54 protein-coding genes and 4 tRNA genes (2 of these 58 cut by a window edge) are annotated in these 57,671 nt (G+C 49.9%); 41 read left to right on the top strand and 17 right to left on the bottom strand.

Annotation, left to right across the window (positions count from 1 at the left end; genetic code table 11):
- From TOLA_RS16920 to cutA, 6 genes are all read right to left on the bottom strand, one after another.
- A protein-coding gene (locus TOLA_RS16920) for a serine hydrolase (RefSeq protein ID WP_015879863.1) crosses the window boundary here: on the bottom strand, positions 1–237 show its 5' portion. 1,005 nt of this gene lie to the left of the window's left edge; the window shows 237 of its 1,242 coding nt (coding positions 1–237); its start codon is at positions 235–237; its stop codon lies beyond the left edge, outside the window.
- Positions 238–351: 114 nt separating this feature from the next.
- Positions 352–735 (bottom strand): hypothetical protein, encoded by a 384-nt coding sequence (locus TOLA_RS14455; protein WP_015879862.1) that lies wholly within the window; start codon positions 733–735, stop codon positions 352–354.
- Positions 736–901: 166 nt separating this feature from the next.
- Positions 902–2,251 (bottom strand): sodium-dependent transporter, encoded by a 1,350-nt coding sequence (locus tag TOLA_RS14450; RefSeq protein WP_015879861.1) that lies wholly within the window; start codon positions 2,249–2,251, stop codon positions 902–904.
- 102 nt (positions 2,252–2,353) lie between these two features.
- Positions 2,354–2,650 carry a GIY-YIG nuclease family protein gene (locus TOLA_RS14445; protein WP_015879860.1) on the bottom strand — a complete coding sequence of 99 codons (297 nt, stop codon included), beginning with the start codon at positions 2,648–2,650 and terminating at the stop codon, positions 2,354–2,356.
- Positions 2,626–4,356 carry a protein-disulfide reductase DsbD gene (gene dsbD, locus TOLA_RS14440; protein WP_015879859.1) on the bottom strand — a complete coding sequence of 577 codons (1,731 nt, stop codon included), beginning with the start codon at positions 4,354–4,356 and terminating at the stop codon, positions 2,626–2,628. Before dsbD ends, TOLA_RS14445 begins: the two co-directional genes overlap by 25 nt.
- On the bottom strand, positions 4,353–4,673 hold the full coding sequence (gene cutA, locus TOLA_RS14435; protein ID WP_015879858.1) for a divalent-cation tolerance protein CutA: 321 nt from the start codon (positions 4,671–4,673) through the stop codon (positions 4,353–4,355). The genes dsbD and cutA overlap by 4 nt, the downstream gene beginning before the upstream one ends.
- A gap of 175 nt (positions 4,674–4,848) precedes the next feature.
- On the opposite strand from cutA, the gene TOLA_RS14430 reads away from it, so the two are divergent.
- The 7 genes from TOLA_RS14430 (at position 4,849) to TOLA_RS14400 (ending at position 13,138) form a co-directional block, all read left to right on the top strand.
- The gene (locus TOLA_RS14430) at positions 4,849–5,361 is read left to right on the top strand and encodes an FxsA family protein (protein ID WP_015879857.1); all 513 of its coding nucleotides are present in this window, start codon (positions 4,849–4,851) and stop codon (positions 5,359–5,361) included.
- 139 nt (positions 5,362–5,500) lie between these two features.
- Entirely contained in the window at positions 5,501–5,794 is a 294-nt protein-coding gene (locus TOLA_RS14425; RefSeq protein ID WP_015879856.1) for a co-chaperone GroES, read from the top strand.
- A gap of 40 nt (positions 5,795–5,834) precedes the next feature.
- Entirely contained in the window at positions 5,835–7,472 is a 1,638-nt protein-coding gene (gene groL / locus TOLA_RS14420; RefSeq protein WP_015879855.1) for a chaperonin GroEL, read from the top strand.
- A gap of 71 nt (positions 7,473–7,543) precedes the next feature.
- A complete protein-coding gene (locus TOLA_RS14415) occupies positions 7,544–8,047 on the top strand; it encodes a DNA-deoxyinosine glycosylase (RefSeq protein ID WP_015879854.1) in 504 nt (167 codons plus the stop codon).
- A 145-nt stretch (positions 8,048–8,192) separates the two neighbouring features.
- Positions 8,193–10,742 (top strand): PAS domain S-box protein, encoded by a 2,550-nt coding sequence (locus tag TOLA_RS14410; protein ID WP_015879853.1) that lies wholly within the window; start codon positions 8,193–8,195, stop codon positions 10,740–10,742.
- A 76-nt stretch (positions 10,743–10,818) separates the two neighbouring features.
- Positions 10,819–12,675, top strand: a complete 1,857-nt coding sequence (locus TOLA_RS14405) for a peptidase U32 family protein (RefSeq protein WP_015879852.1) — start codon at positions 10,819–10,821, stop codon at positions 12,673–12,675.
- A gap of 13 nt (positions 12,676–12,688) precedes the next feature.
- Positions 12,689–13,138 (top strand): YaiI/YqxD family protein, encoded by a 450-nt coding sequence (locus TOLA_RS14400; protein WP_015879851.1) that lies wholly within the window; start codon positions 12,689–12,691, stop codon positions 13,136–13,138.
- A 48-nt stretch (positions 13,139–13,186) separates the two neighbouring features.
- Here the strand turns inward: TOLA_RS14400 and TOLA_RS14395 are convergent, their stop codons facing one another.
- The 6 genes from TOLA_RS14395 to pyrB form a co-directional block, all read right to left on the bottom strand.
- Positions 13,187–13,735: a DUF5384 family protein gene (locus TOLA_RS14395; protein ID WP_015879850.1), complete on the bottom strand. Its 549-nt coding sequence runs from the start codon at positions 13,733–13,735 to the stop codon at positions 13,187–13,189.
- 14 nt (positions 13,736–13,749) lie between these two features.
- Positions 13,750–14,262, bottom strand: a complete 513-nt coding sequence (locus tag TOLA_RS14390; RefSeq protein ID WP_015879849.1) for a glycine zipper 2TM domain-containing protein — start codon at positions 14,260–14,262, stop codon at positions 13,750–13,752.
- A gap of 138 nt (positions 14,263–14,400) precedes the next feature.
- Positions 14,401–15,594 (bottom strand): monovalent cation:proton antiporter-2 (CPA2) family protein, encoded by a 1,194-nt coding sequence (locus tag TOLA_RS14385; protein WP_015879848.1) that lies wholly within the window; start codon positions 15,592–15,594, stop codon positions 14,401–14,403.
- A gap of 17 nt (positions 15,595–15,611) precedes the next feature.
- On the bottom strand, positions 15,612–16,754 hold the full coding sequence (locus TOLA_RS14380) for a multidrug effflux MFS transporter (RefSeq protein ID WP_015879847.1): 1,143 nt from the start codon (positions 16,752–16,754) through the stop codon (positions 15,612–15,614).
- 152 nt (positions 16,755–16,906) lie between these two features.
- Complete coding sequence (pyrI, locus tag TOLA_RS14375) at positions 16,907–17,371, bottom strand: aspartate carbamoyltransferase regulatory subunit (protein WP_015879846.1); 465 nt, start codon at positions 17,369–17,371, stop codon at positions 16,907–16,909.
- A 10-nt stretch (positions 17,372–17,381) separates the two neighbouring features.
- Positions 17,382–18,305, bottom strand: a complete 924-nt coding sequence (gene pyrB / locus TOLA_RS14370; RefSeq protein ID WP_015879845.1) for an aspartate carbamoyltransferase — start codon at positions 18,303–18,305, stop codon at positions 17,382–17,384.
- Between the two features lie 36 nt (positions 18,306–18,341).
- Between pyrB and TOLA_RS16800 the strand changes: the two genes are divergently transcribed.
- Positions 18,342–18,485, top strand: coding sequence for a hypothetical protein (locus TOLA_RS16800; protein WP_171804917.1), 144 nt, complete (start codon positions 18,342–18,344; stop codon positions 18,483–18,485).
- A 215-nt stretch (positions 18,486–18,700) separates the two neighbouring features.
- Positions 18,701–18,777: transfer RNA gene (locus tag TOLA_RS14365), tRNA-Trp, on the top strand.
- A 55-nt stretch (positions 18,778–18,832) separates the two neighbouring features.
- On the opposite strand, the gene viaA is transcribed toward TOLA_RS14365, so the two are convergent.
- Positions 18,833–20,272, bottom strand: a complete 1,440-nt coding sequence (viaA, locus tag TOLA_RS14360) for an ATPase RavA stimulator ViaA (RefSeq protein WP_015879844.1) — start codon at positions 20,270–20,272, stop codon at positions 18,833–18,835.
- Positions 20,273–20,275: 3 nt separating this feature from the next.
- Positions 20,276–21,916 (bottom strand): ATPase RavA domain-containing protein, encoded by a 1,641-nt coding sequence (locus TOLA_RS14355; protein ID WP_015879843.1) that lies wholly within the window; start codon positions 21,914–21,916, stop codon positions 20,276–20,278.
- A gap of 185 nt (positions 21,917–22,101) precedes the next feature.
- On the opposite strand from TOLA_RS14355, the gene TOLA_RS14350 reads away from it, so the two are divergent.
- From TOLA_RS14350 to pntB, 5 genes are all read left to right on the top strand, one after another.
- Positions 22,102–22,455 (top strand): hypothetical protein, encoded by a 354-nt coding sequence (locus tag TOLA_RS14350; RefSeq protein WP_015879842.1) that lies wholly within the window; start codon positions 22,102–22,104, stop codon positions 22,453–22,455.
- On the top strand, positions 22,445–22,891 hold the full coding sequence (rimI, locus tag TOLA_RS14345) for a ribosomal protein S18-alanine N-acetyltransferase (RefSeq protein ID WP_015879841.1): 447 nt from the start codon (positions 22,445–22,447) through the stop codon (positions 22,889–22,891). Before TOLA_RS14350 ends, rimI begins: the two co-directional genes overlap by 11 nt.
- A gap of 44 nt (positions 22,892–22,935) precedes the next feature.
- Positions 22,936–23,817, top strand: a complete 882-nt coding sequence (locus TOLA_RS14340) for a peptidoglycan DD-metalloendopeptidase family protein (RefSeq protein WP_171804936.1) — start codon at positions 22,936–22,938, stop codon at positions 23,815–23,817.
- A gap of 338 nt (positions 23,818–24,155) precedes the next feature.
- On the top strand, positions 24,156–25,688 hold the full coding sequence (locus tag TOLA_RS14335) for a Re/Si-specific NAD(P)(+) transhydrogenase subunit alpha (protein WP_015879839.1): 1,533 nt from the start codon (positions 24,156–24,158) through the stop codon (positions 25,686–25,688).
- Between the two features lie 11 nt (positions 25,689–25,699).
- Entirely contained in the window at positions 25,700–27,196 is a 1,497-nt protein-coding gene (gene pntB / locus TOLA_RS14330; RefSeq protein ID WP_015879838.1) for a Re/Si-specific NAD(P)(+) transhydrogenase subunit beta, read from the top strand.
- A gap of 83 nt (positions 27,197–27,279) precedes the next feature.
- Here the strand turns inward: pntB and TOLA_RS14325 are convergent, their stop codons facing one another.
- Positions 27,280–28,065, bottom strand: coding sequence for a cytochrome C assembly family protein (locus tag TOLA_RS14325; RefSeq protein WP_015879837.1), 786 nt, complete (start codon positions 28,063–28,065; stop codon positions 27,280–27,282).
- Between the two features lie 205 nt (positions 28,066–28,270).
- Here TOLA_RS14325 and ffh point away from each other — a divergent pair, with 205 nt between their 5' ends.
- From ffh to birA, 3 genes are all read left to right on the top strand, one after another.
- Positions 28,271–29,644, top strand: a complete 1,374-nt coding sequence (gene ffh, locus TOLA_RS14320) for a signal recognition particle protein (RefSeq protein ID WP_015879836.1) — start codon at positions 28,271–28,273, stop codon at positions 29,642–29,644.
- Positions 29,645–29,706: 62 nt separating this feature from the next.
- Entirely contained in the window at positions 29,707–30,747 is a 1,041-nt protein-coding gene (murB, locus tag TOLA_RS14315; RefSeq protein ID WP_015879835.1) for a UDP-N-acetylmuramate dehydrogenase, read from the top strand.
- Positions 30,744–31,709: a bifunctional biotin--[acetyl-CoA-carboxylase] ligase/biotin operon repressor BirA gene (gene birA / locus TOLA_RS14310; RefSeq protein WP_015879834.1), complete on the top strand. Its 966-nt coding sequence runs from the start codon at positions 30,744–30,746 to the stop codon at positions 31,707–31,709. Before murB ends, birA begins: the two co-directional genes overlap by 4 nt.
- Before the next feature lie 2 nt (positions 31,710–31,711).
- On the opposite strand, the gene coaA is transcribed toward birA, so the two are convergent.
- Complete coding sequence (gene coaA, locus TOLA_RS14305; RefSeq protein ID WP_015879833.1) at positions 31,712–32,659, bottom strand: type I pantothenate kinase; 948 nt, start codon at positions 32,657–32,659, stop codon at positions 31,712–31,714.
- 222 nt (positions 32,660–32,881) lie between these two features.
- Here coaA and TOLA_RS14300 point away from each other — a divergent pair.
- The 21 genes from TOLA_RS14300 to TOLA_RS14200 all read left to right on the top strand — a co-directional run bounded on the left by TOLA_RS14300 (position 32,882) and on the right by TOLA_RS14200 (position 53,183).
- Positions 32,882–32,966: transfer RNA gene (locus TOLA_RS14300), tRNA-Tyr, on the top strand.
- A gap of 25 nt (positions 32,967–32,991) precedes the next feature.
- Positions 32,992–33,066: transfer RNA gene (locus tag TOLA_RS14295), tRNA-Gly, on the top strand.
- 94 nt (positions 33,067–33,160) lie between these two features.
- Positions 33,161–34,345 (top strand): elongation factor Tu, encoded by a 1,185-nt coding sequence (gene tuf, locus TOLA_RS14290; RefSeq protein WP_015879832.1) that lies wholly within the window; start codon positions 33,161–33,163, stop codon positions 34,343–34,345.
- Between the two features lie 54 nt (positions 34,346–34,399).
- A tRNA-Trp gene (locus TOLA_RS14285) sits at positions 34,400–34,476 on the top strand.
- Positions 34,477–34,535: 59 nt separating this feature from the next.
- Positions 34,536–34,913, top strand: a complete 378-nt coding sequence (gene secE, locus TOLA_RS14280) for a preprotein translocase subunit SecE (protein ID WP_411354428.1) — start codon at positions 34,536–34,538, stop codon at positions 34,911–34,913.
- Between the two features lie 3 nt (positions 34,914–34,916).
- A complete protein-coding gene (gene nusG, locus TOLA_RS14275; RefSeq protein ID WP_015879830.1) occupies positions 34,917–35,459 on the top strand; it encodes a transcription termination/antitermination protein NusG in 543 nt (180 codons plus the stop codon).
- Positions 35,460–35,579: 120 nt separating this feature from the next.
- Entirely contained in the window at positions 35,580–36,008 is a 429-nt protein-coding gene (gene rplK / locus TOLA_RS14270; protein WP_015879829.1) for a 50S ribosomal protein L11, read from the top strand.
- Between the two features lie 4 nt (positions 36,009–36,012).
- Positions 36,013–36,717 carry a 50S ribosomal protein L1 gene (gene rplA, locus TOLA_RS14265; RefSeq protein ID WP_015879828.1) on the top strand — a complete coding sequence of 235 codons (705 nt, stop codon included), beginning with the start codon at positions 36,013–36,015 and terminating at the stop codon, positions 36,715–36,717.
- Positions 36,718–36,949: 232 nt separating this feature from the next.
- Complete coding sequence (gene rplJ, locus TOLA_RS14260; RefSeq protein WP_015879827.1) at positions 36,950–37,453, top strand: 50S ribosomal protein L10; 504 nt, start codon at positions 36,950–36,952, stop codon at positions 37,451–37,453.
- A 60-nt stretch (positions 37,454–37,513) separates the two neighbouring features.
- Positions 37,514–37,879 carry a 50S ribosomal protein L7/L12 gene (gene rplL, locus TOLA_RS14255; RefSeq protein WP_015879826.1) on the top strand — a complete coding sequence of 122 codons (366 nt, stop codon included), beginning with the start codon at positions 37,514–37,516 and terminating at the stop codon, positions 37,877–37,879.
- A 207-nt stretch (positions 37,880–38,086) separates the two neighbouring features.
- Positions 38,087–42,115 carry a DNA-directed RNA polymerase subunit beta gene (gene rpoB / locus TOLA_RS14250; RefSeq protein WP_015879825.1) on the top strand — a complete coding sequence of 1,343 codons (4,029 nt, stop codon included), beginning with the start codon at positions 38,087–38,089 and terminating at the stop codon, positions 42,113–42,115.
- A gap of 87 nt (positions 42,116–42,202) precedes the next feature.
- Positions 42,203–46,507, top strand: coding sequence for a DNA-directed RNA polymerase subunit beta' (gene rpoC / locus TOLA_RS14245; RefSeq protein WP_015879824.1), 4,305 nt, complete (start codon positions 42,203–42,205; stop codon positions 46,505–46,507).
- A 125-nt stretch (positions 46,508–46,632) separates the two neighbouring features.
- Positions 46,633–47,019 carry a RidA family protein gene (locus TOLA_RS14240; protein ID WP_015879823.1) on the top strand — a complete coding sequence of 129 codons (387 nt, stop codon included), beginning with the start codon at positions 46,633–46,635 and terminating at the stop codon, positions 47,017–47,019.
- A gap of 1 nt (position 47,020) precedes the next feature.
- A complete protein-coding gene (tusD, locus tag TOLA_RS14235; protein ID WP_015879822.1) occupies positions 47,021–47,413 on the top strand; it encodes a sulfurtransferase complex subunit TusD in 393 nt (130 codons plus the stop codon).
- Between the two features lie 7 nt (positions 47,414–47,420).
- Positions 47,421–47,777: a sulfurtransferase complex subunit TusC gene (tusC, locus tag TOLA_RS14230; RefSeq protein ID WP_015879821.1), complete on the top strand. Its 357-nt coding sequence runs from the start codon at positions 47,421–47,423 to the stop codon at positions 47,775–47,777.
- A 7-nt stretch (positions 47,778–47,784) separates the two neighbouring features.
- Positions 47,785–48,057 carry a sulfurtransferase complex subunit TusB gene (gene tusB, locus TOLA_RS14225; protein WP_015879820.1) on the top strand — a complete coding sequence of 91 codons (273 nt, stop codon included), beginning with the start codon at positions 47,785–47,787 and terminating at the stop codon, positions 48,055–48,057.
- 183 nt (positions 48,058–48,240) lie between these two features.
- Positions 48,241–48,615, top strand: coding sequence for a 30S ribosomal protein S12 (rpsL, locus tag TOLA_RS14220; RefSeq protein WP_015879819.1), 375 nt, complete (start codon positions 48,241–48,243; stop codon positions 48,613–48,615).
- An 83-nt stretch (positions 48,616–48,698) separates the two neighbouring features.
- Positions 48,699–49,169 (top strand): 30S ribosomal protein S7, encoded by a 471-nt coding sequence (rpsG, locus tag TOLA_RS14215; RefSeq protein WP_015879818.1) that lies wholly within the window; start codon positions 48,699–48,701, stop codon positions 49,167–49,169.
- Positions 49,170–49,250: 81 nt separating this feature from the next.
- On the top strand, positions 49,251–51,353 hold the full coding sequence (gene fusA, locus TOLA_RS14210; protein ID WP_015879817.1) for an elongation factor G: 2,103 nt from the start codon (positions 49,251–49,253) through the stop codon (positions 51,351–51,353).
- A gap of 65 nt (positions 51,354–51,418) precedes the next feature.
- Complete coding sequence (tuf, locus tag TOLA_RS14205) at positions 51,419–52,603, top strand: elongation factor Tu (RefSeq protein ID WP_015879816.1); 1,185 nt, start codon at positions 51,419–51,421, stop codon at positions 52,601–52,603.
- Between the two features lie 118 nt (positions 52,604–52,721).
- Positions 52,722–53,183 (top strand): methylglyoxal synthase, encoded by a 462-nt coding sequence (locus TOLA_RS14200; RefSeq protein WP_015879815.1) that lies wholly within the window; start codon positions 52,722–52,724, stop codon positions 53,181–53,183.
- An 87-nt stretch (positions 53,184–53,270) separates the two neighbouring features.
- On the opposite strand, the gene TOLA_RS14195 is transcribed toward TOLA_RS14200, so the two are convergent.
- The gene (locus TOLA_RS14195; protein ID WP_015879814.1) at positions 53,271–54,032 is read right to left on the bottom strand and encodes an outer membrane protein assembly factor BamD; all 762 of its coding nucleotides are present in this window, start codon (positions 54,030–54,032) and stop codon (positions 53,271–53,273) included.
- A 115-nt stretch (positions 54,033–54,147) separates the two neighbouring features.
- On the opposite strand from TOLA_RS14195, the gene rluD reads away from it, so the two are divergent.
- From rluD to clpB, 3 genes are all read left to right on the top strand, one after another.
- Positions 54,148–55,128, top strand: a complete 981-nt coding sequence (rluD, locus tag TOLA_RS14190) for a 23S rRNA pseudouridine(1911/1915/1917) synthase RluD (protein WP_015879813.1) — start codon at positions 54,148–54,150, stop codon at positions 55,126–55,128.
- On the top strand, positions 55,119–55,856 hold the full coding sequence (gene pgeF / locus TOLA_RS14185; RefSeq protein WP_015879812.1) for a peptidoglycan editing factor PgeF: 738 nt from the start codon (positions 55,119–55,121) through the stop codon (positions 55,854–55,856). The genes rluD and pgeF overlap by 10 nt, the downstream gene beginning before the upstream one ends.
- A 97-nt stretch (positions 55,857–55,953) precedes the next feature.
- Positions 55,954–57,671, top strand: the 5' portion of a protein-coding gene (gene clpB / locus TOLA_RS14180; RefSeq protein ID WP_015879811.1) for an ATP-dependent chaperone ClpB. The gene runs 859 nt beyond the window's last position; the window shows 1,718 of its 2,577 coding nt (coding positions 1–1,718); it begins with the start codon at positions 55,954–55,956; the stop codon falls past the right edge of the window.

Below are 57,671 nucleotides of genomic sequence, written 5' to 3'. Positions count from 1 at the left end.
GGCGACTGAAACTGGTTTTTTGGTCGTCTTTTTAACCGTTTTCTTCACGGTCTTTTTAACCGCGGCCACTTTTTTAACCACCGGCTTAGCCACAGGCTTCACCGCCGGTTTGACTACCGGTTTACTTTTTACTACCACGACCGGTTCGTCCGGGACATACGGCTTGGGTACTGTCGCGGCGAAACTTTGCGAAGAAAAACAGACTAATCCAAATAAGAAAGCTACTACCTTGTTCATCGCTATGTCCTGAAACAGTCAAACTATGTCAGCCGGAAATGTCAGCCAGAAATCGGGAGCGGGATTATAGCGCTAAACCTGCTGATTCCGGCCACCTGAAATAAAAGAAAATTGTTACCGATTCTCGTCATCTTTCACCACGCGGGAAAGCTGCAGTGTTTTATTTAATACGCCATCTGTGACATCCAGTTGAAAGTCACCCGATAGCTGGAAAATCTGCCATTTCCCCGGTTCGTAACCTTTCAGGCCCATAAAATCTTTTGCCTGAGTAGCACTCTGAAACGCGATCGCTCCCGGATAGAGACCAAACAGACATGGCCCGAGTTTTACTACTGTTTTGCCCCGTGTCAGTGCGACAGCATCATCCGGCGAACTGATGGTATAAACCGGATGCATGGGGGATTGCCGTATCATGGGTACACTATTTCGCTGAATATCTACCCAGGCTGCGACGACGGCAAAAATGATCAATGACAGCGGGAGCAGAAAACGTTTCATTGAGCGGATCCATCCTGGCGATTAACAGAGCGGATGATCATACGCTCTTCCTGAAGGTTAGATTAGGTGAAAAAAAATGGAGGAGCCAGTACAGCCCCTCCATATTCATCATTCTCTTGCGCAAAGTGTGCAAAACACAGCACTTTACGCGGAAAAACCGCGCCGGTTAAAACACATTCAGCGCATGCAGCATGACCGTGAGGATCAGCAGCGGCGTAATAAAACGCAGCAGCACAAACAGGATCCGGCTCAGATGCTGATTCTGCAGTTGCTGATGATTGCTTAATGCCTGCTGTAAGGCCGGATAGCCCCAGACCCAACCGACAAACACGGCAATCGTGATCCCGCCAAGTGGCAGCAGAATATTGGAGCTCAGGTAATCGAACAGATCAAACATGTTCATACCAAACAGTTTGAATTCCGCCATCGTGCTGTTGGTCAGTGCACAGGTTGAACCGAGTAAGGCAACCAGCACCAAGGTGATCAGGGTGGCGGTTTTACGCCGCACACCAAAACGTTCATTGATCACCGCGACCGGCACTTCCAGCAAAGAGAGCATGGCGCCGATAGCGGCCACCGAGGTCAGCACAAAGAACAGCACCATCAGCAGGTGGCCGAACGGCATCTGCGCGAATACCGCCGGAATGGTGATAAACACCAGGGGCGGACCGGCTTCCGGCTGAAAGCCAAACGTGAATACGGCCGGGAAAATAGCAATACCGGCCAGCATGGACACAAACAGATCGGCGCACATGACGCGGAAGGCGGTCACCGGAACATTCTGATCGTCGCGGAAGTAACTGCCGTAGGTCATCATGGTGCCCATACCCACGGAAAGTTTGAAGAACGCCAGCCCCATGGCGGCCAGCAATACCGACCCGTTCAGCTTGCTGAAATCAGGCTGGAACAGAAACTTCAGCGCTTCGCCGGCTTTATCCAGTGTCAGGCTGAAGCCGCACAAAATCAGCAACAGGATGAACAGCAGCGGCATCAGGCGTTTAGTAACGGCTTCAATACCTTTCGCCACCCCCAGCAGCAGGATCCCGCTGATAAACAGCAATACACCCCATTGCCACACCAGTGATTGCACGGGATCGCTGATCAGCGCCCCGAAAGCGGCGCCGGTGACTTTCGGATCACTGGAGAGGATCTCGCCAGTGATGGCTTTCGGCACATAGGCAAACACCCAGGCGACAACCTCAGAGTAGAAGGCCATGATCAGGAAGGCGGCTACGACACCAAACGCGCCAATCAGCCACCATGGCTGACCTCGGGGAGCCAGACGCTGCAGTGTAGTGATCGGATTTGATTTGGCACTGCGTCCCATGGTGATTTCGGCAATCATCACCGGTAAACCGACCAGCAGTGTTGCCAGCAGATAAATCAGCAGAAAACCGGCACCGCCATTGGCGCCAGTCATATACGGAAATTTCCATATATTGCCAAGGCCAACGGCCGATCCCAGCGTCGCGGCCAGCACGCCGAAACCGGAGGTAAATCCATCGCGTTTGGTCATTTATTACCTTAAATTGGTTTGCTTCTGTAAAAAGTTAATTTTCCCATATTTTATATGGGATACACAGCGGGATTTACGCGAGGGGAGGATTATCTTTGGTGATCAGCAGGTAGTGAGGGATTCAATCCACTCCGGATGCTGCGGCAACAGCTCCTTCCGGGATTTAGGCCACTGCTTGAGACGATATTCCGCCTTCAGTGCCTGACTGCGGTCGCCGATCGCTGTGTGCCAGTGCAGGGAAAGCGGGGTACGCCCGCGCAGATTGCGGGCGCCGGTGCCGGCCTGATGCTGGGCTAGCCGGCGTTGCACATCCGTGGTGATCCCGGTGTAGAGGCGGTTATCCTTATCGCGGATCAGATACAGCGACCAGATAGTTAACAAAGCTGGCTGTGCTGACATTGTTCCAGCTTACCCTGTAATTCATCTGCCGGGATAAAACCCTGAATACGCAAGTGCGGGCTGGGTTTGCTCTGTTTATCGAAGAACAGCACATTCGGCAGTCCCAGTACCTGCAACTCCTGCATTAAGGCGCGGTGTTCCGCGTTATTGGCGGAGACATCGGCCCGCAGCAGCTGATAATCACTCAGGCTGTGCTGCACCTGCGGATCGCTGAACGTCTTATCATCCAGTTCCCGGCAAGCGGTACACCAGTCAGCATACAGATCCAGCATCACCGGTTTACCCTGCGCTTTGGCGGCAGCTAACTGTTGTTGTAATTCCTCGCTGTTGTTAACCGCTGTAAATGGCAACGCATCGGCGGGTTGCCACTCATACTGTGTAGCCGCGAAAATGCCGGCGGAGAGCAGCAACAGTAATGTCACGGTTTTCAGTCCGGGAGCTTTTGTCACCGGCCACAGACGCCAGATCAGCCACAATACAACGGCCAGTACAAAACAGGACCAAAGCAGCGTAGCTATATGGGCAGGGAGCAACCGTTCCAGCAGGAACAGCGGCATCGCGAGCAGTAATACGGCAAACAGTTGTTTGATGAAGACCATCCAGGCACCGGCTCTGGGCAACACTTTGCCGCCGAAGATCCCCATCAGCAGTAACGGCAAACCCATCCCCAGACTCAGCAGGAACAGGGTCAGTGCACCATACAGCGGGTTCCCGCTTTGAGCGATAAACAGCAGCACACCGGAAAGCGGGGCGCTGGTGCAGGGAGAACCAATCAGACCGGACAACGCGCCCAGCATCGCGACACCGCGCAGTGAGTGCAGCGACTGCTGATTCGCCAGCCCCTGCAGCTTGTCCTGCAGGGCGCGCGGCAACTGAATGCCATTGCCGAACATCAGGCTCAGTGCCAGCAGCAGGTAGAACAGACTGAAGATCCCGAGCAGCCACGGATTTTGCAGCCAGCCCTGAATACCGGCACCGGCAGACGCAATGAAGATACCTATCACTGTATAGGTCAGCGCCATACCCAGTACATAGACGAACGACAGCGTAAAACCGCGCTGCCAGCTCAGGGTATTGCCATGCTGACTGAGCATGGCGCTCAGCACCGGATACATCGGATAAACACAGGGGGTCAGTGATAAACCGACACCCATGGCGAAAAAGCTCAGTAAAGCCAGCAGACCCGGCTGCAGTAATGCGGTGGTATCCGTGCTGTCCGGTGCGGCCGGTACGACAGGTTCAGATTGCGTCAGCGCTGGCCGGAAGGCTTGCAGTGCGATGGTTGTCTGCTGTGGCGGATAACATAAACCTGTTGTGCAGCCCTGATAATGAAGGGTGATTTTTGCGCCGGCAGCGATCGCCGGAAACGACAGCGTGGTACTGACAGTCTGAGGGTAGATTTCGGTCTTTCCCAGAAACTCGTCTTCATGCAGGACACCTGCCGGCAGTGAGAGCGGTGCGGATTCGGCTCCCGCCACATCTACGCGGATTTTTTCCCGGTACAGGTAATAACCTTCCGCTGGCTGCAGAATGATTTGCAGCTGATTGTCCGTTTGCTGTGTCGTCACGACAAACGCCTGATCTGCCGGTAAGAACTGCGGTTTCGCAGCCGGGATCAATTGCTGCAACAAAGCCTCATTCGCTTTCAGCGGCAGCATAAACAGCAGAAAAAAACAGCTGCAAATGAGGTACAGATAGCGTGTCATGGTGTGGTTTGTTCCTGAAGCCATTGCAGATAGGCCGGACTTCCGTTTAATACGGGCATGGCCAGTATTTCCGGCACCTCATAGGGGTGCAATGTCTGTATTCGTTGCTGCAGAACGCCAAACAGAGTGCGGCGGCTTTTAATGACCAGCAGCACTTCCTGGCTTTCTTCCATCTTGCCTTGCCAGCAATAAAGCGATGTCACCTGAGGAATGAGATTAACGCAGGCTGCCAGTTTTTCATTCAGCAACGTCTGCGCCAGTGCACGGGCACAGGTATTATCAGGGCAGGTGCATAATACGACGATAGCATCACTCATGGGCGCTCACCGGCTAATGGATCTTCTTACTCTAATTATGCAGTCTGTCGCAAAATTCGACCACTAAAGATCATCACTATGATCGATGAAACCTTGAATCAGCGGCTCTGCATCCCCATCTGGTGATTTATACGTCAGTTTGTCGGCGTAACTTTATTTGGCCTGAGAGGTGCCTGTGGCAAAAATTGCATTTGGTTTTTTCCTGCTGTTCTTTCTGGAGCTGTGGGTCATCATTAAAGTTGGGTCGGTCATCGGCGCCTTTATGGTGATCCTGCTGATGATCCTGGCGGCGGGTTATGGGGTTTCACTGGTTCGTTCCCAGGGGTTGCGGACCATGATGACGATGCAGCAGCAACTGGCACAGGGCATTGCTCCTGCGGCAACGATGCTGGAAGGCGTTGCGCTGCTGTTCGCCGGTATACTGTTTATGTTTCCCGGTTTTCTGACCGATATTGTGGCGTTATTCCTGCTGCAACCGTTTGTCCGTCACTGGCTGGCCCGCAAGCTCACCAGCAGCCCGCGCTGGCAGGTTTATGGTGTGCATACCACGGTGGAAAGCGAAGCGCAGCATGTCGAGCCGGACAGCGAAGAGGTTTTCAACGAGAAAATCAAACCGGCACCACGTCAGGGAACGACCATTGATGGCGAGTACGAACGTAAAGATAAAGATGACGATACACATCAGTAAGACGTGTACTTAACCAAATTTTTTCTGCTGCGCCCTTGAAGCGCAGGAATATGCCCCCAGATCGGGGATTGTATTTGAATTCAGTTTCGGCCGCAGAAGGCCGTATTCATAGAAACAACACTCAGTAGGAGAGTTATCAATGAAAATTCGCCCATTGCATGATCGCGTGATCATCAAACGTACCGAAGTTGAAGCTAAGTCTGCAGGCGGCATCGTGCTGACTGGTTCTGCTGCTCAGAAATCCACTCGTGGTGAAGTTCTGGCAGTCGGCACGGGTCGAATCCTGGATAACGGCGAAGTGAAAGCGCTGGCTGTCAAAGTAGGCGATAAAGTGATTTTCAACGAAGGTTACGGCGTGAAAACCGAGAAGCTGGATGGTCAGGAAGTTTTGATCCTGTCTGAAACTGACATCCTGGCAATTGTTGAAGAATAATTTTTATCACCCCCCAATTTGAGCTAAAGGAATTTTAGAAATGGCAGCTAAAGACGTTAAATTTGGTAGCGACGCCCGTATCAAAATGCTGGAAGGTGTCAACGTTCTGGCGAACGCGGTAAAGGTAACACTGGGCCCGAAAGGCCGTAACGTAGTGCTGGATAAATCATTCGGCGCACCAACCATCACCAAAGACGGTGTTTCTGTAGCGAAAGAAATTGAACTGGAAGACAAATTCCAGAACATGGGCGCTCAGATGGTGAAAGAAGTAGCTTCCCAGGCGAATGACGCGGCGGGTGACGGAACTACTACTGCTACTGTACTGGCTCAGTCAATCATCACCGAAGGTCTGAAAGCCGTTGCTGCTGGCATGAACCCGATGGATCTGAAACGTGGTATCGACAAAGCGGTTCTTGCTGCAGTTGAAGAACTGAAAACCCTATCTGTGCCATGTGCTGACACCAAAGCAATTGCTCAGGTAGGTACTATCTCTGCAAACTCTGATGAAAACGTGGGCAAACTGATCGCAGAAGCGATGGATAAAGTAGGCCGTGACGGTGTTATCACTGTTGAAGATGGTCAGGGTCTGCAAGACGAGCTGGCTGTCGTTGAAGGTATGCAGTTCGATCGCGGTTACCTGTCTCCGTACTTCATCAACAAACAAGACACTGCTTCTGTAGAACTGGACGATCCGTTCATTCTGCTGGTAGACAAGAAAGTGTCTAACATCCGCGAAATGCTGTCAGTGCTGGAAGGCGTTGCGAAAGCAGGCAAACCACTGGTTATCATCGCCGAAGACGTAGAAGGCGAAGCGCTGGCAACGCTGGTTGTTAACACCATGCGTGGCATCGTGAAAGTGGCTGCTGTTAAAGCGCCAGGCTTCGGTGACCGCCGTAAAGCCATGCTGCAGGATATCGCGATTCTGACTGCCGGTACTGTTATCTCTGAAGAGATCGGTATGGAGCTGGAAAAAGCGACTCTGGAAGAATTGGGCCGTGCCAAACGCATCGTGATCACTAAAGAAAACACCACCATTATTGACGGTGTAGGTGAAGCAGCAACTATCGAAGCGCGTATTGCTCAGATCCGTCAGCAGATCGAAGAGTCTTCTTCTGACTATGACAAAGAAAAACTGCAGGAACGTGTTGCTAAACTGGCTGGCGGTGTTGCAGTTATCAAAGTCGGTGCAACCACCGAAGTTGAAATGAAAGAGAAAAAAGCCCGCGTTGAAGATGCCCTGCACGCAACCCGTGCTGCGGTAGAAGAGGGTGTGGTTGCTGGTGGTGGTGTGGCGCTGGTTCGTGCTGCAGCTAAACTGGCTGACCTGAAAGGTGACAACGAAGATCAGACCGTTGGTATCCGTGTTGCCCTGCGCGCTATGGAATCACCACTGCGTCAGATCGTAGACAACGCCGGTGAAGAGCCATCAGTGGTTGCAAACCGTGTTCGTGAAGGTGAAGGTAACTTCGGTTACAACGCCGCGACCGAAGTTTACGGCGACATGCTGGAAATGGGTATTCTGGATCCAACCAAGGTAACCCGTCTGGCACTGCAATTCGCTGCTTCTGTGGCTGGTCTGATGATCACCACCGAATGTATGATCACAGACGCACCGAAGAAAGATGCACCAGCTATGCCTGATATGGGCGGCATGGGTGGCATGGGCGGCATGATGTAATTCATCGCAACTCAAAGTGCATACTTAAAGGCCGGAGCGATCCGGCCTTTTGCTTTTCAGGAAACAGCAGCATGACGTTACTTTATAGCTTTGCACCGATTGCGGATGAAAATGCCCGGATACTGATCCTCGGCAGTATGCCGGGACAAGCGTCGCTGGATGCCGGCCAGTATTACGCGCATAAACGTAATCTGTTCTGGCCTGTCATGGCCGAGCTGTTGCAGTTTGATCCGTCAGCCGGTTATGAAGAGCGAACCGCGGCGTTACGTGCGGCGGGGATTGCGCTCTGGGATGTGCTGCAATCCTGTAAACGCGAGGGGAGTCTGGATGCCAACATTGAGCATGCCACTCTGACGGTAAACAATTTTGCGGAATTTTTCCGCCAGCACAGACAGATCCGTCATGTGTTTTTTAACGGCGAAAAAGCAGCTTCCTGTTTTCACCGGTATGTTGCCAAAGCTGATTATCCTGCCGATCTGATCTGCCAGCGTCTGCCTTCCACCAGTCCGGCCAACGCCTCCCAGTCGCTTGCCTTCAAGTTGCAGGCATGGCAGCGGATCATGGATGTGAAATAACAAAGCTCTCTCTGCAGGCCGTTCATTAATCCATCTGCTATCTTTGTATAGATCTATTCCTGCCTTTTCTGTGTTGTATTCAGTGTTTTCTGAAGCTGAAAACAGGGGATGAGTAACATATTCTTTGTCTATCAGGCTGGTAGCAATGCGGAAGGAATTCGCGGCAAGTGTATCGCTCCGCCCCTGGTGGCTGCGCATACTCACGATAACCGGACTGGGTTTGGTTGCTTGTCTGAATGCGACGGTTGCACCTCAGCAGCCGGGGATTATTACGTCCTTATGGTATGTGAACGCACTGACTATCGTCACATTACTCTATCATCAGCCCTGCTTCCGCGCTTTGCTGCTGGCCGGCTATACGGTCGGTCTGAGTGCCGGTTACTGGCTGAATCATGTTTCCGGAACTGCACATCTGACTTTAATGCTGGCCAATCTGGCTGAGGTTTTATTGGCTGTCTATCTGCTGGAACGCAGTCAGTCAGCCAGATGTTTTTATTTCAATATCGATGCCGCGCTGAAACTGGGGATTTTCGGCATCCTGCTGCCACCGCTTGCCGGGGCACTGCTGGCGGCAAGCGGATTTGCGCTGAGCACCCCATGGCACTGGTCTGAAACCGGCATAACCTGGTATATCAATTCGGTGATCTGCAGTATATCGGCTATGCCGCTGCTGTTACTGATAAAACACCGTCGCTGGAACAGAGATCAGCCTTGGTTGTTAGCACTCAATCTGCTGTTGCTGCTTGGCTACACCGCCCTGGTCCTGAAATATTTTCCTTTCCCGTTTGTTTATCTGGGGCTGGGATTAGCGCTGATTGCCATCCGTAACGGTGTATTTGGTGCCGCGCTGGCAGGTTTTCTTGTCTCTTTCTGCATTGCGGTCTTTATCCGGATGGCATGGTTTGCCTGGCCGCAATACGATCAACATCTGCTTATGCTGTTTGTGTACCTGCCGATTTTAATCACCCTGATCCCACCGCTGTTACTGGCGATCTTTGTTGATACGCTGCATACCCGCGAGCAGCAACTGCTGGCCCGTGAGTCTATGTTCCGGGAAGCGATGGAGGCCTCGGCTGTTGGTATGGCGCTGGTGTCGACGGACGGACAATTGCTGAAAGTGAATCCGGCACTGTGTCATATGCTGGATTACAGCGAGACAGAACTGGCTGATTTATCATGGTCACAACTGATCCATCCTGATGATTTGGGGATGGAACAGCGTTATCAGCAACGCCTGCTGAATAATCAGCAGAGTTCATATCGTCTGGAGGTGCGTTACCGGCGCAAGAACGGCCAGATGATCTGGGTGTTACTGGTGGTTTCAATGGTGCGCGATGATCGTGGATTACCGCATTATTTCGTGTTGCAGGCAGAGGATATTGACAGGCGTCGGCGGAGTGAGGAGCGGGAGAGGGAATTATTCAATCGCTATCTGCTGGCGGCAGAGGCCGGACAGGTCGGTGTCTGGGAATGGCGCCCGTCTGAGCAGCAGATGAACTGGGATGAACGCATGTTCGATCTGTATGCGCTGGATCGACACCATATCGTACCGTCTTTCAGCGTCTGGAAAAGTTGTATCTATCCGGATGATCTGCCCCGCATACTGAAAGAAATCTCAGCGGCTCTGAATGAAACAAATGTGCTGGATAGCGAATTCAGAGTGAAACACTATGATGACAGTATTCACTATTTACGCATTCATGCCATGGTGGAACGGGATGCTGTCGGCGGTGTGTGGCGCATGGTCGGTACCAACTGGGATATCACCGAGTTGCGGGTGCTGATGAATGATTTATCCCGTGAGCGGGAATTGTTACGTACCACGCTTCTGTCCATCGGGGAAGCCGTGGTCATGACGGATCAGAACGTCAGGATCATCTTTATGAATCCGGCAGCAGAACACATGCTGGATTGTTCTAACCGCAAGGCGAGTCACCGGTCAGTCGACAGGATAATGCATCTGGTGGATGCCGATGGCCATGCACTGGAAAATCCTTTGCATACTGCTTTACGGCAACGGCGGTTAATTCATCTGAGCAATGATGCTTATCTGAAAAAAGCGGATGGCTCAATGACCGCCATCCAGGATTCTGCGGCACCCATTCTGCGTAATAACGATGAGCTGTTAGGTGGCGTATTGGTTTTTTCCGATGTCACGGAAATGCGTGCCTTACAAAAACAGCTGGGTTATCAGGCCAGTCATGATCCTTTGACCGGCTTAATTAACCGCTCCGCATTTGAAACAATCTTGCAGGATGTGGTGAAAGAATCGGTGATGACGGCGGGTCAGAGTGTCCTGGTTTATCTCGATCTGGATTATTTCAAACGAGTGAATGATACGGCCGGACATGCTGCCGGTGATGAGTTGCTGAGGCAGCTGGCCGGAGTCATGAGTTCCCGAATGAGGGCGTCTGATATTGTGGCCCGTTTGGGCGGGGATGAATTCGGACTGATTCTGCGTAACTGCTCGGTAGAATATGCCGAGTCATTTATGAATGGCTTGATCAGCGAAATATGTAAGTTTGAATTTTGCTGGAATGAGCAGATTTTTCATGTCGGTGCGAGTGCCGGACTGGCCCCGGTAAACGGTCAGTTTTCCGCATTCAGTGCTTTGCTGGCCAGTGCCGATCAAGCCTGTTATGCCGCCAAACGGGCCGGTCGCGGGCAGGTGAAAATAGTCGGCACCTCTTTTTGATGATGATTTCGCCGATTATTGCGCTGTGCTGTTATAATCGCCCCTCTTTTTCGTTCCGTTAGTATGCCTCCCGCACATGAATCACCGTCATAAACTAGAACTGCTCGCCCCGGCGAAAAATCTCGAATTTGGTATCGAAGCTATCAACCATGGCGCCGATGCCGTTTACATCGGTGGCCCGACTTTCGGCGCCCGGGCGGCGGCAGGGAACAGTATCGCTGATATTGAAAAGCTGGCTGCCTATGCCCATCGTTACGATGCCAAGGTGCTGGTGGCGTTTAATACCATTCTGCGGGATGACGAACTGGACGGTGCACAACGTCTGACGCATCAGCTCTATGAAGCGGGCGTGGATGCCCTGATCGTGCAGGATCTGGGGCTGTTGCGCCTCGATCTGCCACCGATCGCATTGCATGCCAGTACCCAGCTGGATAACCGTACCCCGGAAAAGGTTCGTTTTCTGCAAGATGTCGGTTTCTCGCGGGTCGTGCTGGCACGCGAACTCTCACTGGAGCAGATCCGGGCGATTGCACAGCAGACCTCGGCCGAGCTGGAATTCTTTATCCACGGTGCGCTGTGTGTCAGCTACAGTGGCCAGTGTTATATCAGTCATGCCGTCACCGGACGCAGTGCTAACCGCGGCGAGTGCGCGCAGTTGTGCCGGGTGCCCTGTACGCTGGAAACCCGTGAGGGAGCTGCATTAGCCAAAGATCAGCATCTGTTGTCGCTGAAAGACATGAACCAGACAGCCAATCTGCAGGCACTGGCGGAAGCGGGAGTCAGTTCATTCAAAATTGAAGGCCGCCTGAAGGATCTCTCCTACGTCAAAAACGTGACCGCCTGGTACCGGCAGAAACTGGATGCCATTATGGACGGGCAGCCGCAATGGCAGCGTGCGTCTGCGGGACGTAGCCGTTATACCTTTACCCCCAAACCCGAGAAAAGTTTTAACCGTGGTGGTACGGATTACTTTCTGCATGGCCGTCAGATGCCGATCACCTCGTTCCTGACACCAAAATTTGCCGGTGAGCCGGTAGGGAAAGTGAGCCGGCTGGGTGATAAATGGCTCGAGGTGCAGGGTGCAGAAGCCTTTCATAACGGTGATGGCTTAAGCTATTTCAATCAGAAGAACGAACTGGTCGGCTTGCGGGTCAACCGGGCCGAAGGTAACCGGCTGTTTCCGGCCGAACCGGTGCGCGGGCTGGCAGCAGGCACCTTGCTGTATCGCAACCATGATCAGGAATTTGAAAAACTGCTGGAGAAAAAATCTGCAGAACGTCATCTCAGTGTGACGCTGCAGCTGAGCGAAACCGATCAGGGATTTGCCCTGCAGATCACCGATGAGCAAGGTATCAGTGCGCAGGCTACCTTAGCGCTGGCGAAAGAAGCGGCCAGCAATCCGGAGCGTGCACAGACCACATTGCGGGAGCAACTGGCCAAGCTGGGGAACACCATGTTTGTGGCGGATAACGTTGAGCTCCGGTTGTCGCAGCCCTGGTTTATTCCGGTCAGCAGCCTGAATGCCCTGCGCCGCGAGGCGGTGGAGCAGTTGGAGCTGGCGCGGATGGCGGCCTATCAGCGTCCGCAGCCTAATCTGCAACGTTCACCGCTGGCGGTATTCCCGCAGCAGAAACTCAGTTATCTGGGGAACGTGTATAACCAGCAGGCGGCCGCGTTTTATCAGCAGCATGGTGTCAGTGATATTGCCCCGGCCTATGAAATGAACCAGCAGCCGGATGAAGTATCGCTGATGATCACGAAGCATTGTCTGCGCTACAGTTTTGATCAGTGCCCGAAAGAACGGGAACCGGGGTTCAAACCGGATCATCTGGTTCTGAAAATGGGTAAAGAGGCGTTCCGGCTGAAATTTGACTGTAAACGCTGCGAAATGCATGTGCTGGGTAAACTGAAACAGCCCAAAGGGCAGAAATAACAAAGGGAACATCATGTCAATCTGGGTGGATGCGGACGCCTGTCCGAATGCAGTTAAAACCATTCTGTTCCGTGCCGCAGAACGCACGGCTATGCCACTGATTCTGGTTGCAAATCAGTCAATCAGTGTACCGGCCAGCCGGCATATCCGGACACTGCGTGTTGAATCGGGTTTCGATGTGGCGGACAATGAAATTGTCAAACGGGTGGAGCCCGGTGATCTGGTGATCACCAGTGATATTCCGCTGGCCGCTGATGTCATCGAAAAAGGCGGTTTTGCATTAACCTCACGTGGTGAAGAATTTACCCGGGAAAACATCCGTGGCCGGTTAAACATCCGTGATTTTATGGATACCATGCGTGCCAGCGGTATCCAGAGTGGCGGCCCGGCACCATTCAGTGAAACAGAAAAACGGGCCTTTGCAAATGCCCTGGATCGGTATCTGGCTAGGGCAAAAAAATAAAGAGGCGATGAGCCTCTTTATTAAATTAACGTCCGTTCGATACGCGGGTTATTCGTCACTACTGAACCAGCCGGAGGCTTTCTTCTCTTTGGCTTTGCCTTCGCTGGTCATCATTGATTTTGTGCCTTCAGATACATTCCGGGTTGCATCGGCTCTGGATTGGATACTGTCCGTTTCTGCATCTTGTTGTTTTAACTCCCGATCAATGTAGTCATCAGCGCGTTTTGATTTGGCCTTTAATGCAGCCAACTCGGCTTTCTGACGCTCAATTTCCAGATCCCGGAGTTGATCTTCGTAGCTCTGCTCCCGTTTTTTATCCGTCAGTGCCGCTTCCGCTTTGGCCTTTTCTCTGGCGGCACTTCGGGCCGCTGTCGCCGCGCGAGCCCGGGCTTCTTTGCGCTCCTGTGCCTCATATTCTTTACGAATACGCTCTTCTTCGGCTTTCATTTCAGCTATCGCTTTGCGTTCCGCGGCTTTTTCATCGGCAATGCGCTGCTGTTGCACCTGATCTATGGTTGCCAGTTGTTCCTGCAACGATTGAGCATTAGCCGCTGGTAGCAACATCACGAAACCAATTGCGATTAGTGTCTTTTTCATCAAAGCCCCCTTGCTTACGACTTGACCGGACAAGTTGCATTGGGTTGCAGGCGGGTTTCTGCGCCATCTGAAGAGACCACTAACGCAACGCCGGGGGTAAACTCACAGGTCTTGCCAACCTGAGCTGAATTGTACGTCTCTCCATCTTCCACATAGGTAATAGCGACGCCATCAACCAGAACTTTATCTTTGACTAATGAGCCGCCAACTGCGCCCACACCCGCACCGGCGACTGCGCCCACGGCAGTACCAGAGCCGGAGTGGTTCGTGGTCTTGTTGCCGAGAACTCCGCCGGCAATGGCACCGAGTACACCCCCAATCATTTGTGCATTCTGTTTGCCTTCCGTGTTATCCACTTCAATCCTGGCGGGCAGGACGGCGAGGATTTTGACTGTTTTCGCGGCCTGGCGGCTGTTCACCTGGCCTGCGGTGTAAACGTTGGCCTGATATTGTTCACCCGACGTTGAACAACCGGCGATCATGGCGGAAATGGTTAAAGCGATAACAGACAAAGTAATTTTTTTCATGTTTTTATCCACGTGTGTTTAATTTTTTAATTAAAAGCCGGTGGATTTTAAAAGAACAGGGATGAGTTGTCAGAGGTGAATGCTGACAACTGATTGATCTAACAGGATTATTTTAACAGAACTGACGGTTCCACTGATTCACTCAGCGGGAATCTGTTTCTTTTCTCTGTATTTTTCAAGCCAGCCGAACAGGAACGGATTCAGCATGATCGAGAAAATAGCGCCCGCCAGCACCAAATCACGGGCTTCGTTTGGTAAGAGTTTCAGATAAATGGCCAGTCCGGTCAGAATAAAGGCAAATTCGCCGATCTGTGCCAGGCTGGCCGATATGGTCAGGGCAACGGAGTTGGAATAACCAAACAGGCGGACCAGCCCGTACGCGGCCAGAGATTTGCCGGCAATAATAATCAGCACCGTCAGCAATACCGCCAGCGGTGCCCGCAGCAGAATTGCGGGATCGAACAGCATGCCGACCGAGACAAAAAACAGTACCGCAAATGCATCCCGCAGCGGCAGGGTATCATGTGCTGCCTTATGACTCAGTTCAGAACCACTTAACACCACGCCGGCAAAAAAAGCACCCAGTGCAAACGAAACGCCAAAGAGTTTCACCGCACCAAACGCAATGCCCAAGGCAATCACCAGTACCGCCAGCGTAAATAATTCACCCGAACCCGTGCTGGCAGTGTGTTTTAGTACTAATGGGATCAGGCGGCGCCCAATCACAAACATCAATACGATAAACGCAAACACTTTGCCAAGCGTGACGCCCAGTTGTTGCCATAAATTGAATGCAGGATCAGCATCGCCGGAATGCGCCAACACCGGTAATAACACCAGTGCCAGTACCATCACCAGATCTTCGACAATCAGCCAGCCAATCGCGATCTGACCTTCCCGTTTCATCAATAACCCTTTGCTTTCCAGCGCCCGCAGCAGCACAACAGTGCTGGCCGTGGATAAACTCAAACCAAACACCAGTCCGGTGGTCCATGACCAGCCAAACAGTTTTCCGGCCAGAGCGCCAAGCAAGGTAGCCAGGACAATTTGTAAAATCGCACCGGGGCTCGCGATGAATTTGACAGAAAGAAGGTCTTTTACTGAAAAATGCAGTCCGACACCAAACATCAGCAGAATGACACCTAACTCCGCCAGTTCTGCTGCCAATGCCTGATCAGCGACAAAACCGGGAGTAAATGGCCCGATCAACACACCCGCCAGCAGATATCCCACCATATTGGACAGACGTAACCGGTGAGCAATCATGCCAAAAATGAAAGCCATGGTCAGCGCGCCGACTAAGGTGGTGATGAGAGGCAGGGAATGGGGCATCAGTTCAGGATCTCCGGTTAATGGGCGAGAGACAGACGACGGATCGCCAGCCAGGGAATAGCACTTCCGATCAGGATCATGGCTGCAATCAATACAATTTTAGCATCGGGCATCAGAGAGACCATTTGCATACCGATGGCACCCAGAATAAACGACGAAAATGTCAGTAGCGAAGACGCGGCACCAATATCACTGTGCACCTGTTCCAGCACCATGTGATTACACAGCGGACGGCTTATCCCCATAAAAAACGATGCCGCAAACATGGATACAGCAAAACTGATGCTGGTCGGGTGCCAGAGCAGCATCAGCGTGCCGGCAAGAAACATTCCGGCCAGTGACCAGTTCAGGATCTGCATTGATGAAAAATGTGTGCTCAGCCGGGCACAACAGAATGAGCCGGCCATTAAAGCGAGCGCGTTAAAACCAAATAACAAGCCAAACTGCTGCGCGGACAATTGAAAATCAAGCATATAAATGCTGCCGGAGGCGGCTAGAAATGAGTAAAAGAACAGCGGTGTAATGGCAAAAACCAATGTCAGTGAGCGATACGTGCGGTTTTTAAATAACACCATATAGCGGCGTAAAACAGCCGTGAGACCACCCTGCGTCCGGTGAATAGCAGGTTCTTTTAACGTTAAAGTGCCAATAAGTGAAGCCAGCGCCAGGATCACATGCGTGATAAAGATGATCCGCCAGGAAAGATGCTCAATGACCCAGCTGCCCAGCATCGGCGCCAGCATCGGCACTAAGGGCACGATCACGCCGATGTAAGCCATGATTTTTTTCTGTTGCTGACCGGTATAGAGATCTTTCGACAGGGTCAGGCATAACGAAGAGGCGGCTGCCGCGCCACACCCTTGCAGAAAACGGGCGACGACCAGCTGACCAATCGATTGCGCCATCGCACAGAACAGACTGCCGGCGATAAAAATCAATAATCCGGCAAACAATACCGGACGTCGTCCGAAACGATCAGCCAGTGGCCCGTAAACTAATAAGAACAGGCTGAAAGTAATAAAAAAGATCACCAGTGAAAAATTGGCCTGTGCCAGTGACAGTTGCCACATATGTTGCAGCATCGGTAATGCCGGCAAATACATATCAGTCGCGAGTGCCGGGAAACCTGCCAGCAGAATAATCAGGACAAACGGAGGCATTACAGAACCTTTTTCTGAAAATAGGGGAAGAAAAAACGATAACAAAAAAGTAACAGTTTGCACTGGTCAAAGCCAGTATCAGATGGGGCTATTCATGAAATCGGTTACAAATGAAGGATACGCCTGCCGGAGCAGGCGTAAGAAGAGAATGATCAGAACGCTTCGCTGACGATTTCTTTGGTAAAGGATTTTTCGCAGTAATGACATTTCAGACGGACTTCACCCTGTGTTGAGCGCACACCGAAGCGACTGCGTACCGGTTCACGGTGACTGATGCAGTTTGAGTTCGGGCAGGCAAAAACGCCAACAATCTCTCCCGGCAATTCCAGCTGATGTTTGGTGACGACTTTGAAGTCTTCAATGATATTCACGGTTGCCTGCGGGGCAAACAAGGCTAACTGGTTCGCCTGATCCGCCGTCAGCTGCGTGTTTTCCACTTTGATCAGATCTTTTGATCCCAGCGCTGCTGATGGCAGATTTAAACCAACCGTAATACGCTGACGGGTGTCCAGCAAATGGAACAATTTCAGGATCTTGATCCCCTGACCGGCAGGAATGTGGTCAATCACCGAACCATTACAGATCGCTTCGACTTGCAGCTGTTTTTTCTCTGACATGATCGGCTCCTTATACTTCTTCATTCAAAACTAATGCCAGTAACGCCTGACGTGCATACACCCCGTTACCGGCCTGCTGGAAATAGTAAGCATGATTTGTGTCATCCACATCGGTATGGATCTCATCCACACGTGGCAGCGGGTGCAGGATCTTCATATTCGGCTTGGCAGTTTTCAGTTCATCCGCTGACAGCACAAACTTAGCGGCAATATGACGGTATTCCGACTCTTCAAAGCGCTCTTTCTGGACACGGGTCATATACAGAATATCCAGTTCCGGCATTACTTCTTCAATCGTGTCATGGAAGCTGAATTCAATACCTTTCTCGGTCAGTTCTTCACAGATGTAATCCGGCATCGCCAGCGCTTCCGGAGAGATAAAGTAGAAGCGGGCACCGAACAGACTTAACGCCTGTGCCAGCGAGTGTACCGTGCGGCCATACTTCAGATCACCAACGAAGGCCAGTTTCAGGCCATCCAGGGTGCCCTGAGTTTCATAGATACTGAACAGATCCAGCAAGGTCTGTGTCGGATGCTGGTTGGAGCCATCGCCGGCATTGATTACCGGTACTGAAGAGAACTCGGCAGATAACCGTGCCGCACCTTCCTGCGGATGACGGATCACAAATGCATCCGTGTAAGAGGTGATCACGCGAACAGAATCGGCCAGCGTTTCCCCTTTTTTCGCCAGTGACGTGTTACCGGCATCAGCAAAACCAATCACTGAACCACCCAGACGGTGTACCGCGGTTTCAAATGACAGGCGGGTGCGGGTTGACGCTTCAAAGAAGCAGCTGGCAATCACCTTATGTTGCAGCAGGTCATGCCGCGGCGACTGCTTCAGCTGGCTGGCTGTCTGAACAACCAGTTCCAGATCAGTCCGGCTCAAATCGGCGATCGACAGGATATTTTTTTTATACAGGGGGTTGGCCATGGCGATAGTGTCCTCAGACAGGATAGGAGCAGGCGATTGAGCGCTGCTCTGGGTGTAAAGGCACAGAAAAAAGCCCCTGCAAACGGGGCTTTTGGCATGAAATCAGAAGAATGGAAAAAACATTGCCAGCAATTTGATGTGGCAACGTGCAAAAAGTCAGATCAATGTCCTGATGCATGATGAAGCGTCCATTCTGTCAGTGCGCGCTGATTATAGTTGATGGGGTGGGGTGTGTTAAGCGACCAGACACAAAGATCTGCGGTTAAAAAAGGCCATCAGACGCTTTTTTTGCTGAAATCAGAAGTAATTAGCTAAAAAAGCAGCAAACGCACCGGCCAGCATAAAAATCGCTTTACCTTTCAGAGGCAATTCGTATAATCGCCAGCGTAAATTGCAGGGGCGTAGTTCCAATTGGTAGAACAGCGGTCTCCAAAACCGATGGTTGGGGGTTCGAATCCCTCCGCCCCTGCCAACTAAAACCAGCGAAAGCTGGTTTTTTAGTTTCTGCCTTCCGGAAACATTTCCTCTTACCGTACCTTCCGTAACACCCGTCCCGACAGACTGGTATCAAATTTCCAGACGTTATCAAAAATCTTCATTAATGCCGGTTTACCGTGCCGCGATAAGCTAACCGCATTAAAACGATTGCCGTTACGTTTGATCTGTTGTGCTTGTTGTTCTGTTTCTACGCTTAAACGCTGGGCGATAAAGTCAGACAGCACCACCGCATCGGCATTGCTGAAGCGTGCCTGTTGCATATAGTGCATCACCTGCTGCATGCAGGGTTCCAGATCGGTGCCCCCTTTGAATGAACAACCGAGGAAGTTCAGGGCTTCCTGCAAGCCTTCCGGGCCGGTCAGTTCATAGGTCACCACATCCGTGGAAAACAGCATGATCACACAGGCCCGGTTTTCCGAAAGGGCAATTTGCAGCAATGCAAAACAGAAGCCTTTGGCACAGTCTTCCGGATAGCCACTCATCGAACCGGAAGTATCAATACAGACAATAAACGGCCCTTTGGTGTCCTGAGTTTCACCGAAAGTGCGTTGTTCACTCATCACCGTTTCGAGACTGCGGCTTTGTCCCATAAACTGATAATTCAGTAACCGCCGTTCTGCCAGTTGTTTGTAGAACACGGTTTCCAGTTCCGGTTCAGTCAGTAAAACAGTCTCAGAACTGATCAACCGGTTCAGCTCGTTACTCTGATGTATACCGACCAGATCGTCCGGCACCTGTTCATGCTGTACAGTCTGCCATTCCGCTGTTTCCACCCGATTGATCTGTTCTTCTGCACTGCTGTCCTGCGTTGCGGCCCGGCCCAGAGCATCGGCAATTTTTTTCAGTTCGGGGTTATGCGTCAGGAAACTGGCATAGTGCCGGAATAACGAGCTGTTGCCCTGTAAAAGATGGGTCGCCGTGAGATCCCACAGTTTACCGGGGTGTTGCGGTGCCAGTGTTTCATCCAGCTCGCCGGCAACCTGCATGCGCAGTTCCAGTTGCTGCAGCATCCGCTCGCGCTCTTGTTCGGCAAAAATGATCTCGAGCGATAAGACCTGTGATACCAGATGTTCCCGCCATTTCTGTATAAACAGCTGTTTACGGTTATGTGCATTGGCCTGACTGAGGGTCAGTAATAAATTCTGCGCATCGGTATGGAAATCAGAGTGTTGTAGCTGAACCAACAAGTCCGCACTTTGTTGCGTAAATTGTTCGGCACTTAAACCTTGTGCATCCAGATAGAGAATATATTCCTGCTGCAAATCGTCCGGCACCGGGATGTTTTTCAGCTGTGCCGGAATAGACTGACTCCATTGTTGTACATGCTCTTGTACGTTTTTGAAAAACAACGGATGCTCATGCATAAATTGTGAAACCTGTGGCGAAGACATGACCGTCGATACCAGATCCTGCACCATCTGGGTTTCGTTTATTGACAGCAGCAGCGACAGTGTTTGTAAATCGACCATAGGTTAGTGTCCGGCTAACTGAACCAGTGATTCAAGGCTATGCAAGTTTGCTTCCAGCTGTTGCTGCAGGTTTTTAATTTCACTGTCCAAACGCAGAAAACTGTCTTCGATTGCGGTCAGTGACTCCTGCGCCAGAAACAGATGCGGGCATTCCACGGTGAATAACAGATATTGTTTTTTCACATCATCGCGGATCTTGCGCCATTCATTCTGCATACTGTCCAGCTGTTCCTGCCAGGTTTTCTGTTGCCAGTCAGGTAAACCCTGTTTGCCGGAAATGGTCAGTGCAATTGGCCGGTTGGCGCTGTCCCGGGCAATCAGGATGGCATGTCCGTCCGTACCCTGAATATCCGCATCGAAACGCAGCGGGATTGTATTTTGATCTTCCTGCAGACGTACCGGTACGGGTTCCTGTTTGTGCAGCCAGAGCATTAACTCTTTACGACGTAATGTCGCAAACCTGATTTCACGCTCCGGATGCTTCGGATCAAGATAGGCGGTTTGCAGAAAAATCAGCCGGTAATTTTCTGCAACCGGGCTCAGTCCTGCCGCTTTAAAATCAAGATGCCATCCTTTGCCGCGCGGACGTATCAGTTTCTGTGCCGGGGAGAGACGGCAACCGAGGATCTTGGTTTGTTCCCGCTGATATTGCTGCAACTCAGTTTGCAAACGCTTGAGTGAGAAATGTAAATTTTCCTGTCCGAAGGCCAGTTTACAGGCGAAGTCATGCAGCATGGACTCAATCTGTTGCCGGGCATACAGGTCATGCCACAGGCAATCTTTCAGTAGTAACAGATCCAGGCTGTTGATTTTCTGCCGGCCATTAAAGAATGCACTGGCCTGCAACAAGCGTAAGGCTTTTTTCCAGCGGCGATCCGAGACATACATCGAATCCAGTTGCTCGCTGTTTTGCTGACTCAGACGGAAGATCTGATCGCGCAACGCGTACAACTGCTCAAAAATCGCATCCGGGAGCGTGACTAGAGCCAGTGCCCGTTGCCATTCGTTATACTCATCATCACTGATTTTAATATCGGTATTGACCGGATCGTATTGCGGATCCTGACGGCTTATCAGCATTGCGCGGAAATTCTGTTTATCCTGAATGCGATCCATCCAGATACGCACCAGCATGCGGTCATACAACGCTTCCAGGCCGCTGTCTTTCTGCGGTAATTCATTCGATGCGGTCACCAGCAGTCGCATCGGAACAGCGACTTCGCGTTCGCCATTACGGAAACGGTGTTCATTAATCACGGTCAGTAAGGTATTCAAAATCGCCGGGCCGGCTTTCCAGATCTCATCCAGAAATACCACTTCCGCATCCGGCAGATAACCGTCGGTCAGACGCAGATAGCGGCCATCATCTTTCAGTGCCTGGATCGATAACGGACCAAATACCTCTTCCGGCGTCGAAAAGCGGGTCATCAGATATTCAAATGCCCGACTGTCGCGAAAAGCATGGATCAGCCGGCGGGCAATCAGACTTTTGGCAATCCCCGGCGGGCCAAGCATAAACACGCTTTCACCTGACAGGGCGGCCAGCAAACAAAGCCGGATCACGTCTTTTCGTTCAAATAAGCTTTGGGACAGTGCATCAATCAACCGTCCTATCCGTTCCTGAAGCTGTTTATTGTTCTGCATTCAACCGTTCTCCGTCGCTGTAACCACTGCTGTGCGACACTCATTAGCTATAATGCCGTAACAATTATTTTACAGGCTTGTTTTATATCATTGATCCATGAAATTGGTGTATCCGGTCTGACAGAAGCTGTTTTTTCTCTGGCGACTCTGGTATGAATGCATCCGGAAAACAGAGAGAGGCCCTCGTGTCAAAATCGATTTTGCGTCATATGCACATAACTGACTGGCAGTTGCGCTGTCCGGAGGTGTTGCCGCATGCGCCTTCGGCGCTCAGAAGCAAAGCCGGGCCCGTCTGCTGGGTAGTCGGTGACCTGCCGGGCTGGATCGATGATCTTTGTCTGGTTCTGCATCTGGCCGATTATCAGCATGTGCTTCAGCCAGCAGATTTACCGGTATCATTAGATGAAGGTGACTGGATCCTGTGGAGCGGCGAGAGCGTTACGCCGGAAAATTATCCGCATGCGCACCAGCTTTCATTAAGCTCATCTGCTTCAGCGAAGCAACAACTATGGCATCAGATCTGTCAGTATGAAAATTGAATTTATTGTTCCGGATAAAACCCATCTGCAAGCGCTTTACGATATTGAATGCCGGGCTCATCAATATCCATGGAGCCATCATTTATTATCATCAAACTTTGGTAACCGTTATTTCAATGGTGCCATCCTGCATCAGCAGCAGATTATCGGCTTTTATATCGCAGATTTATTGCTGGATGAAAGTACGCTGCTGAATATCTGTATTGATCCTGCATGGCAGGGACACGGATTTGGCCAGCAATTATTAGAACATTACCTGCAGCAGACAGCAGCACGTGGCTGTATACAATGGTGGCTGGAAGTCAGAGCCTCGAACATCACGGCACAAAATTTATATCAGAAAATGGGCTACCATGAAGTGGGCCTGCGGAAAAATTATTATCAGAACGGGAATGTCAGCGAAGATGCGTTTGTGATGCAGCGCTTTCAGGATTGATGACACAGGATGTTCCGGTAATGCAGAAAGTGCGGTGTTTCGTCATGACATTATTGCTGGTGGTTGCTGTTTCAGCAGACGCCGCATCGGTCTACAAATATGTCGATGAAAGAGGGGTTGTCAGTTATACCGATCAATATGCCCGTGCTCAGCCGTTTAATCCGGTCGAAATTGAGATCTGGGAACCGGAGCAGGATGCGGTCACACTGCGCTATACCAAAATGGGCAACCTCTATCTGTATAACAGCCTTTATGGACCGGTGACGGTGACCTTAAAAATGAACCGGCAGGATAATATTATTGCCCACCGGAATCTGTCCCAGCCGATCGTGGTTGCGCCCAGAACCGAAATCTTTGTCGATCAGGTTAACTACCTGGGGCAGGGTAAACTCGAGTTTAGTTACCATTTTTCAGTGGGGACGCCTTCCGATATCCAGAAAGATCACTCGATCTTGCGTTCGCCGTTTGCCGGTAGTTTTCGGATCTCACAGGCATTTAATGGGAGTTACAGCCATAACCTGCCGGGAAACCGCTATGCGCTGGATATCGCGATGCCGGTGGGAACACCGGTACTGGCTGCGAAGTCCGGCACCGTACTGGATATGAGAGACAGCTTTAACAGTCACAGCACCAATCCGCAAGACAGGGCAAAAACCAATTACGTTCGTTTATTGCATCCGGACGGCACTATGACGCTGTATGCGCATTTGAAAACCGGCAGCGGCATGGTGAAACCCGGGCAATTCGTTAAGGCCGGACAATTACTGGCATTGTCAGGCAATACGGGGTTCAGCACCGGACCGCATTTGCATTTTGCCGTGCAACGTAACAATGGTACGCGATTAGTCTCAATTCCTTTTGATTTACAGGGAATTGTGCCACAAAAGGGCAAATGGCTGGCTGGGCAGTCGGCATATGTCCGATGATCCCGATGATTAATCTATCGGTATAACCGATATCAATAATCAGAAGTTGCGATTTCAAGAGGAAAAACGCGTTGTTCATGCCAAATAATTATATTTAATCTTATTTTGTGCGTTTTTTTTCATGAGCAGAGCGGGTAGAGTATCTTCCCCATTTATTTCCGGGATTGTGCGTGAGCTCTCAGTGCTTGGCCGGTAGACTGAGTCCGCAACTCCCGGAAATAGAACTGAAGATGCAGGTACGTTTTTGTGTTGAAACGTCTACACTATTGCCTGCGAATACATGAACCGGTCGCTGTGGGCAATAATGCAGCGTCATTTTTCACTATCAGGGAAAAATCATGCAGATTGGAATACCGAGAGAAAGCCTTGCCGGTGAGACACGGGTCGCAGCTACCCCGAACACCGTCGAGCAACTAAAAAAACTCGGCTTCGACGTGATTGTCGAGTCTGGCGCTGGCGCTTTGGCCAGCTTTGACGATGCCGCGTACGTAGCCGCCGGCGCTAGCGTCGCAACGTCTGCCGATATTTGGCAGGCCAATATTATTTACAAGGTGAATGCCCCGTCCGATGTTGAAATCGGCTTGATTAAAGAAGGCGCCACCTTGGTCAGTTTCCTGTGGCCAGCGCAAAACCCTGAGCTGGTGGCGAAACTGTCGACCAAAAAAATCAATGTGCTGGCGATGGACATGGTGCCGCGTATCTCGCGTGCGCAGTCACTCGATGCCCTGTCTTCGATGGCCAACATCGGTGGCTATCGTGCGGTGATTGAAGCGGCACATTCGTTTGGTCGTTTCTTCACCGGTCAAATTACGGCGGCAGGTAAAGTGCCACCGGCAAAAGTGCTGGTGATTGGTGCCGGTGTGGCCGGTCTGGCGGCGATTGGTTCCGCTCGCTCACTGGGCGCGATTGTGCGTGCCTTCGATACTCGTTTAGAGGTGGCTGAACAAATCGAATCCATGGGTGGCGAGTTCCTGAAACTCGACTTCGGTGGCGAAGATGGTTCTTCCTCTGACGGTTACGCCAAAGTCATGTCCGATGAATTCATCAAAGCGGAAATGGCCCTGTTTGCAGAACAGGCCAAAGACGTGGACATCATCATCACCACGGCGCTCATTCCGGGTAAACCAGCACCAAAACTGATTACCAAAGAGATGGTTGATTCGATGAAGCCGGGCTCGGTGATTGTCGATTTGGCGGCTGCTACCGGCGGTAACTGTGAATACACAGTACCGGGTACGTTGTCAGTGACTGACTCTGGTGTGAAAGTGATTGGTTACACCGACCTGCCAGGTCGCCTGCCAACGCAGTCTTCTCAGCTGTATGCCACTAACCTGGTGAACCTGGCCAAGCTGTGGTGCAAAGAGAAAGACGGCAACATCAATCTGGATTTCAACGACGTGGTATTGCGTAACATGACCGTCGTGCATCAGGGTGAAGTGACCTTCCCGCCACCGGCGATTAGTGTTTCTGCGGCACCGAAACAGGAAGCAGCGAAACCAGCAGCGGCGAAAGCGGAAGCGAAGAAACCGTGCAAGTCGAAGAAATGGCTGGGTGTGGTCGGCCTGGGGTTGTTTGGTCTGTTAGGCCATGTTGCACCACCGGAATTCCTGTCGCATTTCACCGTGTTCGTGCTGGCCTGTGTGGTTGGTTACTACGTGGTGTGGAACGTAAGCCACTCACTGCATACGCCACTGATGTCGGTCACCAATGCAATTTCCGGCATCATCGTCGTCGGTGCGTTACTGCAGATTGGCAGTGATTCCACACTGGTGAAAGTATTGGCGTTTGTCGCGGTACTGATTGCCACTATTAACATCGTCGGTGGTTTCACCGTGACTCAGCGTATGCTGAAGATGTTCCGTAAGGGTTAAGGGGAGCTGACATGTCTCAAGGTTTAGTTACTGCGTCATACATTGTTGCCGCAGTTCTGTTTATTGCCAGTCTCGCCGGTTTATCCAAACAGGAAACCGCGAAATACGGTAACTGGTTTGGTATCACCGGGATGGCAATCGCACTGGTTGCGACCATTGCCAGCCCGAGTGTACACGGGGTGATTTTCATCCTGGTTGCCATGGTGATTGGTGGTGCGATTGGTGCGCGTTTAGCACTGAAAGTCGAAATGACTCAAATGCCGGAACTGGTTGCGGTGTTGCACAGCTTCGTGGGTCTGGCTGCGGTCGTGGTCGGTTATAACAGCTTCATTGAACTGTTACCTTCGGATGCGGTTCAACAACTGGTGCTGCCACTGAATGGCTCACCGGAAGAAATCATGGCTGCCGCACAGGCCGCTATCAGCCAACTGGCGGAACAAACTGTCAACGGCCATGGCCACCTGACCGGCGCGATGCTGAACATCCACCTGACGGAAATCTTCCTGGGCGTGTTCATCGGTGCGGTGACCTTCACCGGCTCTATCGTGGCGTTCGGTAAACTGCGTGGCACTATCAGCTCCAAACCGCTGAATATTCCACACAAGCACAAACTGAACCTGCTGGCCGCGGTCGCGTCCTTCGCGCTGATGCTGTACTTCATCAACGTCGGTGGGTCGACCTTCGCCATCATCGTGATGACGCTGATTGCGCTGGCCTTCGGCTGGCATCTGGTGGCCTCTATCGGTGGTGCCGATATGCCAGTCGTGGTGTCCATGCTGAACTCTTACTCTGGTTGGGCAGCGGCAGCCGCGGGCTTCATGCTCTCCAACGACCTGCTGATTGTCACCGGTGCGCTGGTGGGCTCGTCAGGTGCGATCCTGTCTTACATCATGTGTAAGGCAATGAACCGCTCGTTCATCTCCGTTATCGCCGGTGGTTTCGGTACTGACGGTACCGTGTCCTCTTCTGCATCAGAAGAAGTGGGCGAATACCGTGAAATGTCACCGGAAGATGTGGCTGACCTGCTGAAAAACTCCAGCTCCGTCATCATCACCCCGGGCTACGGCATGGCGGTGGCCCAGGCGCAGTATCCGGTTGCGGATATTACCCAGAAACTGCGGGATAAAGGCATCAACGTGCGCTTCGGTATCCATCCGGTTGCTGGTCGTCTGCCTGGTCACATGAACGTACTGCTGGCGGAAGCGAAAGTGCCTTACGATATCGTGCTGGAAATGGACGAAATCAACGAAGACTTCGCCGATACCGACACTGTACTGGTGATTGGTGCCAACGACACTGTTAACCCGGCGGCGATGGAAGATCCGGGCAGCCCGATTGCCGGCATGCCGGTACTGGAAGTGTGGAAAGCGCAGAACGTGGTGGTCTTCAAACGTTCAATGAACACCGGTTACGCTGGTGTGCAGAACCCGCTGTTCTTTAAAGAGAACTCGCACATGTGCTTCGGCGATGCCAAAGCCACTGTGGAAGCGATCCTGAAAGCACTGTAATCCAGGCTTCTCAGTAAATAAAAAGGGAGACTTCGGTCTCCCTTTTTATTCTGGTCAGATATCGGTTCACTGCAGTCAGATAATCAGAATATAAGCTGCAATAAGCGGCTGCCAAAATAAGCGACGGCGAGTAACACATTGCCAGTCAACGTCATAATAACCAGACGCTGTCCCCGCCATCCCCGCTGATAATGTCCCCACAGCAAGGTAGCGTAAAGACACCAGGCGACGACCGATAATCCGACTTTATCCAGATTGTTCGGTGCCAGTATGTTATCGATGAATAAAAAACCACTACTGATCGACAGTGTCAGCAAAACGCCGCCAATTTGTAACAACCGGACCAGCTGTTTTTCGATACTCAGCAAGGGTGGGACATTCTGTAAACGCAGCTTGCGGCGGTGTTTAAGCTGATAATTCAGATAAACCTGTAACAGCGCAAACAGACTGGCAATACTCATCATGGCATAGGAAAGCAGGGCCAGCGCAATATGAATAACTAATCCCGGACGATCGCCCAGGCTGGTCAGATAGTAATAAGGCGTAAATAAACTGCTGAATAATAATACTACAGTGAAAGCATAAGCGAATGGCAGCAGGATCCAGCTGTTTTGCTGCCGGCTAATAGCGGTGAGTAATCCGTTAATCAGCAGTGCGACCAATGAGGCAACATTGAGCACACTTAAATTCTGTACGGTCTGAGCCTGAATGATCGCCATGCCGAGTACAGCCAGGTGCAGTATCATTGCCAGCCAGGCAGCGGTCAGCACGCGGTCAGGGGTGTGAGTCTGAGCGCTGAAAAATTGCCGCATCACCAGTCCGGTTGCCAGCAGATAAAACCCAATGCCCAGTAATGCCACAATCAGCATAATTCATCAGAACCATCAAAAATGAGTTAAAGAGCAGTATAGCTTCCTCTTTATTCTGCAGCCATACGCAAATGTTAAATGAGAATTATTGACAAAATTTAATCGATTTCACCGACAAGTCATGTTCCGTGAATCCCTTTCTTTAGTATCTGCAGTGACTTGGCTATAATCGGCAACAATTTGGCCATAATCTGCGGAGCCAGTCATGTTTGAAACTTTAACCGAGCGTCTATCCGCCACGTTGCGCAACATCAGTGGCCGTGGACGTCTGACCGACGACAACATCAAAGATACCCTGCGCGAAGTGCGTATGGCTCTGCTGGAAGCTGATGTCGCGCTGCCTGTTGTCAAAGAATTCGTTAACCGCGTCAAAGAGCGCGCCGTAGGGCAGGAAGTCAATAAGAGCCTCAGTCCTGGCCAGGCCTTCATCAAAATTGTACATGGTGAGCTGATCTCCGTGATGGGGGAAGCCAATCAGGATCTGAATTTAGCCACCCAGCCTCCGGCGATTTTATTAATGGCGGGTTTGCAAGGGGCGGGTAAAACCACTTCTGTTGCGAAGCTGGCCAAATTCCTGACGGAACGTCAGAAGAAAAAGGTGATGGTTGTTTCTGCCGACGTCTATCGTCCGGCAGCGATCAAACAGCTGGAAACTTTGGCCAATGATATTGGCATCGAATTTTTCCCGAGTTCTACCAGCCAGACACCGGCTGAAATTGCCGCCGCCGCGCTGGATAGTGCCCGTAAGCGCTATTTTGATGTTCTGATTGTCGATACCGCCGGTCGTCTGCACGTCGACAGCGAGATGATGGAAGAGATCCAGCAATTACACAAACAGCTGAATCCTATCGAAACGCTGTTTGTCGTGGACGCCATGACCGGTCAGGATGCCGCGAATACCGCAAAAGCGTTCAGCGAAGCATTACCGCTGACCGGGGTTATCCTGACGAAAGCGGATGGTGATGCGCGTGGTGGTGCGGCGTTGTCCGTACGTCATATCACGGGCAAACCGATCAAGTTTATCGGTATGGGTGAAAAGACCGACGCACTGGAACCATTCTATCCGGACCGTATTGCCTCCCGCATCCTGGGTATGGGTGATGTGCTCTCTCTGATCGAGGAGATGGAGCGCAACGTCGATAAAGAAAAAGCCACCAAACTGGCGCAAAAAGTCCAGAAAGGGAAAGGCTTTGATCTGGAAGACTTCCGTGAGCAGCTGGTTCAGATGCGTAACATGGGCGGCATGATGGGGATGCTCGACAAATTGCCTGGTGTTTCCGGCTTACCGGATAATGTCAAAGGCCAGCTGGATGACAAACTCACGGTGCGGATGGAAGCAATCATCAACTCAATGACTAAAGGCGAACGCCGTAATCCCGATATTATCAAAGGATCACGTAAACGCCGTATTGCCATGGGGTCAGGTGTTGAAATTCAGGATGTTAACCGTTTGCTGAAGCAATTTGACCAAATGCAGAAAATGATGAAGAAAGTTGCCGGTAAAGGCGGCTTACGAAAAATGATGGGAAATATGAAAAATATGTTGCCGCCGGGTGGTTTCGGCCGCGGCGGTTTCTGATCTCAGCGAGCGGCACATCGGTGCCGCTTTGTTTTTCACCGGATCCAACAAGGTTTTAAAGTATGCAGCCTATCTCGCCTTTCCCGCTGAAACCCTTCAATACGTTTGGCCTGAATGCCAATGCCCGGATGGGGTTGATCCTCAGCGATGAAACCACACTGGACTCATTGCGTCAGAGCCCGTGGTGGTCTGACAGCCTGCCGCGTCTGTTGATTGGGGAAGGCAGTAATATCCTTTTCACCACAGACTTTGATGGTCTGGTGATTGTGAATCGTCTGAAGGGGATTTCTGTTCAGGAAACGGATGATGCCTGGTTGCTGCATGTTGCGGCGGGTGAAAACTGGCATCAACTGATCGCTTGGACACTACAAAACCAGATGCCGGGTATGGAAAATCTGGCATTGATCCCCGGTACGGTTGGTGCTGCACCGGTGCAGAACATTGGTGCGTATGGCGTCGAATTCTGCCAATTCTGTGATTACGTCGATACCTGGCATTTTGCCGACGGTCACAGGGCGCGATACAGTGCAGAACAGTGCCGGTTTGGTTATCGGGATAGTCTGTTCAAGCATGAGTTGCATGATCAGGTCATTATTACCGCTGTCGGTTTCCGGATCCCTAAACAGTGGCAACCTGTTGTGGAATACGGACCGCTGAAAGCGCTGGGGTCCACCGCCTCTGCGGATCAAATCTTCCATACCATCTGCGAATTACGGCAGAGTAAGTTGCCCGATCCGGCGATGTTGGGTAATGCCGGTAGCTTTTTTAAGAATCCGGTGGTGAGTTCAGCACTGGCCATGGAGCTGAAACGCCATTATCCCGCCATGCCGTGTTTTACCGCCGGAAGCGAACAGAACAAACTTGCCGCTGGCTGGCTTATCGATCAGGCCGGGCTTAAAGGATTTAGTCTGGGGGCTGCGGGTGTGCATCGTGATCAGGCGCTGGTCCTGGTCAACTTAGGCAATGCCACCGCGAACGAGATCCTGTCACTGGCTAAACATGTTGCCAGTACCGTGCGTCAGAAGTTTGCGGTGCAACTGGAGCCTGAAGTCAGATTCATTGGTTTATCCGGTGAAATAAACAGTTTGCAGGCGATCCAATGAAGCAACTGAACTCACGGCAGCAGGCGCTGCTCAGTATGCTCGCTGATGGTGGTTTCCATTCCGGTGAACAGATCGGTATTGCTCTGGGCATCAGCCGGGCAGCCATCAGTCAGCAAATAAAAAGTCTGCGCCAGCTGGGACTGGAGATATTCAGCATTACCGGCAAAGGTTATCGGCTGGATACGCCGCTGCAGCCACTGAATGCAGAGATTATCAGGTCTCATCTTCACGGCGCTCCGGTGCATACCTGTGCCGTCATTGGATCTACTAATCAATACATGATGGCTCAGCTGGATCGCTGGCAGAAAGGTGAATGCCTGCTGGCAGAAACGCAGACGGCCGGTCGTGGCCGTCGGGGACGGCAGTGGCATTCGCCATTTGGCAGTCAATTTATCATGAGTATGTACTGGCGACTGGATGATGGACCGAGTGCCGCCATGGGATTGAGTCTTGCAATTGGAGTTGCGGTCGTCAGGGCGCTGGAAGCGCAGGGATATCAGGGGCTCAGCCTGAAATGGCCTAATGATATCTATATGGCACGCCGGAAATTGGCGGGCATCCTGGTAGAAATGTCCGCCGCCGTCGGCGGTCTCTGCCATCTGGTGATTGGTGTCGGTATCAATCTGAACTTACCGGATGATGTCATCGCCCGTTTGGATCAACCCTGTGCGCATCTGGCTGAACAGACCGCAGCTATTGATCGGAATAAACTGAGTGCCGCCATTATCCACGCATTGCGGGAAACGTTAGCGCTTTTTGAACAGCAGGGATTAAGTGCCTTTTTAACGGAATGGAACCGGCTGGATATGTTTATGCAGCAGCCCGTAAAGGTTCTGCTGGGTGACCAGATAATACATGGTACTTACTGTGGTATAGACGGGCAGGGGAACATGCTGCTGCAGGATGGTAACGGTATTCGTAAATTTGTCGGCGGCGAGATATCACTGCGCGCCGACAGCTGAATTTATTTTCTTAACCTGACTTGCTCAATTGCATGCTGACCGCCTTTGGTCAGGATCAGATTAGCCCGCTCACGGGTCGGCAAGATATTGGCAATCAGATTCGGATAATTGATTTCGTCCCAGATCCGGCTGGCAGTGGCAGCCGCATCATCCTCATCGAAATGGGAATAGTGGTGGAAATAACTCGACGGATCGGAGAATGCGCTCTTACGGAAACGGAGGAAGCGTTGGATGTACCACTCTTTCAGTAAGTTTTTGTCCGCATCCACATAAATAGAAAAATCAACAAAATCAGACACAAAGACGCGGTGCGGATCATGTGGGTAATCCATGCCACTCTGTAACACATTCAGGCCTTCAATGATCAGAATATCCGGTTGTTCCAGAACTTTGACCTGATCCGGAATGATGTCATAGATATGGTGCGAATAAATCGGTGCTTCAACACGTTGCTTTCCGGCTTTAATATCGGCAACAAAATTGACCAGTCGGCGCATGTCGTACGATTGCGGAAAGCCTTTTTTCTTCATCAATCCGCGCTCTTCCAATACCCGGTTGGGATAAAGAAAGCCATCCGTGGTGATCAGTTCCACTTTCGGATGCTCGGGCCAGTGTTCCAGTAATGCCTGCAGAATACGTGCTGTCGTGCTTTTTCCTACCGCAACACTGCCCGCGATGCTAATCACATACGGCACCCGTTCGCTTCTGGTTCCCAGAAACTGTTCAATGACTTTGCTGCGGTGCTGACGTGCTTTCACATAGAGATTCAGCAAGCGGGATAGGGGCAGATAGATGTCACGGACTTCGTCGAGTGACAATTCATCGTGAATACCTCGCAGGTCAATCAGATCCTGTTCGGTTAATGAAAGTGGGACTGAATCACGCAGATGAGCCCACTGTTCCCTGTGAAAATGTAAATAAGGCGAGAGATGTTGTGGATCTGCAGTCATTCTTGAAGTCCTTTCAGCAAGAGGGCCGACATTACACCAAGCGCCTATTATTCGACAACCGAAAGTGCATCTGAGGGTTCAAAAAGCAAAAAACAGAACAATTTCATGAAAACGGAGTAGAAAACTCATGAAAACACATCGCAGAGTAGTTGCTCCACCGGCACGCTTGCACTAGAATTCGCAACGCTCTTTGCAGGTAGCCATGATTTGTCATGCACTGATGGAGGGATTCCCGAGCGGCCAAAGGGATCAGACTGTAAATCTGACGGCTCTGCCTTCGAAGGTTCGAATCCTTCTCCCTCCACCATCCTGTGCACTGGCATTGTAGTTATGCGGGCATCGTATAATGGCTATTACCTCAGCCTTCCAAGCTGATGATGCGGGTTCGATTCCCGCTGCCCGCTCCAATTTAATTCAAAGAGCTATTGTTGATACTCGTCGGACGGTGTGTACCGTGGTGAGTTTCTTACCATATAACAGTGTTAGCTTAGAGGGACGAGCATGTCTAAAGAAAAATTTGAACGTACAAAACCCCACGTTAACGTTGGTACCATCGGCCACGTTGACCACGGTAAAACCACGCTGACTGCAGCGATCACTAACGTACTGGCTAAAAAATTCGGTGGCCAGGCGCGTGCATTCGACCAGATCGATAACGCACCGGAAGAAAAAGCTCGTGGTATCACCATCAACACTTCACACGTTGAATATGATACTGAAGCACGTCACTACGCACACGTAGACTGCCCAGGCCATGCTGACTATGTTAAAAACATGATCACAGGTGCTGCACAGATGGACGGCGCGATCCTGGTAGTAGCAGCGACTGACGGCCCAATGCCACAGACTCGTGAACACATCCTGCTGGGTCGCCAGGTAGGCGTACCGTACATCATCGTTTTCCTGAACAAATGTGACATGGTAGACGACGAAGAACTGTTGGATCTGGTAGAGATGGAAGTTCGTGAACTGCTGTCTGAATACGATTTCCCAGGTGATGACACGCCGGTTATCCGTGGTTCTGCACTGAAAGCGCTGGAAGGCGACGCGAAATGGGAAGAGAAGATCATTGAGCTGGCAGCAGCGCTGGATTCTTACATCCCACAACCAGAACGTGCTATTGACAAGCCATTCCTGCTGCCAATTGAAGACGTATTCTCAATTGCAGGCCGTGGTACAGTAGTAACTGGTCGTGTAGAACGCGGTATCATCAAAGTGGGTGAAGAAGTGGAAATTGTTGGTCTGAAAGAGACCACCAAGACCACTTGTACCGGCGTTGAAATGTTCCGTAAACTGCTGGACGAAGGTCGTGCCGGTGAGAACGTAGGTATTCTGCTGCGTGGCACTAAACGTGACGACGTAGAGCGTGGTCAGGTACTGGCTAAACCAGGCACCATCAACCCGCATACCAAGTTCGAATCAGAAGTATACGTACTGTCCAAAGAAGAAGGTGGTCGTCATACGCCATTCTTCAAAGGCTACCGTCCACAGTTCTACTTCCGTACAACTGACGTGACCGGTACTATCGAACTGCCAGAAGGCGTAGAGATGGTAATGCCAGGTGACAACATCAAAATGGTAGTTACCCTGATCCACCCAATCGCGATGGATGATGGTCTGCGTTTTGCAATCCGTGAAGGCGGTCGTACCGTAGGTGCGGGTGTTGTTGCTAAAGTAATCGAATAATTCTTTCGGTTACAAATATAAACAAAGCCCCTATAATCGGGGCTTTGTTATCTTAGGGGCGTAGTTCCAATTGGTAGAACAGCGGTCTCCAAAACCGATGGTTGGGGGTTCGAATCCCTCCGCCCCTGCCAAATACCGCAAAATAGCGGGTTTAATGCACTGAAAACGAATACAGGTAGATTGTATGAGTGTGAATGTTGAGAGCCAGAACCGCAACAAAGGTAAAAACATCGCATTGTGGGGGCTGGTTTTCATTCTTCTGGCGGCTGCGGTGGTTGGTAATTCAGTTTTTGCTGAAAAATCGTTATTGATCCGTGTTGTCGCAGTTGTAATTGCGTTTGCTGCTGCAGCGGTGACTGCATTGCAAACTATTCAGGGTAAAGCACTGCTGACTTTTAGTCGTGAATCCATCAAGGAAGTCCGTAAAGTAGTGTGGCCAACTCGCCAGGAAACTATTCAGACAACCCTGATCATCTTTGCATTTACCGTTGTTATGGGCCTATTCTTATTTTTAATAGATGGTGCTCTGATTTGGCTGGTTGAACTAATCACCGGAATGAAGGGGTAATCAATGTCAGAACAACGTATGAGATGGTATGTTGTACAGGCTTTTTCCGGTTTTGAAGGTCGTGTCGCCAAATCGTTGAAAGAACATATCAAAATGCACGGCATGGAAGACCAGTTTGGTGAAATTCTGGTTCCTACTGAAGAAGTAGTCGAAATGCGTGCTGGCCAGAAGCGTAAAAGCGAGCGCAAATTTTTCCCGGGTTATGTGCTGGTACAAATGATCATGAATGATGCATCATGGCATTTAGTGCGTAACGTTCCCCGTGTGATGGGCTTCATTGGCGGTACTTCTGACCGTCCGGCACCGATCACCGATAAAGAAGCGGATGCAATTCTGAATCGTCTGCAAGAGTCTGTGGATAAACCAAAACACAAGACTCTGTTCGAACCAGGCGAAGTTATCCGTGTTTCCGATGGTCCGTTTGCTGATTTCAACGGCACCGTGGAAGAAGTCGATTACGACAAGAGCCGCATGAAGGTTTCAGTTCTGATCTTCGGTCGTGCGACCCCGGTTGAGCTCGATTTCAGTCAGGTCGAAAAAGTTTAATATTACTGGTTGTCTGGGGCAGCGGTTATCTCTATAATTCGCTGCCCCTTTTTCTATCGGGGAGCCTGTGAAGAGTTTTACTCTGAGGCGCTAGAACCCACATTTGAGGTGATTTTAAAAATGGCAAAGAAAGTTTCAGCCTATATCAAGCTGCAAGTTAAGGCCGGCAGCGCGAACCCAAGCCCACCAGTAGGTCCGGCTCTGGGTCAGCACGGTGTTAACATCATGGAATTCTGTAAAGCGTTCAACGCTCGTACAGAAAAACTGGAAAAAGGTGCGCCTACTCCAGTTGTAATTACTGTATACAGTGACCGTTCTTTCACTTTCGAAACTAAAACGCCACCTGCTTCTTTCCTGCTGAAAAAAGCTGCTGGTATCACGTCTGGCTCTTCCAAGCCAAACAAAGATAAAGTAGGTAAAGTGACTCACGCTCAGCTGCTGGAAATCGCGAAGACCAAAGAACCTGATATGACTGGTTCTGATCTGGAAGCGAAAGCCCGCTGTATCGCAGGCTCTGCCCGTTCCATGGGCCTGGTAGTAGAGGGATAAGACAATGGCTAAATTAACTAAACGCATGCGCGTAATTCGTGAAAAAGTTGATGCTACTAAAGAGTATGGCATCACCGAAGCCGTTGCTTTACTGAAAGAGCTGGCTACTGCTAAATTCGTAGAAAGCGTTGACGTAGCTGTTAACCTGGGTATCGACGCTCGTAAATCAGACCAGAACGTTCGTGGCGCCACCGTACTGCCAAACGGCACCGGTCGTACCGTTCGTGTTGCTGTATTTACTCAGGGCGCTAATGCTGAAGCTGCAACTGCAGCTGGTGCTGACCTGGTAGGTATGGAAGACCTGGCTGAACAAGTTAAACGTGGTGAACTGAACTTCGACGTAGTTATTGCTTCTCCTGATGCAATGCGCGTTGTTGGTCAACTGGGTCAAATCCTGGGCCCACGTGGTCTGATGCCAAACCCGAAAGTTGGTACTGTGACTCCTAACGTTGCTGAAGCTGTTAAAAATGCTAAAGCAGGTCAGGTTCGTTACCGTAACGACAAGAATGGTATCATCCATTCTACCATTGGTAAGGTTGACTTCACTGAAGCTCAGCTGAAAGAGAACTTAGAATCACTGCTGGTTGCGCTGAAAAAAGCTAAACCATCTACTTCTAAAGGCCAATTCATCAAGAAAGTTAGCTTGTCCACCACTATGGGTGCAGGTATGGCTGTTGATCAGGCTTCTCTGGATACCAAAGCTGCTTAAGCTTATTTACTAGGGGCGAGATTATAGTCTATAATCTCGCCCCTTAGTTTGGTTGGGGGTCTCGACTCCCGTCCAAGACCGCAGGTGGTGTAAACCTTAATTTACCTGCGTAGACGGTGCCGGAACCCAGCGAGAAAGATTTCTTTCTTCTGGACTCTGCCGCCGAGTTCTCTCTGAAAAGAGAGTTGTTGACAGTTCTGGGTTCGCCCAGATTAATTCCAGGAGTAAGCCAATGGCGTTAGGACTCGAAGACAAAAAAGCGATTGTCGCTGAAGTCAGCGAAGCTGCCAAAGGCGCACTGTCTGCTGTTGCTGCGGATTCCCGCGGTGTAACAGTAGCCAAGATGACCGCTCTGCGTCAGTCTGCTCGTGAAGCAGGCGTTTACATGCGTGTTGTTCGTAACACTCTGCTGACTCGTGCAGTAGAAGGTTCCGATTTCGAATGCATGAAAGACGTATTTGTTGGTCCGACCCTGATCGCGTTCTCTAACGAACATCCGGGCGCTGCTGCTCGTCTGTTCAAAGAGTTTGCTAAAGGGAACGATAAGTTCTCTATCAAGGGTGGTGCGTTCCAGGGTGAATTCATCCCTGCAGCTCAAATTGATCGTCTGGCAACTCTGCCGACTTACGAAGAAGCAATTGCGAAACTGATGGCTACTATGAAAGAAGCTTCAGCTGGCAAGCTGGTTCGTACTCTGGCAGCTCTGCGCGACAAGAAAGAAGCCGAAGCGGCTTAATTCTTGTAACAGAACAGATTATTTTTATTTTTAATACTTCAACGACAGGAATTTTTTCTCATGTCTATCACTAAAGACCAAATCATCGAAGCCGTTGCTTCTATGTCCGTAATGGAAGTTGTAGAACTGATCACCGCTATGGAAGAGAAGTTCGGTGTTTCTGCTGCTGCTGTAGCTGCCGGCCCAGCCGCTGCTGCTGAAGCGGTTGAAGAACAAACTGAATTCAATGTTATGCTGACCGCTATCGGCGCTAACAAAGTAGCAGTAATCAAAGCAGTTCGTGCTGCAACCTCTCTGGGTCTGAAAGAAGCTAAAGACCTGGTAGAAGCTGCTCCAACTGCAGTTAAAGAAGCAGTATCTAAAGATGAAGCTGAAGCTCTGAAGAAAGAGCTGGAAGCTGCAGGTGCTTCTGTTGAGATCAAATAATCTACTTAACAGTAGGTTAGCGGCCTGATAAAACAGGCTAGGGCTGGTGAAGAAAATTCACCGGCCCTTTTGCGCTGTAAGCCTCAGGATTTCACATTGCTCACCTGGGCTTATAATGAGTACTTAAATGTACGATTGTAGCAATGTATTACAGAACTGCTCTGGCCAGAGCAGCTTGGGTCACTTATCAGCGAGCTGAGGAACCCTATGGTTAACTCTTATACCGAAAAAAAACGCATTCGTAAGGACTTCGGTAAGCGTGATCAGGTACTGGAAACGCCTTATCTCTTGTCCATTCAGCTGGACTCCTTCAAACAATTCCTTGATGCCGACCCAGAAGGGGCATACGGGCTTGAGGCTGCGTTCCGCAGCGTATTCCCCATTACCAGTTATTCTGGTACTGCGGAGCTGCAGTATGTCAGCTATCGCTTGGGAGAACCGGTCTTTGACGTAAAAGAGTGTCAGATCCGTGGCGTCACCTATTCAGCTCCATTGCGCGTGAAGTTGCGCTTAGTGCTGTTTGATAAAGAAGCCGCGGCAGGCACAGTCAAAGAAATTAAAGAACAAGAAGTGTACATGGGCGAAATCCCGCTGATGACCGATAACGGCACCTTTGTTATCAATGGTACAGAGCGTGTTATCGTTTCCCAGCTGCATCGTAGCCCGGGCGTGTTCTTTGATCACGATAAGGGTAAAACCCACTCTTCTGGTAAGGTTCTGTATAACGCACGCGTTATTCCTTACCGTGGTTCCTGGTTGGATTTCGAATTTGATGCCAAAGACAACCTGTTTGTGCGTATTGACCGTCGCCGTAAATTACCGGCAACGATCATCCTGCGCGCATTAGAATTTACGACAGAAGAAATTCTGACGACATTCTTTGAAACCATTAAATTCGAAATCAAAGATGGCAAAGTTCTGATGGAACTGGTACCGGAGCGTCTGCGTGGTGAAACCGCTACCTTCGATATTGTTGCCGGTGGTGATGTGGTGGTCGAAAAAGGCCGTCGTATTACTGCACGTCACATTCGTCAGCTGGAAAAAGCCGGTATTAGTCAAATTGAAGTACCGGTTGAGTATGTCGTAGGCAAAATTTCTGCTAGAGACTACGTGAATCCGCAGACTGGCGAAGTGATGATCAATGCAAATACTGCATTGAGTCTGGAGGCCATTGCTAACCTGTCTCAAGCTGGTTTTAAACAGTTTGAAGTCCTGTTCACTAACGAACTGGATCATGGTTCATATATCTCTGAAACTCTGCGTATCGATTCGAGCACTAACCGTCTGGAAGCATTAGTAGAAATCTACCGTATGATGCGTCCTGGTGAGCCGCCAACGAAAGATGCTGCGGAGCAGTTGTTTGAGAATCTGTTCTTCTCTGCTGATCGTTACGATCTGTCAACTGTCGGCCGTATGAAGTTTAACAGTCGCCTGGCGCGTCCTGATCATATCGGCAGTGGTATTTTGTCCCAGGACGACATCGTCGACGTAATGAAACAGCTGATTGCTATCCGTAACGGTAAAGACGATGTGGATGATATCGATCATCTGGGTAACCGTCGTATCCGTTCCGTGGGCGAAATGGCTGAAAACCAATTCCGTGTGGGCTTGGTGCGTGTTGAGCGTGCAGTAAAAGAACGCCTGTCTCTGGGTGATCTGGATGCAATTCAACCGCAGGATCTGATCAATGCGAAGCCAATTTCTGCAGCCGTTAAAGAATTCTTCGGCTCCAGTCAGCTGTCTCAGTTTATGGATCAGAACAACCCGCTGTCAGAAATTACGCACAAACGTCGTATTTCTGCGTTAGGCCCGGGTGGTTTGACTCGTGAACGTGCAGGCTTCGAAGTTCGAGACGTACATCCGACTCACTATGGTCGTCTGTGTCCAATCGAAACACCTGAAGGTCCGAACATCGGTCTGATCAACTCTCTGGCGGTTTATTCCCGTACTAACGAATATGGTTTCCTGGAAACACCATATCGTAAAGTCATCGACGGTGTGATCACCGACGAAGTGGATTATCTGTCTGCAATCGAAGAAGGTAACTTCGTGATTGCACAGGCAAATGCTAATGTTGATGCTGATGCTCGCCTGAAAGATGAACTGATCCCTTGCCGTCATAAAGGTGAATCTACCTTTATGAACGCAGAGCAGATCCAGTATATGGACGTGAGTCCACAGCAGGTTGTTTCTGTTGCGGCATCGCTGATCCCATTCCTTGAACACGATGATGCGAACCGTGCATTGATGGGTTCAAACATGCAACGTCAGGCTGTACCAACTCTGCGTGCTGATAAGCCGCTGGTCGGTACCGGTATGGAACGTGCTGTAGCGGTTGACTCCGGTGTAACTGTTGTTGCTAAACGTGGTGGCACCATCGATTACGTTGATGCTTCCCGTATTGTGGTTAAGGTAAATGAAGATGAGCTGTTACCAGGCGAAGCCGGTATCGACATCTATAACCTGACTAAATATACCCGTTCTAACCAGAACACCTGTATCAACCAGCGTCCTTGTGTGTCTGTTGGTGAACCGGTAATGCTGGGTGACGTACTGGCTGATGGTCCTTCCACCGATTTAGGTGAGCTGGCTCTGGGTCAGAACATGCGCGTCGCGTTCATGCCATGGAACGGTTATAACTTCGAAGACTCGATTCTGGTTTCAGAACGTGTTGTGCAGGAAGATCGCCTGACTACTATCCATATTCAGGAACTGTCTTGTATCGCCCGTGATACCAAATTAGGCCCGGAAGAAATCACTGCTGATATTCCAAACGTAGGTGAAGCTGCTCTGTCTAAACTGGACGAGTCAGGCATCGTTTATGTTGGTGCTGAAGTGAAAGGCGGCGACATTCTGGTTGGTAAAGTGACACCCAAAGGTGAGACTCAGCTGACACCAGAAGAGAAGCTGCTGCGTGCGATCTTCGGTGAAAAAGCATCTGATGTTAAAGATTCATCGCTGCGTGTTCCTAACGGTGTTTACGGTACTGTTATTGACGTTCAGGTCTTTACTCGTGATGGCGTGGAAAAAGATAAACGCGCTAAAGAAGTTGAAGACATGCAACTGCGTGATGCCAAAAAGGATCTGACTGAAGAATTCAAGATCCTGGAAGATGGCATTTTCGGTCGCGCCCGTTCCTTGTTGATTGCTAACGGTTTTGGTGAAGACAGATTGTCTAAGCTGGATCGTAAGAGATGGCTGGAACAGTCACTGGATGACGAAGGCAAACAGGTTGAGCTGGAACAGATTGCTGAACAACACATTGCACTGAAAGAAGAATTCGATCGTAAGTTTGAAGCCAAGCGTCAGAAAATCATCCAGGGTGATGATCTGGCACCAGGCGTACTGAAGATCGTTAAAGTTTATCTGGCAGTGAAACGTCGTATCCAGCCAGGTGACAAGATGGCGGGTCGTCACGGGAACAAAGGGGTTATCTCCAAAATTTGTCCGGTTGAAGACATGCCATACGATGACGAAGGGAATCCTGTCGATATCGTACTGAACCCGTTGGGCGTACCATCACGTATGAACATCGGTCAGATCCTGGAAGTTCACCTTGGTCTGGCAGCAAAAGGCATCGGCGAAAAAATTGATCGTATGGTCAAAGAACAACGCGAGCTGGCTGAGCTGCGTGAGTTCCTGCAACGCGTTTATGATCTGGGTGGCAGTGATCAACAACAAATTGATATTGCTACACTGAGCGATGACGATGTTCGGACTCTGGTACAGAACCTGCGTAAAGGTTTACCTGTCGCAACACCGGTGTTTGATGGTGCGAAAGAGAGTGAAATCAAAGAACTGCTGAAACTGGCTGATAAACCTGAGTCTGGCCAGATCACCCTGTTCGATGGTCGTACCGGTATGCCGTTTGAGCGTGTTGTAACTGTTGGTTACATGTACATGCTGAAACTGAACCACTTGGTTGATGACAAGATGCATGCCCGTTCTACCGGTTCTTACAGTCTGGTTACTCAGCAGCCTTTGGGCGGTAAAGCACAGTTCGGTGGTCAGCGCTTCGGGGAGATGGAAGTGTGGGCACTGGAAGCATACGGTGCCGCTTACACTCTGCAGGAAATGTTGACTGTTAAGTCGGACGATGTGAATGGCCGTACTAAGATGTATAAGAACATCGTAGATGGCGATCACCGCATGGAACCTGGCATACCAGAATCCTTCAACGTATTGTTGAAGGAAATCCGCTCCTTGGGTATCAACATCGAGCTGGAAGAAGAGTAAGGGCGCAAGCCCTTATTTCTGACTCAGAATAGTAACGGTATGCCGCATAGCGGCATACCGAAGTTAAACTCCTGACGGGAGATACAGGTGAAAGACTTACTCAAGTTTTTAAAAGCGCAGAGCAAGACTGAAGAGTTTGACGGTATCAAGATCGGTCTGGCTTCGCCTGACATGATCCGTTCCTGGTCATTCGGTGAAGTTAAAAAGCCTGAAACCATCAATTATCGTACGTTCAAACCAGAGCGTGACGGTCTGTTTTGTGCTCGCATCTTCGGACCAGTCAAAGATTACGAATGCTTGTGCGGTAAGTATAAGCGTCTGAAACATCGTGGTGTCATTTGTGAAAAATGCGGTGTAGAAGTAACTCAGACTAAAGTACGCCGTGAGCGTATGGGTCATATTGAGTTGGCTTCTCCTGTGGCTCACATTTGGTTCCTGAAGTCACTGCCATCCCGTATCGGTCTGCTGCTTGACATGACCCTGCGTGATATTGAGCGTGTGCTTTATTTTGAATCATTTGTTGTGGTCGATGCTGGCATGACCAGCCTCGAGCGTAGTCAGATGCTGACCGAAGAGCAGTATCTGGATGCGCTGGAAGAATACGGTGACGAATTCGATGCCAAAATGGGTGCGGAAGCTATCCTGGCGTTGCTGCGTGCGCAGGATCTGGAACATGAAATCGCCACTATGCGCGAAGAACTGAGCCAGACTAATTCTGAAACCAAACGTAAAAAGACCACCAAGCGTCTGAAGTTGATGGAATCATTCCTGCAATCTGGTAATAAACCAGAGTGGATGATCATGACTGTACTGCCAGTTTTACCGCCGGATCTGCGTCCGCTGGTACCGCTGGATGGTGGTCGTTTCGCGACTTCAGATCTGAACGATTTATATCGCCGGGTGATCAACCGTAACAACCGTCTGAAACGTCTGCTGGATCTGGCTGCGCCGGATATCATCGTACGTAACGAAAAACGTATGTTACAAGAAGCGGTTGATGCATTGTTAGATAACGGTCGTCGTGGCCGGGCTATTACCGGTTCAAACAAACGTCCTCTGAAATCTTTGGCTGACATGATCAAAGGTAAGCAAGGTCGTTTCCGTCAGAACTTGCTGGGTAAACGTGTTGACTACTCTGGTCGTTCGGTAATTACCGTAGGCCCGACACTGCGTTTGCATCAGTGTGGTCTGCCTAAGAAAATGGCTTTGGAGTTATTCAAACCATTCATCTATGGCAAGCTGGAAACCCGTGGTCTGGCGACAACCATCAAAGCTGCGAAGAAGATGGTTGAACGTGAAGAAGCCGTTGTATGGGATATTCTGGATGAAGTGATCCGTGAACATCCTGTCATGCTGAACCGTGCGCCAACACTGCACCGTCTGGGTATTCAGGCGTTTGAACCAATTCTGATCGAAGGTAAAGCTATTCAGCTGCATCCGCTGGTATGTTCTGCCTTTAACGCGGACTTCGACGGTGACCAGATGGCGGTGCATTTGCCGCTGACACTGGAAGCACAGTTGGAAGCGCGTGCGCTGATGATGTCCACCAATAACATCCTGTCGCCTGCATCCGGTGAACCTATCATCGTTCCTTCACAGGACGTGGTATTGGGTCTGTATTACATGACTCGTTCCTGTGTGGGTGCCAAGGGTGAAGGCATGGTGTTATCCGGTGCGAAAGAAGCTGAAAAGATCTATCGTGCTGGTCTGGCATCACTGCATGCCCGTGTTAAATGTCGTATCACGGAATACGTGAAAAACGAAGCGGGTGAGCTGGTTCCTAAAATCGAACTGAAAAACACCACCGTTGGTCGTGCGATCCTGTCGCTGATCCTGCCGAAAGGTATGGAATATGCGTTGATTGATCCCCCGTTACCAATGACAGAAGCCGGTAAAGCTGAACTGGCTGAACATCCGGAGCGCTGGATCAAATATGTTTCTAACCAGGCAATGGGTAAGAAACAGATCTCTAAGGTGCTGAATACTTGTTACCGTAAGCAAGGTCTGAAAGATACCGTTATCTTTGCTGACCAGCTGATGTATACCGGTTTCCACTACGCAGCACTGTCAGGTTCATCTGTTGGTATTGACGACATGGTGATCCCGGATGCGAAAAAAGACATCATCGCTGCTGCTGAAGCCGAAGTTGCTGAAATTCAGGAACAGTTCCAGTCTGGTCTGGTAACAGCCGGCGAGCGTTACAACAAAGTTATCGATATCTGGGCAAGCGCCAACGAACGCGTATCTAAAGCGATGATGGAAAACTTGTCTAAAGAGACAAGACAGAACAGCCTCGGTGAAGATGAAGTGCAGGCATCGTTTAACAGCGTCTTTATGATGGCTGATTCCGGTGCGCGTGGTTCTGCTGCTCAGATCCGTCAGCTGGCCGGTATGCGTGGTCTGATGGCGAAGCCAGATGGCTCGATCATCGAAACGCCAATCGTGGCGAACTTCCGTGAAGGTCTGAACGTACTGCAGTACTTCATTTCGACTCACGGTGCTCGTAAGGGTCTGGCGGATACCGCACTGAAAACGGCAAACTCCGGTTACCTGACTCGTCGTCTGGTTGACGTAGCGCAGGACGTGGTGATCACGGAACTGGATTGCGGTACCTCTGAAGGTCTGTGGATGACTCCGCTGATCGAAGGTGGTGACGTAGTAGAACCTCTGCGCGAACGTGTTCTGGGTCGTGTGGTTGCGGAAGATGTGCTGAAACCAGGTACGGAAGATGTGCTGGTTGCGCGCAACACGCTGTTGGATGAACAGTGGTGTAACACGCTGGAACGCAACTCTGTCGACCGCGTGAAAGTTCGCTCAGCCATTGCGTGTGAATCTGACTTTGGTATTTGTGCACATTGCTACGGTCGTGATTTGGCTCGCGGTCATCTGGTTAACAACGGTGAAGCTACCGGCGTTATTGCAGCACAATCTATCGGTGAACCAGGTACTCAGTTGACCATGCGTACCTTCCACATCGGTGGTGCGGCGTCACGAGCGGCTGCAGAAAGCAGTGCATCAGTTAAGAATACCGGTGTGATCAAACTGCAGAATGCCAAGTCTGTAGAAAACAGCGCTGGTAAACTGGTTATCACGTCACGTTCTTCAGAACTGACCATTATGGACGAACTGGGACGGACGAAAGAAAGTCACAAACTGCCATACGGTTCGGTACTGGAAGTGAAAGATGGTCAGGCAGTTAAAGCCGGTGAAATCGTGGCTAACTGGGATCCGCACACTCACCCAATCATTACTGAAGTGGCGGGTCGTATCCAGTTTGAGAACATGATCGAAGGCATCACTATCACTCGTCAGACCGACGAGCTGACAGGCTTGTCCAGCATCGTTGTTCTGGATGTCAACGAACGTACTACGACCGGTAAAGAACTGCGTCCAACGGTGAAACTGGTTGATGCGAACGGTAAAGATGTTCTGATCCCAGGTACTGATGTTGCAGCGCAATACTTCCTGCCTGGTCAGGCGATTGTTCAGCTGGAAGATGGCGCACAGGTAAACGTGGGTGATGCGGTAGCCCGTATCCCACAGGCATCCAGTGGTACTAAAGATATCACCGGTGGTCTGCCACGTGTTGCTGACTTGTTTGAAGCTCGTCAACCGAAAGAACCGGCTATCCTGGCTGAAATCTCAGGTACCATCTCCTTTGGTAAAGAAACCAAGGGTAAACGTCGTCTGGTGATCACACCGACCGACGGTGGTGATGCTCACGAGGAAATGATTCCGAAGTGGCGTAACCTGAACGTGTTCGAAGGTGAAAAGGTTCAGCAAGGTGAAGTGCTGGCGGATGGTCCTGAGTCTGCACACGACATTCTGCGTTTACGTGGTATCAGTCCGGTGGCTAACTATATCGTTAACGAAGTGCAGGATGTATATCGTCTGCAAGGCGTAAAAATTAACGATAAGCACATCGAAGTGATCGTACGTCAGATGCTGCGTAAGTGTGAGATCGTTAACCCGGGTGATTCTGACCTGCTGGAAGGCGAACAAGCTGACGTAGTACGCGTGAAGATTGCAAACCGTAAACTGGTTGCTGAAGGTAAACAGCCTGCGACTTTCCGTCGTGTACTGATGGGTATCACTAAAGCGTCGCTGAATACAGAGTCATTCATCTCTGCTGCGTCGTTCCAGGAAACTACCCGCGTACTGACTGAAGCAGCGGTATCCGGTAAAGTTGACGATCTGCGTGGTCTGAAAGAAAACGTTATCGTTGGTCGTCTGATCCCGGCTGGTACTGGCTTTGCTTACCATCACGGTCGTTTAGAGAAACGTAGACAGGCAGCTAAGGCTGTGGTTCCTGTGACGCAGCAGGCGACTGCTGATGAAGCGGAACAGAATCTGGCTGATTTGCTGAATGCGGCCGATAATCTGAATGCGTAATAATCATTACTGAGGTAATGTCTGAGAGGCCCTGCGGGGCCTCTTTTTTTTGTATGGAAAGTTGCGCCACAGTAAAGGCTAGTATTACTATCAGTACTGTTTTGATAACTTGCTACGAGGGAATGATGTCTAAGTCTATTATCGCAACAGAAAAAGCACCGGCGGCTATTGGTCCTTATGTTCAGGCAACCCGAGTTGGTGATTTGGTTTTCACATCCGGACAAATCCCTTTGATCCCGGAGACGATGCAGCTGTTAACGGGTGATATCAAGATTCAGGCAGAACAGGTATTACGTAATTTAAGCGCCATTCTGGAAGCAGCAGGTGCATCCGTTGATACAGTGGTAAAAACTACCTGTTTCCTTAAAGATATGAATGATTTTGTTGCTTTCAACGAAGTCTATGCCGATTTCTTCAAAAACAGTGCGCCGGCACGTTCTTGCGTTGAAGTAGCCAGATTACCAAAAGATGTTTTGGTTGAAGTTGAAGCTATTGCCTATGTAGCGAAGTAATATGCCTGTTAATTTTGCACTCCTGGTGACGGGTTCCGTTTATGGATCTCAGCAGTCAGGTTCTGCCTATCTGTTCGCTCAGGCATTGCTGGCGAAAGGACACGCTATTTCAGGCGTGTTTTTTTATCAGGATGGAGTCACCAATGCGAATTATCTCACTGCACCGGCAAGCGATGAATACGATTTGCATGCCTTGTGGTGTGAATTGGCGGATAAGCATTATGTCACACTGCATACCTGTATCGCGGCGGCTCAACGCCGGGGAATTCTGGATGCGGTCACAGCGAAAGAAGCGGGAAAGGATACATTTAATGTTCACGCTCCGTTCTTGTTATCAGGCCTTGGTCAACTGGCAGAAATGTTATTAACTGCTGACCGGGTTGTCCGTTTTTAAGTTGGTTATGAATCAGATCGCTTTCATTTTCAGGCAGCCACCTTATGGTAATGCCTGCGGCAGAGAAGGGCTGGACGCCTTATTAGCGACTTCAGCGTATTCCGAAAATTTAGCGGCATTTTTTATGGATGATGGAGTGTATCAACTCCTGTCGCATCAGCAACCCACAGGTATACTGGCTAAAGATCATTCGGCAATGTTCAGATTATGTGCGTTGTATGATATTGAACATCTCTATGTCTCAGAGAAAGCGCTGATTGAACGTAATATCGATCCCACACAATTACTGATGCCGGTAATCGTTCTGACTGCCGATGCATTTTACCATATGTTGTCCGCATATCCTGTTAAGTTAATGTTTTGAGAATTATATGCTGCATGTTGTTTCCTCATCACCGTTTGCACACACCGCACTGAAAAATTGTCTGGATTTTATGCAACCGGAGGATCAGTTGCTATTAATTCAGGATGCAGTGATTGCCTGTACTACGGACGAATGGTGCCGGCAATTTCAGAACAGAGAGGTCTATGCAATGCAAGATGATTTGCTGGCTCGTGGCTTAAATGCGAAAGAGGGGAACCTCATTAATATGGCTGATTATGTGGATTTGGTCGTTAAATATGGCAGTCCGCTTTGCTGGTAGAAATTTTTTTACTGTGAAGAGATGGTTTGTCGCCTATACTTCTTCTCGATTCAGAATGATTCATACATTAGCTGTATAAATCTTGACTCAAAATACAGACAAGCATAGAATTTTGCGTCCCCGTATCTGCGGGGAGGATTTTTCACATGTTTATAAAGCGATTGCTATTACCAGGAGCTTTTAATGGCAACTATTAACCAGCTTGTTCGCAAGCCGCGCGTTAAGCAAGTTGTAAAAAGCAGCGTTCCTGCCTTGAATGCTTGCCCACAAAAACGTGGTGTGTGTACACGTGTGTATACCACTACTCCTAAAAAACCTAACTCAGCACTGCGTAAGGTATGTCGTGTTCGTTTAACTAACGGATTCGAAGTTACTTCTTACATCGGTGGTGAAGGCCATAACCTGCAGGAACACTCCGTGGTCCTGATCCGTGGTGGTCGTGTTAAAGACTTACCAGGTGTGCGTTACCACACCGTTCGTGGTGCGTTGGATTGCTCCGGTGTTAAAGACCGTAAACAATCTCGCTCCAAATACGGCGTGAAGAAGCCTAAGGCTTAATGGTTTTCCGTTAAGTAAGGCCAAACATTTTTCATAAAACATTTTTTTGTTTTGGGTAAAACCTGAAGTTTCGGAGAATTAAAATGCCAAGACGTCGCGTTGTTGGTCAGCGTAAGATTCTGCCAGATCCTAAGTTCGGTTCTGAGCTGCTGGCTAAATTCATCAACGTAGTAATGGTTGACGGTAAGAAATCCGTTTCTGAAAGCATTGTTTACGGTGCTTTGGAAATCATTGCTAACAAAAGTGGTAAAGACCACTTAGCTACTTTTGAAGGTGCTTTGGACAACATCCGTCCGAACGTGGAAGTTAAGTCCCGCCGTGTTGGTGGTTCTACTTACCAGGTTCCGGTAGAAGTTCGTCCGGTGCGTCGTAATGCCCTGGCTATGCGCTGGTTGGTAGAAGCGGCTCGCAAACGTGGTGAAAAATCCATGGCTCAACGTTTGGCAGGTGAACTGCTGGATGCAGCCGACAATAAAGGCTCTGCGGTTAAGAAACGTGAAGACGTGCACCGCATGGCTGAAGCGAATAAAGCATTCGCTCACTATCGCTGGTAATCCGGTTGTACAGGCCATCTTCGGATGGCCTGTACGCGGTTTCGTTGTCTAAGGTTCAACCTTAGTAAGAGGATATCTATCGTGGCTCGTGCAACACCCATTGAGCGTTACCGTAATATCGGTATCAGCGCACACATCGACGCCGGTAAAACAACGACTACTGAACGTATCCTGTTTTACACCGGTGTAAACCACAAAATTGGTGAAGTTCATGATGGCGCTGCTACCATGGACTGGATGGAACAGGAACAAGAGCGTGGTATTACCATTACCTCTGCTGCTACAACCTGTTTCTGGAGTGGTATGGGTAAACAATTCCAACCACACCGTGTCAACATCATCGATACCCCAGGCCACGTTGACTTTACTATCGAAGTAGAGCGTTCAATGCGTGTTCTGGACGGCGCAGTAATGGTTTACTGTGCAGTAGGTGGTGTTCAGCCGCAGTCTGAAACAGTATGGCGTCAGGCTAACAAGTATAAAGTACCTCGTATTGCGTTCATTAATAAAATGGACCGTACCGGTGCTAACTTCCTGCGTGCTGTTGAACAGATCAAAACCCGTCTGAAAGGTCATGCAGTTCCACTGCAACTGCCAATCGGCGCAGAAGAAAACTTCAAAGGCGTCATCGATCTAGTCAAGATGAAAGCTATTAACTGGAATGAAGCCGACCAAGGCGTTACCTTCGAATACGAAGATATTCCAGCTGAATTGCTGCCTGAAGCGCAGAAATGGCATCAACATCTGGTTGAATCCGCTGCTGAAGCTTCTGAAGATTTGATGGAAAAATACCTGGGTGGCGAAGAGTTCACCGAACTTGAACTGAAAGCTGCTCTGCGTGATCTGGCATTACGCAATGAAATTGTTCTGGTTACCTGTGGTTCTGCATTCAAGAACAAAGGTGTTCAGGCAATGTTGGATGCGGTTATTGAATATCTGCCTTCACCAACTGACGTACCGGCGATTGCTGGTCAGTTAGAAGATGGCACGCCAGCTGAGCGTCATCCAACTGATGATGAGCCTTTCTCTGCACTGGCATTCAAAATCGCTACCGACCCATTCGTTGGTAACTTGACTTTCTTCCGTTGCTATTCAGGCGTTGTGAATTCAGGCGATTTCGTTCTGAACTCAGTGAAAGACAAACGTGAACGCGTTGGTCGTATCGTTCAGATGCATGCTAACAAACGTGAAGAAATCAAAGAAGTCCGCGCTGGTGACATCGCAGCTGCGATCGGTCTGAAAGACGTGACTACTGGTGATACTCTGTGTGTTGAATCTGCGCCAATTATCCTTGAGCGTATGGAATTCCCAGAACCAGTAATCTCTGTTGCTGTTGAGCCAAAAACCAAAGCTGACCAGGAAAAAATGGGTCTGGCTCTGGGCCGTCTGGCTCAGGAAGATCCATCATTCCGCGTATGGACTGATGAAGAATCAAGTCAGACCATCATCGCTGGTATGGGCGAGTTGCACCTGGAAATCATCGTTGACCGTATGCGCCGTGAGTTCAAGGTAGAAGCGAACGTGGGTAAACCACAGGTAGCTTACCGTGAAACTGTGCGTAATGAAGTTAAAGATATTCAAGGTAAGCACGCTAAACAGTCTGGTGGTCGTGGTCAGTATGGTCACGTTGTAATCGACCTCTTCCCGCTGGAAGAAGGTGCTGGTTATACCTTCACCAACGATATTAAAGGCGGTGTGATTCCTGGCGAATTCATCCCTGGCGTTGATAAAGGTATCCGTGAACAGCTGAAATCTGGTCCTCTGGCTGGTTATCCAGTTGTGGACGTAGGTGTTCGTCTGCACTTCGGTTCTTACCATGATGTTGACTCTTCTGAACTGGCGTTCAAAATCGCTGCTTCTATGGCATTCAAATCAGGTTTCATGCAGGCTAAACCAGTTCTGCTTGAGCCTGTAATGAAAGTTGAAGTAGAGACTCCAGAAGATTACATGGGCGATGTAATCGGCGACCTGAACCGTCGTCGCGGTATCATCGAAGGTATGGAAGACGGCCCATCCGGCAAGCTTGTTCGCGCGCTGGTACCGCTGGCTGAAATGTTCGGTTATGCAACCGATCTGCGTTCTGCCACCCAAGGTCGTGCTTCTTACTCCATGGAGTTCGGTAAGTACGCTGAAACGCCAAATAACATCGCTCAGGCGGTGATTGAAGCGCGTCAGTCTAAGTAATTCAATATGTAATATTTTCCGTCTGTTCCGACAGACGGAAATAATCAAATAGGAAGGACAACGTCGTGTCTAAAGAAAAATTTGAACGTACAAAACCCCACGTTAACGTTGGTACTATCGGCCACGTTGACCACGGTAAAACTACTCTGACTGCTGCTATCACTAACGTGCTGGCTAAAAAATTCGGTGGTCAGGCGCGTGCATTCGATCAGATCGACAACGCACCAGAAGAAAAAGCTCGTGGTATCACCATCAACACTTCACATGTTGAATACGATACTGAAGCTCGTCACTACGCACACGTAGACTGCCCAGGCCATGCTGACTATGTTAAAAACATGATCACTGGTGCTGCACAGATGGACGGCGCGATCCTGGTAGTAGCAGCGACTGACGGCCCAATGCCACAGACTCGTGAGCACATCCTGCTGGGTCGCCAGGTAGGCGTACCGTACATCATCGTTTTCCTGAACAAATGTGACATGGTAGACGACGAAGAGCTGCTGGATCTGGTAGAGATGGAAGTTCGTGAACTGCTGTCAGAATACGATTTCCCAGGTGATGACACGCCGGTTATCCGTGGTTCCGCGCTGAAAGCGCTGGAAGGCGACGCGAAATGGGAAGAGAAGATCATTGAGCTGGCAGCAGCGCTGGATTCTTACATCCCACAGCCAGAACGTGCTATTGACAAGCCATTCCTGCTGCCAATCGAAGACGTATTCTCAATCGCAGGCCGTGGTACAGTAGTAACTGGTCGTGTAGAACGCGGTATCGTCAAAGTTGGTGAAGAAGTGGAAATCGTTGGTCTGAAAGAGACCACCAAAACCACTTGTACCGGTGTTGAAATGTTCCGTAAACTGCTGGACGAAGGTCGTGCAGGTGAGAACGTAGGTATTCTGCTGCGTGGCACTAAACGTGACGACGTAGAGCGTGGTCAGGTACTGGCTAAACCAGGCACCATCAACCCGCATACCAAGTTCGAATCAGAAGTATACGTACTGTCCAAAGAAGAAGGTGGTCGTCATACGCCATTCTTCAAAGGCTACCGTCCACAGTTCTACTTCCGTACAACTGACGTGACCGGTACTATCGAACTGCCAGAAGGCGTAGAGATGGTAATGCCAGGTGACAACATCAAAATGGTAGTTACCCTGATCCACCCAATCGCGATGGATGATGGTCTGCGTTTTGCAATCCGTGAAGGCGGTCGTACCGTAGGCGCGGGCGTTGTTGCTAAAGTAATCGCGTAATCGATACTTTAACAAAATGTTATAAAAGGGCGACTTTGTCGCCCTTTATTTTTAATGAAAAATATATACTGCTTAGCGCATTTTAAATATTCATTAATATTAAACCCGAGGGATTGGTATGGCGTTAACGATTCAACGTGAGATGGCAGGGCATAAGCGTTTAGCCTTGGTGGCACACGATAATATGAAACAGGCGCTGGTTGAATGGGTTAAACACCGGGCTGAAGAGTTGAAGTTGCATCATTTATATGCAACCGGTACTACAGGTACTCGTTTAAGCAAAGAAGCGGGTTTGCCGATTACATGTTTACTGTCGGGTCCAATGGGTGGTGATCAGCAACTGGGTGCTATGATTGCTGAAGGTAAAATTGATGTACTGATTTTCTTTTGGGATCCATTGAACGCAGTTCCGCATGATCCAGATGTGAAAGCGTTGCTACGTCTGGCGGCGGTATGGAATATTCCAATGGCGACTAATCAGGCGACAGCAGATTTTCTGATGGATTCACCGCATATGAATAAAAAAGTCAGTGTTGAGATCCCTGATTATGCAGGCTATATAAAATCCAGAACAGAATAGTTTTTCCCGGCAAAGATCTGGAAAAATAAAAAAGTACCTAAAAAGGTACTTTTTTATTTTTCTAATATTAACCCGGATAGTTTTTGCTTACGGATGCAGATACTCACTATCGGGATAGTTGGTGCTTAGCATCTGTCTGGCATGCTTAGCCAAATCAGTGAGATCCATCTTTTCATAAGCTTGAACCATAATTTCCAGTGCTGGTTGCGTCATTTCGGTATCTGGATAATTTTCGATCAAATATTTTGCTCTGTTAGCCGCAGATACCCATGCCTCACGGCGCATATAAAAATCAGCGATTGCCAGATCAAATTTGGCAAGACGATTCTTCAGGTATACTGCACGGGCTCTGGCGTCACTGGCGTATAAGCTATCAGGATAGTTTTTCAGCACCAGCTGAAAATCTTTAAATGCCTGTCTGGCATATTGCGGATCACGATCAGAACGATCGATACCAAACTTATCGTGGAAGAAGTTGTAATCTTCCTGCATATTGGCCAGTCCGCGCATGTAATAGACATAGTCGACATCTTTATGCGTTGGATTCAGGCGCAGAAAACGATCAATATTTGCGATCGCCTGTGCAGTGTCTTCTTTCTTGTAATAAGCGTATATCAGTTGCAGTTGCACCTGACTTGCATAAGGACCGAAAGGATAGCGAGAGTCTAATGCCTCAAGAATATCTACGGCTCTCTCGTAATCGCCGTTGTGCAATTTGCTTTGTGCCTGTTTATACAGAACCTCCAGCGGCTCATCCGGCACTTTAGGCTTGTCAGATGATGAGGAGCAACCGGCCAATAGCGACAGAGATAACAGCATTACCGGAAAAAAACGCACTACTTTTTGCATCGAAATTAGCTTCATATTGCCATGGTATGTGAAGTATCCGTTATGCTCAGAGAAAAGAAAAGATAGAATGCATCATTCTTGGCGCTAAGCCTTGTTTAACTAATTGAGATCTGACATGAGTCAAGCTATACAACTAACCGGTACTATTGAACCACACCACGAAGGCAAACGTTTGGATCAGGTGTTGGCCGATTTGTTTACCGATTATTCCCGTACCCGGCTTAAAGAATGGATACTGGGCGGTAAAGTGCAACTGGATGGCAAAGTATGCTTATTGCCCAAAGAAAAAGTGATGGGTGGCCAGCAAGTAGAAATCGCGACAGAGCTGGAAGATGATACCCGCTGGCAAGCGCAGGATTTGCCTCTCAACATCGTTTATGAAGATGAACATTTGCTGGTAATTGATAAACCGGCAGGTTTAGTTGTGCACCCAGGTGCGGGTACTCCGGATGGCACAGTGCTGAATGCATTGCTGCATCGGTATCCTGACATAGCAGAAGTACCTCGGGCTGGTATTGTTCATCGTCTGGACAAAGAGACTACAGGTTTGATGGTGGTTGCTAAAACTATCCCGGCACAGATCCGTCTGGTTTATGCATTGCAAAAACGTCGCATCACCCGTGAATATGAAGCAATCGTTGTTGGTCATATGACAGCCGGTGGTACCGTCGATGAGCCGATCAGTCGTCATTCTACACAGCGGACTATGATGGCTGTGAACCCAATGGGTAAACCAGCAATAACGCACTACCGGGTAGCTGAGCGGTTCCGGGCTCATACACGTTTACGTTGCCGTCTTGAAACGGGCAGAACCCATCAAATTCGTGTGCATATGGCTCATATTAACCATGCTTTGGTTGGTGATCCGGTATACGGTGGCCGGTTACGTCCAATTCGTAATGCGTCTGTGGAATTGAGTGATTTTTTACGTACATTCCGTCGTCAGGCATTACACGCGACTATGCTGCGATTAACTCATCCAATTACCGGTGAAGAGATGGAATGGCACTCGCCAATCCCTGATGACATGGTTCAGCTGATCGAAGTATTACGTCTTGATTCAGCTGAACACCCGGACGATATCGTATGGGTTTAATTAAACCTGACTGGCCGGCTCCAGATAATGTACAGGCGGTATTTACCACCCGAGAGGGTGGTTTTAGTTCAGGTGTATATCTGGGTCTTAATCTGGGCGCGCATGTCGGCGACGATCCTTTACTAGTCAGTAAAAATCGTCAGCAGTTACAGCAACAGTTAGGATTACAGTCTCAGCCGGTATGGCTGACACAGGTGCATAGTACCGAGATCCTGCAGGCAGAAAACACTTTTACTGAACCGCCAGTAGCTGATGCTGCTATCACCACGAAGGTTGGATTGCCTCTGACGGTCATGACAGCAGACTGCCTGCCAGTGTTGTTTTGTGATAAAGACGGAACGGTGGTCGCAACCGCGCATGCGGGCTGGCGTGGCTTGTGTGCCGGGATACTGGAAAAAACTATTTCCGCAATGCAATCTGCACCGGACAACATACTCGCCTGGATTGGTCCTGCTATAGGTCCTTCCGCTTTTGAAGTCGGTGATGAAGTTAAAGCGGCTTTCATTGCTCAGGATCCGGAAGCCGTCCATGCATTTACAGCGCATAACGATAAATGGCTGGCTGATCTGTTTCTGCTTGCCCGTCAGCGTCTCAATGCTGCTGGTGTCAGTGCTATATATGGCGGTAATCAATGTACTTTCAGCGATGCGGAGCATTTTTACTCCTATCGGCGTGATGGACAGACAGGCCGCATGGCCGGTTTGATTTGGCGTACGATTAAAATTTAAGCACTTCCTCTTGAAAGCAATCCTGGCATCCCCATCTTATACTCAACAGTAAATGATCGATTTACGATCAAACCAGCGAGATAAAAGAGGTACCGGGATGCGCTTAGATCGTCTCACCAGCAAATTTCAGACTGCTATTTCTGATGCTCAGTCATTAGCACTCGGAAAAGATCATCAGTTCATTGAACCCATTCACATCATGACAGCATTGCTGGATCAGCAAGGTGGATCTATTCGTCCACTACTGATCTTGGCCGGATGTAATGTTGATACACTGCATCAGCGTCTTACGCAGGAATTAGATCGTTTGCCTCGTGTCAGTGGGGTTGACGGTGATATTCAGATATCACCGCAACTGGGACGAATTCTGAATATGTGCGACAAGTTATCGCAGCAGCGGCAGGATCAATTCATTTCTTCAGAAATGTTCTTGCTGGCCGCGCTGGATGATCGCGGTACTTTGGGTGATCTGCTACGCCAGAATGGTGTTGTGAAAGATAAACTGGATAAAGCGATCGAAAAAGTCCGTGGTGGTGAAAAGGTGACAGATGCCGGAGCGGAAGAAAAACGCCAGGCATTGGAAAAATATACAATTGATCTGACGGAACGAGCCGAGCAGGGCAAGCTTGATCCAGTCATTGGCCGTGATGAAGAGATCCGGCGTACCGTTCAGGTATTACAACGGCGTACTAAAAATAATCCAGTACTTATTGGCGAACCGGGTGTGGGTAAAACGGCGATTGTAGAGGGACTGGCTCAACGCATTATTAATGGTGAAGTACCGGAAGGTTTGAAGCATAAACGGGTCTTGTCACTTGATATGGGCTCGTTGCTGGCGGGGGCAAAATATCGCGGCGAATTTGAAGAACGTCTGAAAGCTGTACTGAATGAGCTGGCTAAGCAGGAAGGCAATGTGATCCTGTTTATTGATGAGCTGCACACTATGGTGGGTGCTGGCAAGGCCGAAGGGGCGATGGATGCCGGTAACATGCTGAAGCCTGCACTGGCGCGTGGCGAGCTGCATTGTGTTGGCGCAACTACACTGGATGAATATCGTCAATACGTTGAAAAAGATGCTGCCCTCGAACGTCGCTTCCAGAAAGTACTGGTGGATCAACCTTCGGTGGAAGATACGATCGCGATCCTGCGTGGCCTGAAAGAACGTTATGAACTGCATCATCATGTACAGATCACCGATCCGGCTATTGTTGCGGCAGCGACATTATCACACCGTTATATTTCCGATCGGCAATTACCAGATAAAGCCATTGATCTGATTGATGAGGCGGCGGCCAGTATCCGTCTGCAAATAGATTCTAAACCGGAGCAACTGGATCGCCTCGAACGCCGTATCGTGCAGCTGAAAATGGAACAGCAGGCCTTGATGAAAGAGTCTGACGTTGCCAGTGCCCAGCGATTAGGCATTATTAATAAAGAAATCACAGAAAAAGATCGTGAATACAATGAGCTGGAAGAGATCTGGAAAGCTGAGAAAGCGGCACTGGCTGGTACACAGCATATCAAATCTGAATTAGAGCAGGCTCGCCAGGAACTGGACGTCGCGCGTCGCGCCGGCGATCTTGCCAAAATGTCAGAGCTACACTATGGCCGTATCCCTGAGTTGGAAAAACAACTGGACTTAGCTTCACAAGCAGAAATGCAGGAACAAACGTTATTACGTAACCGGGTAACCGATGAGGAAATAGCAGAGGTTCTGTCTCGTTGGACTGGTATTCCGGTTGCTCGTATGCTGGAAGGCGAACGAGACAAACTGCTGCGGATGGAAGAAAAGTTGCATCAGCGTGTTATCGGGCA

The sequence above is a fragment of the Tolumonas auensis DSM 9187 genome (assembly GCF_000023065.1).
Lineage (GTDB): Bacteria > Pseudomonadota > Gammaproteobacteria > Enterobacterales > Aeromonadaceae > Tolumonas > Tolumonas auensis.
This window is presented reverse-complemented; position numbering and strand designations above follow the sequence as displayed.

Excerpts from the sequence above, each read along its gene's own strand:
- TOLA_RS14395 (WP_015879850.1), bottom strand. The coding sequence starts at position 13,735 with ATGAAAAAGACACTAATCGCAATTGGTTTCGTGATGTTGCTACCAGCG.
- pyrB (WP_015879845.1), bottom strand. The coding sequence starts at position 18,305 with ATGGCCAACCCCCTGTATAAAAAAAATATCCTGTCGATCGCCGATTTG.
- tuf (WP_015879832.1), top strand. The coding sequence starts at position 33,161 with ATGTCTAAAGAAAAATTTGAACGTACAAAACCCCACGTTAACGTTGGT.
- TOLA_RS14335 (WP_015879839.1), top strand. The coding sequence starts at position 24,156 with ATGCAGATTGGAATACCGAGAGAAAGCCTTGCCGGTGAGACACGGGTC.
- TOLA_RS14450 (WP_015879861.1), bottom strand. The coding sequence starts at position 2,251 with ATGACCAAACGCGATGGATTTACCTCCGGTTTCGGCGTGCTGGCCGCG.
- TOLA_RS14195 (WP_015879814.1), bottom strand. The coding sequence starts at position 54,032 with ATGCAAAAAGTAGTGCGTTTTTTTCCGGTAATGCTGTTATCTCTGTCG.
- TOLA_RS14455 (WP_015879862.1), bottom strand. The coding sequence starts at position 735 with ATGAAACGTTTTCTGCTCCCGCTGTCATTGATCATTTTTGCCGTCGTC.
- tusD (WP_015879822.1), top strand. The coding sequence starts at position 47,021 with ATGCCTGTTAATTTTGCACTCCTGGTGACGGGTTCCGTTTATGGATCT.
- TOLA_RS14410 (WP_015879853.1), top strand. The coding sequence starts at position 8,193 with ATGCGGAAGGAATTCGCGGCAAGTGTATCGCTCCGCCCCTGGTGGCTG.
- birA (WP_015879834.1), top strand. The coding sequence starts at position 30,744 with ATGAAGCAACTGAACTCACGGCAGCAGGCGCTGCTCAGTATGCTCGCT.
- tusC (WP_015879821.1), top strand. The coding sequence starts at position 47,421 with ATGAATCAGATCGCTTTCATTTTCAGGCAGCCACCTTATGGTAATGCC.
- TOLA_RS14425 (WP_015879856.1), top strand. The coding sequence starts at position 5,501 with ATGAAAATTCGCCCATTGCATGATCGCGTGATCATCAAACGTACCGAA.
- TOLA_RS14240 (WP_015879823.1), top strand. The coding sequence starts at position 46,633 with ATGTCTAAGTCTATTATCGCAACAGAAAAAGCACCGGCGGCTATTGGT.
- pyrI (WP_015879846.1), bottom strand. The coding sequence starts at position 17,371 with ATGTCAGAGAAAAAACAGCTGCAAGTCGAAGCGATCTGTAATGGTTCG.
- rpsL (WP_015879819.1), top strand. The coding sequence starts at position 48,241 with ATGGCAACTATTAACCAGCTTGTTCGCAAGCCGCGCGTTAAGCAAGTT.
- rplJ (WP_015879827.1), top strand. The coding sequence starts at position 36,950 with ATGGCGTTAGGACTCGAAGACAAAAAAGCGATTGTCGCTGAAGTCAGC.
- dsbD (WP_015879859.1), bottom strand. The coding sequence starts at position 4,356 with ATGACACGCTATCTGTACCTCATTTGCAGCTGTTTTTTTCTGCTGTTT.
- TOLA_RS14200 (WP_015879815.1), top strand. The coding sequence starts at position 52,722 with ATGGCGTTAACGATTCAACGTGAGATGGCAGGGCATAAGCGTTTAGCC.
- TOLA_RS14405 (WP_015879852.1), top strand. The coding sequence starts at position 10,819 with ATGAATCACCGTCATAAACTAGAACTGCTCGCCCCGGCGAAAAATCTC.
- murB (WP_015879835.1), top strand. The coding sequence starts at position 29,707 with ATGCAGCCTATCTCGCCTTTCCCGCTGAAACCCTTCAATACGTTTGGC.
- rpoB (WP_015879825.1), top strand. The coding sequence starts at position 38,087 with ATGGTTAACTCTTATACCGAAAAAAAACGCATTCGTAAGGACTTCGGT.
- rplL (WP_015879826.1), top strand. The coding sequence starts at position 37,514 with ATGTCTATCACTAAAGACCAAATCATCGAAGCCGTTGCTTCTATGTCC.
- rluD (WP_015879813.1), top strand. The coding sequence starts at position 54,148 with ATGAGTCAAGCTATACAACTAACCGGTACTATTGAACCACACCACGAA.
- TOLA_RS14325 (WP_015879837.1), bottom strand. The coding sequence starts at position 28,065 with ATGCTGATTGTGGCATTACTGGGCATTGGGTTTTATCTGCTGGCAACC.
- rpsG (WP_015879818.1), top strand. The coding sequence starts at position 48,699 with ATGCCAAGACGTCGCGTTGTTGGTCAGCGTAAGATTCTGCCAGATCCT.
- cutA (WP_015879858.1), bottom strand. The coding sequence starts at position 4,673 with ATGAGTGATGCTATCGTCGTATTATGCACCTGCCCTGATAATACCTGT.
- TOLA_RS14400 (WP_015879851.1), top strand. The coding sequence starts at position 12,689 with ATGTCAATCTGGGTGGATGCGGACGCCTGTCCGAATGCAGTTAAAACC.
- TOLA_RS14390 (WP_015879849.1), bottom strand. The coding sequence starts at position 14,262 with ATGAAAAAAATTACTTTGTCTGTTATCGCTTTAACCATTTCCGCCATG.
- rimI (WP_015879841.1), top strand. The coding sequence starts at position 22,445 with ATGAAAATTGAATTTATTGTTCCGGATAAAACCCATCTGCAAGCGCTT.
- viaA (WP_015879844.1), bottom strand. The coding sequence starts at position 20,272 with ATGGTCGATTTACAAACACTGTCGCTGCTGCTGTCAATAAACGAAACC.
- rplK (WP_015879829.1), top strand. The coding sequence starts at position 35,580 with ATGGCAAAGAAAGTTTCAGCCTATATCAAGCTGCAAGTTAAGGCCGGC.
- TOLA_RS14445 (WP_015879860.1), bottom strand. The coding sequence starts at position 2,650 with ATGTCAGCACAGCCAGCTTTGTTAACTATCTGGTCGCTGTATCTGATC.
- TOLA_RS14415 (WP_015879854.1), top strand. The coding sequence starts at position 7,544 with ATGACGTTACTTTATAGCTTTGCACCGATTGCGGATGAAAATGCCCGG.
- rplA (WP_015879828.1), top strand. The coding sequence starts at position 36,013 with ATGGCTAAATTAACTAAACGCATGCGCGTAATTCGTGAAAAAGTTGAT.
- pntB (WP_015879838.1), top strand. The coding sequence starts at position 25,700 with ATGTCTCAAGGTTTAGTTACTGCGTCATACATTGTTGCCGCAGTTCTG.
- TOLA_RS14380 (WP_015879847.1), bottom strand. The coding sequence starts at position 16,754 with ATGCCTCCGTTTGTCCTGATTATTCTGCTGGCAGGTTTCCCGGCACTC.
- nusG (WP_015879830.1), top strand. The coding sequence starts at position 34,917 with ATGTCAGAACAACGTATGAGATGGTATGTTGTACAGGCTTTTTCCGGT.
- pgeF (WP_015879812.1), top strand. The coding sequence starts at position 55,119 with ATGGGTTTAATTAAACCTGACTGGCCGGCTCCAGATAATGTACAGGCG.
- coaA (WP_015879833.1), bottom strand. The coding sequence starts at position 32,659 with ATGACTGCAGATCCACAACATCTCTCGCCTTATTTACATTTTCACAGG.
- groL (WP_015879855.1), top strand. The coding sequence starts at position 5,835 with ATGGCAGCTAAAGACGTTAAATTTGGTAGCGACGCCCGTATCAAAATG.
- tusB (WP_015879820.1), top strand. The coding sequence starts at position 47,785 with ATGCTGCATGTTGTTTCCTCATCACCGTTTGCACACACCGCACTGAAA.
- TOLA_RS14340 (WP_171804936.1), top strand. The coding sequence starts at position 22,936 with ATGACATTATTGCTGGTGGTTGCTGTTTCAGCAGACGCCGCATCGGTC.
- ffh (WP_015879836.1), top strand. The coding sequence starts at position 28,271 with ATGTTTGAAACTTTAACCGAGCGTCTATCCGCCACGTTGCGCAACATC.
- TOLA_RS14355 (WP_015879843.1), bottom strand. The coding sequence starts at position 21,916 with ATGCAGAACAATAAACAGCTTCAGGAACGGATAGGACGGTTGATTGAT.
- TOLA_RS14385 (WP_015879848.1), bottom strand. The coding sequence starts at position 15,594 with ATGCCCCATTCCCTGCCTCTCATCACCACCTTAGTCGGCGCGCTGACC.